Annotated in this window: 46 protein-coding genes, 3 tRNA genes and 1 pseudogene (1 of these 50 running past the window's edge); 9 read left to right on the forward strand and 41 right to left on the reverse strand. The window is 37.2% G+C overall.

Features of this window, described 5'->3' with window-relative positions; genetic code table 11:
* From ACFIKH_RS01920 to ACFIKH_RS01930, 3 genes and pseudogenes are all read right to left on the reverse strand, one after another.
* Positions 1 to 76, reverse strand: a pseudogene (locus tag ACFIKH_RS01920) (elongation factor Tu); the annotation flags it as partial.
* Between the two features lie 180 nt (positions 77 to 256).
* Positions 257 to 330, reverse strand: a tRNA-Gly gene (locus tag ACFIKH_RS01925).
* Positions 331 to 361: 31 nt separating this feature from the next.
* Positions 362 to 445: transfer RNA gene (locus tag ACFIKH_RS01930), tRNA-Tyr, on the reverse strand.
* A 205-nt stretch (positions 446 to 650) separates the two neighbouring features.
* On the opposite strand from ACFIKH_RS01930, the gene ACFIKH_RS01935 reads away from it, so the two are divergent.
* Positions 651 to 1,481 (forward strand): TrmH family RNA methyltransferase, encoded by an 831-nt coding sequence (locus ACFIKH_RS01935; protein ID WP_375625965.1) that lies wholly within the window; start codon positions 651 to 653, stop codon positions 1,479 to 1,481.
* A 3-nt stretch (positions 1,482 to 1,484) separates the two neighbouring features.
* Here ACFIKH_RS01935 and ACFIKH_RS01940 read toward each other — a convergent pair whose 3' ends face one another.
* From ACFIKH_RS01940 to ACFIKH_RS01965, 6 genes are all read right to left on the reverse strand, one after another.
* On the reverse strand, positions 1,485 to 2,210 hold the full coding sequence (locus ACFIKH_RS01940; protein WP_375670874.1) for a rhomboid family intramembrane serine protease: 726 nt from the start codon (positions 2,208 to 2,210) through the stop codon (positions 1,485 to 1,487).
* A gap of 879 nt (positions 2,211 to 3,089) precedes the next feature.
* A complete protein-coding gene (locus ACFIKH_RS01945) occupies positions 3,090 to 3,515 on the reverse strand; it encodes a DUF2155 domain-containing protein (protein ID WP_375625183.1) in 426 nt (141 codons plus the stop codon).
* An 89-nt stretch (positions 3,516 to 3,604) separates the two neighbouring features.
* A complete protein-coding gene (locus ACFIKH_RS01950; protein WP_375670876.1) occupies positions 3,605 to 4,003 on the reverse strand; it encodes an NADH:ubiquinone oxidoreductase subunit NDUFA12 in 399 nt (132 codons plus the stop codon).
* A gap of 181 nt (positions 4,004 to 4,184) precedes the next feature.
* On the reverse strand, positions 4,185 to 5,684 hold the full coding sequence (gatB, locus tag ACFIKH_RS01955) for an Asp-tRNA(Asn)/Glu-tRNA(Gln) amidotransferase subunit GatB (RefSeq protein WP_375624963.1): 1,500 nt from the start codon (positions 5,682 to 5,684) through the stop codon (positions 4,185 to 4,187).
* Positions 5,685 to 5,812: 128 nt separating this feature from the next.
* A complete protein-coding gene (gene tig / locus ACFIKH_RS01960) occupies positions 5,813 to 7,240 on the reverse strand; it encodes a trigger factor (RefSeq protein ID WP_375670878.1) in 1,428 nt (475 codons plus the stop codon).
* Between the two features lie 135 nt (positions 7,241 to 7,375).
* Positions 7,376 to 7,458: transfer RNA gene (locus ACFIKH_RS01965), tRNA-Leu, on the reverse strand.
* A gap of 134 nt (positions 7,459 to 7,592) precedes the next feature.
* On the opposite strand from ACFIKH_RS01965, the gene trmFO reads away from it, so the two are divergent.
* On the forward strand, positions 7,593 to 9,005 hold the full coding sequence (gene trmFO, locus ACFIKH_RS01970; protein WP_375670880.1) for a methylenetetrahydrofolate--tRNA-(uracil(54)-C(5))-methyltransferase (FADH(2)-oxidizing) TrmFO: 1,413 nt from the start codon (positions 7,593 to 7,595) through the stop codon (positions 9,003 to 9,005).
* A gap of 982 nt (positions 9,006 to 9,987) precedes the next feature.
* On the opposite strand, the gene ACFIKH_RS01975 is transcribed toward trmFO, so the two are convergent.
* The 8 genes from ACFIKH_RS01975 to ACFIKH_RS02010 form a co-directional block, all read right to left on the reverse strand.
* The gene (locus ACFIKH_RS01975) at positions 9,988 to 10,266 is read right to left on the reverse strand and encodes an HU family DNA-binding protein (RefSeq protein ID WP_012231443.1); all 279 of its coding nucleotides are present in this window, start codon (positions 10,264 to 10,266) and stop codon (positions 9,988 to 9,990) included.
* 231 nt (positions 10,267 to 10,497) lie between these two features.
* Entirely contained in the window at positions 10,498 to 12,924 is a 2,427-nt protein-coding gene (gene lon / locus ACFIKH_RS01980; protein ID WP_375653317.1) for an endopeptidase La, read from the reverse strand.
* Positions 12,925 to 13,106: 182 nt separating this feature from the next.
* Positions 13,107 to 14,381, reverse strand: a complete 1,275-nt coding sequence (gene clpX, locus ACFIKH_RS01985; protein ID WP_273723371.1) for an ATP-dependent Clp protease ATP-binding subunit ClpX — start codon at positions 14,379 to 14,381, stop codon at positions 13,107 to 13,109.
* A gap of 183 nt (positions 14,382 to 14,564) precedes the next feature.
* Positions 14,565 to 15,197 (reverse strand): ATP-dependent Clp endopeptidase proteolytic subunit ClpP, encoded by a 633-nt coding sequence (gene clpP, locus ACFIKH_RS01990; RefSeq protein WP_012755012.1) that lies wholly within the window; start codon positions 15,195 to 15,197, stop codon positions 14,565 to 14,567.
* A 146-nt stretch (positions 15,198 to 15,343) separates the two neighbouring features.
* Positions 15,344 to 16,153, reverse strand: coding sequence for a hypothetical protein (locus tag ACFIKH_RS01995; RefSeq protein WP_375625953.1), 810 nt, complete (start codon positions 16,151 to 16,153; stop codon positions 15,344 to 15,346).
* 10 nt (positions 16,154 to 16,163) lie between these two features.
* Positions 16,164 to 17,540 (reverse strand): Trk system potassium transporter TrkA, encoded by a 1,377-nt coding sequence (gene trkA / locus ACFIKH_RS02000; RefSeq protein ID WP_012755010.1) that lies wholly within the window; start codon positions 17,538 to 17,540, stop codon positions 16,164 to 16,166.
* 4 nt (positions 17,541 to 17,544) lie between these two features.
* Positions 17,545 to 18,903 (reverse strand): sigma-54 dependent transcriptional regulator, encoded by a 1,359-nt coding sequence (locus tag ACFIKH_RS02005; protein ID WP_012755009.1) that lies wholly within the window; start codon positions 18,901 to 18,903, stop codon positions 17,545 to 17,547.
* Position 18,904: 1 nt separating this feature from the next.
* Positions 18,905 to 21,172, reverse strand: a complete 2,268-nt coding sequence (locus ACFIKH_RS02010; protein ID WP_375625950.1) for an ATP-binding protein — start codon at positions 21,170 to 21,172, stop codon at positions 18,905 to 18,907.
* 173 nt (positions 21,173 to 21,345) lie between these two features.
* Between ACFIKH_RS02010 and rirA the strand changes: the two genes are divergently transcribed.
* Genes rirA through ACFIKH_RS02025 form a run of 3 tightly spaced genes read left to right on the forward strand, consistent with a single transcriptional unit; the run spans position 21,346 to position 23,489 of the window.
* Positions 21,346 to 21,789, forward strand: a complete 444-nt coding sequence (gene rirA / locus ACFIKH_RS02015) for an iron-responsive transcriptional regulator RirA (protein WP_273788340.1) — start codon at positions 21,346 to 21,348, stop codon at positions 21,787 to 21,789.
* 24 nt (positions 21,790 to 21,813) lie between these two features.
* Positions 21,814 to 23,004, forward strand: coding sequence for a bifunctional 2-C-methyl-D-erythritol 4-phosphate cytidylyltransferase/2-C-methyl-D-erythritol 2,4-cyclodiphosphate synthase (locus ACFIKH_RS02020; RefSeq protein ID WP_375651615.1), 1,191 nt, complete (start codon positions 21,814 to 21,816; stop codon positions 23,002 to 23,004).
* Complete coding sequence (locus tag ACFIKH_RS02025) at positions 23,001 to 23,489, forward strand: CinA family protein (protein ID WP_375624974.1); 489 nt, start codon at positions 23,001 to 23,003, stop codon at positions 23,487 to 23,489. Before ACFIKH_RS02020 ends, ACFIKH_RS02025 begins: the two co-directional genes overlap by 4 nt.
* Before the next feature lie 540 nt (positions 23,490 to 24,029).
* On the opposite strand, the gene ACFIKH_RS02030 is transcribed toward ACFIKH_RS02025, so the two are convergent.
* The 13 genes from ACFIKH_RS02030 to tpiA form a co-directional block, all read right to left on the reverse strand.
* Complete coding sequence (locus ACFIKH_RS02030) at positions 24,030 to 24,491, reverse strand: type II toxin-antitoxin system RatA family toxin (protein WP_273788342.1); 462 nt, start codon at positions 24,489 to 24,491, stop codon at positions 24,030 to 24,032.
* Between the two features lie 2 nt (positions 24,492 to 24,493).
* Positions 24,494 to 25,456, reverse strand: a complete 963-nt coding sequence (gene lipA, locus ACFIKH_RS02035) for a lipoyl synthase (RefSeq protein ID WP_273723360.1) — start codon at positions 25,454 to 25,456, stop codon at positions 24,494 to 24,496.
* 67 nt (positions 25,457 to 25,523) lie between these two features.
* Positions 25,524 to 26,984 carry a dihydrolipoyl dehydrogenase gene (gene lpdA / locus ACFIKH_RS02040; protein WP_375625945.1) on the reverse strand — a complete coding sequence of 487 codons (1,461 nt, stop codon included), beginning with the start codon at positions 26,982 to 26,984 and terminating at the stop codon, positions 25,524 to 25,526.
* Positions 26,985 to 27,204: 220 nt separating this feature from the next.
* Positions 27,205 to 28,548 (reverse strand): pyruvate dehydrogenase complex dihydrolipoamide acetyltransferase, encoded by a 1,344-nt coding sequence (locus ACFIKH_RS02045; RefSeq protein WP_375670882.1) that lies wholly within the window; start codon positions 28,546 to 28,548, stop codon positions 27,205 to 27,207.
* 14 nt (positions 28,549 to 28,562) lie between these two features.
* Positions 28,563 to 29,930, reverse strand: a complete 1,368-nt coding sequence (locus tag ACFIKH_RS02050) for a pyruvate dehydrogenase complex E1 component subunit beta (protein WP_375651537.1) — start codon at positions 29,928 to 29,930, stop codon at positions 28,563 to 28,565.
* A gap of 16 nt (positions 29,931 to 29,946) precedes the next feature.
* Entirely contained in the window at positions 29,947 to 30,987 is a 1,041-nt protein-coding gene (gene pdhA, locus ACFIKH_RS02055; protein WP_273788346.1) for a pyruvate dehydrogenase (acetyl-transferring) E1 component subunit alpha, read from the reverse strand.
* Between the two features lie 135 nt (positions 30,988 to 31,122).
* A complete protein-coding gene (locus ACFIKH_RS02060) occupies positions 31,123 to 31,434 on the reverse strand; it encodes a septum formation initiator family protein (RefSeq protein WP_012754998.1) in 312 nt (103 codons plus the stop codon).
* A 904-nt stretch (positions 31,435 to 32,338) separates the two neighbouring features.
* On the reverse strand, positions 32,339 to 32,746 hold the full coding sequence (locus ACFIKH_RS02065) for a TM2 domain-containing protein (RefSeq protein ID WP_375625937.1): 408 nt from the start codon (positions 32,744 to 32,746) through the stop codon (positions 32,339 to 32,341).
* Positions 32,747 to 32,857: 111 nt separating this feature from the next.
* The gene (gene eno / locus ACFIKH_RS02070; protein ID WP_375625935.1) at positions 32,858 to 34,129 is read right to left on the reverse strand and encodes a phosphopyruvate hydratase; all 1,272 of its coding nucleotides are present in this window, start codon (positions 34,127 to 34,129) and stop codon (positions 32,858 to 32,860) included.
* A gap of 70 nt (positions 34,130 to 34,199) precedes the next feature.
* Positions 34,200 to 35,036: a 3-deoxy-8-phosphooctulonate synthase gene (gene kdsA / locus ACFIKH_RS02075; RefSeq protein WP_375625933.1), complete on the reverse strand. Its 837-nt coding sequence runs from the start codon at positions 35,034 to 35,036 to the stop codon at positions 34,200 to 34,202.
* A 36-nt stretch (positions 35,037 to 35,072) separates the two neighbouring features.
* The gene (locus ACFIKH_RS02080) at positions 35,073 to 36,701 is read right to left on the reverse strand and encodes a CTP synthase (protein WP_375624988.1); all 1,629 of its coding nucleotides are present in this window, start codon (positions 36,699 to 36,701) and stop codon (positions 35,073 to 35,075) included.
* 127 nt (positions 36,702 to 36,828) lie between these two features.
* Positions 36,829 to 37,284 carry a preprotein translocase subunit SecG gene (secG, locus tag ACFIKH_RS02085; protein WP_375625929.1) on the reverse strand — a complete coding sequence of 152 codons (456 nt, stop codon included), beginning with the start codon at positions 37,282 to 37,284 and terminating at the stop codon, positions 36,829 to 36,831.
* Positions 37,285 to 37,366: 82 nt separating this feature from the next.
* Positions 37,367 to 38,131, reverse strand: coding sequence for a triose-phosphate isomerase (tpiA, locus tag ACFIKH_RS02090; protein WP_375624990.1), 765 nt, complete (start codon positions 38,129 to 38,131; stop codon positions 37,367 to 37,369).
* Between the two features lie 154 nt (positions 38,132 to 38,285).
* Between tpiA and ACFIKH_RS02095 the strand changes: the two genes are divergently transcribed.
* On the forward strand, positions 38,286 to 40,175 hold the full coding sequence (locus ACFIKH_RS02095; protein ID WP_375625927.1) for a peptidyl-prolyl cis-trans isomerase: 1,890 nt from the start codon (positions 38,286 to 38,288) through the stop codon (positions 40,173 to 40,175).
* A gap of 917 nt (positions 40,176 to 41,092) precedes the next feature.
* Here ACFIKH_RS02095 and ACFIKH_RS02100 read toward each other — a convergent pair.
* From ACFIKH_RS02100 to tatA, 9 genes are all read right to left on the reverse strand, one after another.
* Positions 41,093 to 41,953 carry a phytoene/squalene synthase family protein gene (locus tag ACFIKH_RS02100; RefSeq protein WP_375625925.1) on the reverse strand — a complete coding sequence of 287 codons (861 nt, stop codon included), beginning with the start codon at positions 41,951 to 41,953 and terminating at the stop codon, positions 41,093 to 41,095.
* 774 nt (positions 41,954 to 42,727) lie between these two features.
* The gene (locus tag ACFIKH_RS02105; RefSeq protein WP_273723333.1) at positions 42,728 to 43,114 is read right to left on the reverse strand and encodes an Mth938-like domain-containing protein; all 387 of its coding nucleotides are present in this window, start codon (positions 43,112 to 43,114) and stop codon (positions 42,728 to 42,730) included.
* Positions 43,115 to 43,563: 449 nt separating this feature from the next.
* On the reverse strand, positions 43,564 to 44,016 hold the full coding sequence (yajC, locus tag ACFIKH_RS02110; RefSeq protein ID WP_375651541.1) for a preprotein translocase subunit YajC: 453 nt from the start codon (positions 44,014 to 44,016) through the stop codon (positions 43,564 to 43,566).
* A gap of 684 nt (positions 44,017 to 44,700) precedes the next feature.
* Positions 44,701 to 45,882 (reverse strand): peptidoglycan DD-metalloendopeptidase family protein, encoded by a 1,182-nt coding sequence (locus ACFIKH_RS02115; protein ID WP_375670884.1) that lies wholly within the window; start codon positions 45,880 to 45,882, stop codon positions 44,701 to 44,703.
* A gap of 155 nt (positions 45,883 to 46,037) precedes the next feature.
* A complete protein-coding gene (locus ACFIKH_RS02120) occupies positions 46,038 to 46,697 on the reverse strand; it encodes a protein-L-isoaspartate(D-aspartate) O-methyltransferase (RefSeq protein WP_012754986.1) in 660 nt (219 codons plus the stop codon).
* Positions 46,698 to 46,830: 133 nt separating this feature from the next.
* Positions 46,831 to 48,108: a serine--tRNA ligase gene (serS, locus tag ACFIKH_RS02125; RefSeq protein WP_375625918.1), complete on the reverse strand. Its 1,278-nt coding sequence runs from the start codon at positions 48,106 to 48,108 to the stop codon at positions 46,831 to 46,833.
* 60 nt (positions 48,109 to 48,168) lie between these two features.
* Positions 48,169 to 48,951, reverse strand: a complete 783-nt coding sequence (gene tatC / locus ACFIKH_RS02130) for a twin-arginine translocase subunit TatC (RefSeq protein WP_375624998.1) — start codon at positions 48,949 to 48,951, stop codon at positions 48,169 to 48,171.
* Positions 48,948 to 49,352: a twin-arginine translocase subunit TatB gene (locus ACFIKH_RS02135; protein WP_375625916.1), complete on the reverse strand. Its 405-nt coding sequence runs from the start codon at positions 49,350 to 49,352 to the stop codon at positions 48,948 to 48,950. Before ACFIKH_RS02135 ends, tatC begins: the two co-directional genes overlap by 4 nt.
* Positions 49,353 to 49,407: 55 nt before the next feature.
* Entirely contained in the window at positions 49,408 to 49,719 is a 312-nt protein-coding gene (gene tatA, locus ACFIKH_RS02140; RefSeq protein WP_273788360.1) for a twin-arginine translocase TatA/TatE family subunit, read from the reverse strand.
* Positions 49,720 to 51,356: 1,637 nt separating this feature from the next.
* Between tatA and ACFIKH_RS02145 the strand changes: the two genes are divergently transcribed.
* The 3 genes from ACFIKH_RS02145 (at position 51,357) to pgsA (ending at position 55,251) form a co-directional block, all read left to right on the forward strand.
* On the forward strand, positions 51,357 to 52,220 hold the full coding sequence (locus ACFIKH_RS02145) for a 23S rRNA (adenine(2030)-N(6))-methyltransferase RlmJ (RefSeq protein ID WP_375648430.1): 864 nt from the start codon (positions 51,357 to 51,359) through the stop codon (positions 52,218 to 52,220).
* 397 nt (positions 52,221 to 52,617) lie between these two features.
* Positions 52,618 to 54,597 (forward strand): excinuclease ABC subunit UvrC, encoded by a 1,980-nt coding sequence (gene uvrC, locus ACFIKH_RS02150; RefSeq protein WP_375670887.1) that lies wholly within the window; start codon positions 52,618 to 52,620, stop codon positions 54,595 to 54,597.
* Positions 54,598 to 54,669: 72 nt separating this feature from the next.
* Positions 54,670 to 55,251, forward strand: coding sequence for a CDP-diacylglycerol--glycerol-3-phosphate 3-phosphatidyltransferase (pgsA, locus tag ACFIKH_RS02155; RefSeq protein ID WP_375625003.1), 582 nt, complete (start codon positions 54,670 to 54,672; stop codon positions 55,249 to 55,251).
* 316 nt (positions 55,252 to 55,567) lie between these two features.
* Here pgsA and ndk read toward each other — a convergent pair whose 3' ends face one another.
* Positions 55,568 to 55,990 carry a nucleoside-diphosphate kinase gene (ndk, locus tag ACFIKH_RS02160; protein WP_375670889.1) on the reverse strand — a complete coding sequence of 141 codons (423 nt, stop codon included), beginning with the start codon at positions 55,988 to 55,990 and terminating at the stop codon, positions 55,568 to 55,570.
* 383 nt (positions 55,991 to 56,373) lie between these two features.
* On the reverse strand, positions 56,374 to 57,671 hold the 3' portion of the coding sequence (bafA, locus tag ACFIKH_RS02165) for a BafA family autotransporter (RefSeq protein ID WP_375670891.1). It continues 1,273 nt past the right edge of the window; 1,298 of the gene's 2,571 nt are visible here — the last part of the coding sequence; the start codon falls outside the window, past its right edge; its stop codon occupies positions 56,374 to 56,376.

Below are 57,671 nucleotides of genomic sequence, written 5' to 3' on the forward strand. Positions count from 1 at the left end.
TCTTCCCATGATCAACGTGACCAATCGTACCAATATTAACATGCGGTTTTGTTCGTTCAAACTTGCTCTTCGCCATCGCTATTAATCTCTTGTTTTATTCCCTATTTTTGTTAGCACCTAGGGACAGTCCTGCAAAACTCAATCCGATTAGGCTGTAACCAGCTCAATCACCACAACTCTTAGACGGAAAACCCCACCCAATCTATAAATGGAATATCCTCCATCATACCTATTTGCCCAATCACCAACAACTATTTGGAGCGGGTAGCGGGAATCGAACCCGCATATTCAGCTTGGAAGGCTGCTGCTCTACCATTGAGCTATACCCGCATGACTCACATACAAACTCTCCTTCGATGAATGGTGGAGGGGGTTGGATTCGAACCAACGTAGCATACGCAACGGATTTACAGTCCGCCCCCTTTAACCACTCGGGCACCCCTCCATTACACCGGTAAAGTCGCGCAATGAGACATTACGAAAACCATCTTGAATACCCATTCAATTCAATCTGATTGCGAAGTGGTTATGACGATTACTATTGTATCTGTCAACAGAATAAATACAATTCTGTACAAATTTCCTGCTCATAACTTTAAATCATAAATTTTTTCTCTCTATTTTTCTTATTAACAAGCTATAAAGAAGCTATGAAAGAAAAAACATCACAAAATTCTCATTATGCTCGTTTACGTCGCCGATATCGCGATACAAAAAGCTCTTCTTCTCGATCTTTTACACACCTAAAGAAGAAAGCTGCTTCTTTACACCAAGGGATAATCCATCTTTATGGCATTCATTCTGTTCAGGCAGCTTTAGAAAACCCAAAAAGAATTTTAAAATGTCTTTACGTTACACAAAATGCCTTAAAACGATTAAATATATCCGAATCAGATTATCCTTGCTCTGTTACATTATGCACCCCCAAATATCTTGATTCGCTTGTTGGAAGTGAGGCTGTTCATCAAGGTATTGTTTTGGAAACTCTCCCCCTCAAACCATGCAAACTGTCGGAACTAACCAATACTGATCTGGTCATTGTCATGGATCAAATTACTGATCCGCATAATGTTGGCGCTATTATGCGCTCTGCAGTTGCATTGAAAGCTAAAGCGCTTATTACAACTTGCCGTCACTCTCCCCACGAAAACGGTGTTCTTGCAAAAGCGGCATCTGGAGCTCTGGAAATGATTCATTATATTACCGTACGAAACCTCGCTGAAGCTCTTCAAGAACTTCATCAAACAGGTTTTACAAGCTTTGGTCTTGATTCAGAAGGGCACAAACCTCTAGAAACAGCATTAACAGGGAATAAAATTGCTCTTGTTTTAGGAGCAGAAGGTAAAGGTTTACGTAAAAAAACACGTGAAACCGTTTGCGCTTTAACACGCCTTGATATGCCTGGAAATATTAAATCATTAAATGTTTCAAATGCAGCAACAATAGCGCTTTATGTGGCACATAAATATCTTAGATTCTAGTTTTTAATTTTTTTGTGAAACATCAAAAAAACCAACCAACAAAAAACCTGCAAGAAACCCGCCAATATGAGCTTCCCATGCTATTGAGATGCCATTTTCTTCAAACAAAATAGAAGAAATACCTATAATAAAATCAGCCATCAGCCATACACCCATATAAACGAGCACCCCCTTAGAACACAGAGCTTTTTTAATGGACAATAAAGGTCCCAAAAGTTTTTCGTTCTGCGCATTGACAGCTAGATTACCACTAGGAAAACCGTAACGTGCAATAGCACCCATCATTCCAGATACGGCACCTGACGCCCCAATAAGTGATATGGTACTTTCTTGATGAAATGTAAAATAAGTCAAAACAGAAATAACTGCCGTTAACACCCAAAAAATTAAAAAACGTAAAACACCAAAATGCCTTGCTAAAGGAGAGCCAAAAACCAAAAGCCAAACCATATTAAGAGCAACATGTTTAAAACTACTATGCATAAATGAATAACTCACCATGGTATAACAAAATGCTACAGGATCCCTCTTAAACAATGCTGGTATAAATGAAAAAAACTCAAGACTTTCAGTATAAACCTGATGAGAGAAAAAATACTGAGAAATGCAATAAAGACAAAAACAAAATGCTATCAAAACAACTATAATAAATGGAACATTCAACAAGGGTTCTTTAGGTTGTTTCGGCAATCGGGAAACATCATTATGTTGGTGACTAAAAACTTTCATTGTATAAAATCTCGTATTTTTCAGAAAATGGGTTATTCTTTATACAAAATAAATATACCACTCCCAGTGATGCAGAATCTTTTCAACGCCTCTTCGGAGCCCCTTTTTCAATAGCTCTACATGAAAACACGTGTATTTTATACAAAAGATTTTAAAAAGCATGGATACCAAGAATATGATTTACAAACTTAGTGGTATCCTGCTTACTTAAATGTGAAGTTATCATACAATACACAAGAACTTACGAATAGATAAACTCACTTATGAGGTGGTGTATAATCAAAATATATAAACATTGTTTTCTTACTAGAAATATATTGATCATTGCATTTTTTAACTAAGCTATACTTCGATTGATAAACTTTAAATAATCTTAAATCTCAATTTTTCCATTAATATAGCTTGCATTGCTTCTACTCTTTGAATGAAAAACGACATCTCTATGAGAAAAAACTACCAACACAGCTTTCTCTAGATATACTCATTGGTGTTTCATGATGAATTACTCTCTTGATAGCCTTTTTCCCTCATAAATGCAAAAGCGTCAGTCCATCTCTTTAACAAATATAAACAAGCCTTTCATTTCAACCTCTAACAGATATAATTCAAGAACTGTCTCCTATGAAACACTGAAAAAATACGTTGGTTCTAATGATGCATCTTTGAATTTAAACAGTTCATGAAGGAAATTTTTATTCCTTATCTTAGAGAATCTTATCTGCACATCCGCCACTTGTAATGCGCAAGAGAATAATTTGGATTAATTCAATATAGAAAAATTTTAAATGAGGCAATCATAGGAATTTGAACCTCCTATTAAGTTGTAAAATGATAAATGACCATTATAAATCAATGTATTATAAATAGATAACACACTCATCATTGAAGAGGAAGATCTTGAGAATTCTGCTTGCAATCCTTTAACCACACATCATAAATAGGATGCTCAACAGCATTCAAACCAGGACTATCTGCAAACATCCATCCTGTAAAAATACGCCGTATTTTTTTATCTAATGTCACTTCATTGACTTCAACAAAACCAGTTGTACGCGTTGGTTCATCTTTAGAGCTCGTATAACACGCACGTGGTGTTACCTGTAATGCACCGTACTGATAAATTTTACCAAGAGTAACTTCAAAACGTGTGGTCCGCCCCGTGATTTTGTCAAGACCTGCAAAAACAGCAATTCCATTGCTAATACGTTCAGCACGCACCCCATTATTTAAGGATAAAAACACTAAAATTCCCATTAAAAAAATATATATAAAATGCCTCACCCCTAACAATAAAAAAAATCTCATCATATCAAAATTAATCGCACCTTAAAAAATAATTCTTTTCATAACATAGATTCAAATAAGACAAAAATATACGAGCGCATTAAAACATTTTATTTTTTAGGTGACCACGCATCATAATCTTCATGCACACAAGAACACTCTCCACTGGAGGTGATAGCCCCCTTTGGTCGATAGCTCTCACTTGTTCCTGTCATATTTGCAACATGGGGCTTTTCCCATTCATAAGGATGATAATCCTCCTGTGTTGGTGGAGAATCACAGCGATGATGAATCCAGCCGTGCCAACCTGGTGGAATAGTAGAGGCCTCAGAATAGTCTTTATAGATAACCCAACGGTGCGGATAACCATCCTTATGAAGTCCCCCTTCATAATATATATTTCCAAATTGATCTTCCCCTATCCGCTTACCTTTGCGCCATGTGAAAAAACGCGTACCAATGGTATTGCCATTCCACCATGTGAAGATTTGCTTAAAAAAACGAGCCATCTGCTATTCCATTCATTTAGTGCGCTCATGAAATTAATCGTTGGAATAAAACTGTTAACGATTGAAATTACCGAAAAAGTTACTAGGAAATTCAGCTACAATTTCAATTGATAGGATAACGTGCTATCCCTTAATTTCAAGAAGATATCATATGTATGGCTTCTTCTCCACCCCATAAAATTTAATCTATGCCAAGTTTCATCTTAACCAATTCATTAACAACTTGAGGATTTGCCTTACCACCTGTTGCTTTCATTACCTGTCCAACAAACCAACCAGCTAGAGCGGGTTTCTGTTTTGCTTGCGCAACTTTATCAGAATTATTAGCAATGATTTCATCAACGGCTCTCTCAATTGCCTTTGTATCCGTCACCTGCTTCATATTTCGCTCTTCTACAATTTGGCGTGCATCTCCCCCCTCATTCCAAATAATCTCAAAAAGATCTTTGGCAATTTTTCCAGAAATAACTCCTTCTTTTATGAGATCAATAATGCTTCCCAATTGATTTGGCGATACTGGTGACTCTTCAATCTCACGATTATCTTTATTTAAAGCCCCTAAAAGGTCATTAATCACCCAATTGGCAACCATTTTTCCATCACGCCCACGCGCTACTTCTTCAAAATAATCAGCAATAGCCTTTTCCGTCACAAGAATGGAAGCATCATAAACTGTCAATCCCATTTCCTTAACAAAACGTGCTTTTATAGCGTCAGGCAATTCTGGTAAGTCTTCTGCCAAAGCATCCACAAATGCCTGATCAAATTCTAATGGTAAAAGATCAGGATCAGGAAAATAACGATAGTCATGCGCTTCTTCCTTTGAGCGCATAGAGCGCGTTTCACCTTTAGCCGCATCAAAAAGCCGAGTCTCTTGATCTATGACTCCTCCCTCTTCTAAAATTGCGATCTGACGACGCGCTTCATACTCAATTGCTTGACCAATAAAGCGAATAGAATTAACGTTTTTAATTTCACAGCGCGTTCCAAAATTTTCACCAGGACGACGAACAGATACATTGACATCTGCACGCATAGAACCTTCATCCATATTGCCATCGCAAGTGCCCAAATAACGAACAATCGTACGCAATTTTGTCATATAGGCTTTGGCTTCATCTGATGAACGCATATCAGGTTTGGAAACAATTTCCATAAGAGCAACACCAGAACGATTAAGATCTACAAAAGACATCGTTGGATGTTGATCGTGCATCGATTTTCCAGCATCCTGTTCAAGATGCAACCTCTCAATTCCCACTTCAATATCTTCAAATTGGCCATTCGAATCTGGACCAACAGATATGATAATCTTTCCCTCTCCCACAATGGGATAGCGAAATTGAGAAATTTGATACCCCTGCGGTAAATCTGGATAAAAATAATTTTTGCGATCAAAAACAGATTTTAAATTAATATGCGCCTTTAATCCTAACCCCGTTCGAACCGCTTGACGGACACATTCTTGATTAAGAACAGGCAACATACCTGGCATGGCTGCATCAATGAGTGATACATGATTGTTCGGCTCTGCACCAAATTTGGTTGATGCTCCTGAAAAAAGTTTCGAATTTGATATGATTTGCGCATGAACTTCCATGCCAATGATGACTTCCCAATCACCTGTAACTCCAGAAATAAAACGCTTAGAATCAGGAGTACGCGTATCAATGATGCTCATTGCCAATCCACTACCAATATTTTAAAATACACTCATGGCTTATCTAAAACCATTCTCTCAGTGCAATCATAGGATATAAATCTTACAAAAAGCCCGATTCTATCGGGCTTTTTCTGTTTGCATAAATATTAAGCTTTTTTAGGAGCCTTTTTCTTAACTAATGTTTTCTCTGTAGAGGTTTCTTTCACTGCAGACTTTTTCTTTGCCGGCTTTTCTTCAGGGACATCTGATTCGTCATATTCTTTCATCAACTCTTCAACCGTCACTTCTTTATCTGTGACTTTTATCTGTGCTAATAAATGATCAATGACCTTTTCTTCAAAAATTGGAGCACGTAGATTTTCAACAGCTTCCGGAGTCCTGCGGAAAAAATCCATTATCTCTTTCTCTTGTCCGGGATACTGGCGAACCTGATCAAAAACGGCTGCTTTTAGCTCATCCTCACTAACTTTAACACCAACCTTCATTCCAATTTCAGAAAGCACCAAACCAAGACGAACACGACGCTGCGCAAGGACACGATATTCCTCCCGTGCCTTTTCTTCTGTAATACCTTCATCTTCAAAACTGCGCCCAGCCTTTTTCAAATCATCATTAACCTGAGCCCATATATTGTTAAACTCAATCTCTAAAAGTTCTTCAGGAATCTCAAATTTATAATCAGCATCTAAAGCATCAAGAATTTGACGCTTAACTTTTTGACGTGTCACTGAACCATATTGGCTTTCAATCTGCCCACGAACGACCTCACGTAAGCGATCCAGAGACTCTAAACCAACTTTTTGCGCTGCTTCATCATCAATTTTTAATTCATCTGGTTTAAAGACAGCTTTGACAGTAATGTCAAACTCTGCTTCCCGCCCCGCCAAATGTGCCGCACTGTAATTATCTGGAAATTTAACAAAAATCGTTTTTGCATCCCCAGCTTTCACACCAACCAATTGCTCTTCAAAACCAGGAATAAATTGTTTTGACCCAAGAATCAGTTGTGCATCACTATCTGCCCCACCTTCAAATGGAACGCCTTCAAGCTTACCTTGATAATCTATGGTAATACGATCACCTTCTTCAGAATCCCCCTCTTTTAGGGAATAATTACGCGTAGAAGAGAGGACGCGTTTGACTTGATCATCAATATCCTGTTCAGGAACAGTTGCAATTTCACGGATAACCTTAATATGTTCAAAATCTTTAATTTCAATTTTTGGTAAAACTTCATACTTTAAACTAAAAGTAAAATCAGCTTTGCCATCTAGAATTTTTTCATCTTCATCTATATCAATTTTCGGCTGCATCGCTGCACGTTCATTGCGATCTGCTAAAATAGACCGAGGCGCATCACTCAGTATCTCATTGAGAATCTCCGCCATAAAGGATTTACCATACATTTTTCGCAAATGCCCACTAGGCACTTTACCGGGACGAAAACCATTAAGCTTGATTTTTCCCTTGGTATTATCCAATCGTTCATTCAACTTTTCTTCTAAAACTTTCGCTGGAACCACGATCTTAATTTCGCGCTTCAGTCCTTCATTAAGCGTCTCGGTAACCTGCATTAAACACCTTCATTTTTCTAAGGAGAGGGATAAACCCACTCTAATAATCATTACATTCTAACACTTCGAGTGTTACATTTACCATGAAGCGGAATTTCAGACACGTAGAAATCCGTAGCACTTAAGGGATTGCTTTGGTGCGGATGGAGGGACTCGAACCCCCACGGTCTCCCGCCAGAACCTAAATCTGGTGCGTCTACCAATTTCGCCACATCCGCTCAAACTTACAAGCTAATAACCTTATACAAGCGGCGTTTCTATACCATTAATTACAGAAAAAAAGCAAACAAATATATTAAAAAAAACAAAATCTATGCTTTTCATACATAACTGCTTACGCTAAAAGTCAATTATGTTAAAGACATTTGATATCCCAATTCATATCATCGGTGGCGGTCTTGCGGGGTGTGAAGCAAGTTGGCAAATCGCTCAGTCAGGAATTCCTGTTGTTTTGCATGAAATGCGACCCGAAAAAAAATCAGATGCCCATAAAACCGATAAATTGGCAGAACTGGTTTGTTCAAATTCATTTCGTTGCGATGATTCATTAACAAATGCCGTAGGGCTTTTACATGCTGAAATGCGATTAGCGAAATCGTTAATTATGAAAGCTGCTGATGCCAACAAAGTTCCCGCAGGTAGTGCCCTTGCTGTTGACCGTGATGGATTTTCAAAAACTGTCACGACAGCACTCGAAAACCACCCTCTTATAACAATCCAACGTGAAGAAGTTCAAGAAATTCCTAAAGCTTGGAAACATGTTGTCATTGCAACGGGTCCCCTTACATCGCCTGCACTTGCTCAAGAATTACAAGCAATAACCGGTATAAAAGCTCTTTCTTTTTTTGATGCGATTGCACCTATTATCCATACCGATAGTATTGATATCAACATTTGTTGGTATCAGTCTCGCTATGATAAAATTGGTCCTGAGGGAACAGGAAAAGATTATCTTAATTGTCCCCTCAACAAAGAACAATATAAAACATTCGTTGAAGCATTAAAAAATGCTGAAAAAACAGAGTTTCGTGACTTTGAAAAAACGCCCTATTTTGATGGATGCCTCCCCATTGAAATTATGGCTGAGCGCGGAATTGAAACGTTAAGACACGGTCCTATGAAACCTATGGGCTTAACCAATGCCCATAACCCTACAGTTAAACCTTATGCTGTCGTTCAATTACGCCAAGATAATAAACTTGGAACGCTTTACAATATGGTCGGCTTTCAAACAAAACTGAAATATGGTGAACAAATTCGCATTTTTAGAATGATTCCCGGTCTTGAAAAAGCAGAGTTTGCGCGTCTTGGTGGTCTTCACCGCAATACCTACCTCAACTCGCCAATTATTCTTGATCAAACCCTTCGTTTAAAACAAAAAAAACAACTACGCTTTGCAGGACAAATTACCGGATGTGAAGGTTATGTAGAATCAGCGGCAATAGGGCTTCTTGCTGGACGTTTTGCTGCTGCCGAATATCATCATATTTCCCCTTGCCTACCCCCACAAACTACAGCATTCGGAGCCCTTTTGAATCATATTACGGGGGGACACATCATAGATGAAAAAGCAGAAACACAGTCCTTTCAGCCAATGAATATCAATTTCGGACTCTTTCCCCCTATTGCTTCTATTAAACATTCAGGAAAACGCCTAGCAAGTAAAGAAAAAAAATTAGTAAAAAAACAAGCCATAACAGCGAGAGCTCTCAATGATTGTACTCAGTGGTTAGCAGATAAAGAATCAAAGAGTTTCTGTTTATAAAAAACACACGATTCGCTTCTCATCTACTGATATGACTCTCGTGAAAAAATCATTCTAAAGCCTTTTAATGGCTGTCTCTCCCAATCAATAAATACTACCTACGTTTCATCATTTATTCAATTATGTAGGTGCTTGTAAAATAACTTTTGGCTATAAAAAACCTTTACCGCTACCAACAATTTATATGATTTAATAACTAAAAATAAAATAGATGGAAAATACACAAGCAATACTGTACTATCTCTATTGATAGTTTTTATATTATGTAATGTAATTAGTTTATAGAAGAAAAACGCTCGCTTGCATATCACAAGTGAAATAAAGATATGGAAAAAATATTTGTAGGATAGAGCTTGATCTGTCTCTTCCCTCTTAAATGCCAAGAAAAAACATAATATTGAAAGTGAAATCTGATTATCATAAGATTCTTTCATTTCAGATTCTCTTATAATAAATCGATAAAAATTATCCTCTTGGTGCGTCACAAGCAAGCTTGGCGTATAAGTAAAAGAATAAAATTACCCCTTATGCACTCGTCTCAGATATTGAGGGCTAGTCGCAACATTATAGGAACTGAGAAAAATAGTACAATGGCACCAATATGCGCTTTTATTAAGCATAAATGGTGGTATATAATAACTTTTATACACTTCACAGAGTTTTTTGCCTCATACTATTTACGGGTCTTATTTTTGAAATAAACACCGTAACACTTCAGCGTAATAAAAGTTAACATTACATTTTATAACCCATACCAGTACTTCACTAATACAGTGCAATATTTTATTGAAATGTCTAAAAACAATATATTTTAAGCTGACAGTACTTTATACAACACTTAAAATCATTTTCAAAAATACCAGCAATAAATGAAAATAAAAAATACCGCAAAGATCTCAAAATATTATATAAAAAACACGCATAATACATGTGTAAAAAAAACCCGCTTATAAATAAATCGGGTTTTTTAATGTCGCTTAAATTATTTTTTATTAACTGCTTCTTTAAGGCTTTTTCCTGCAGAAAATTTGGGTACAGAACGTGCTGGAATATCGATTTCAGCACCAGTTGAAGGATTACGCCCCTTTGTTGCAGCACGATGAGAAACTTCAAAAGAGCCAAAACCAGGAAGACGAACATCTCCTCCTGAAGCCAAAGCTTCTGTTACAGAAGCCATAAAAGCATCAACAACAGCACCAGCTTGCGCTTTCGAAACACCTGCCTTTTCAGCAACGGAGCTAACCAATTCACTTTTATTCATAAAATATTTCCTTTCCCTATATTACCTGACAACATGACTTAATCATGTTATTGGTCAGTTTATTGAAAAGTACAACAAACAGAAGTCTTATTTTTATCCAAAACATTGTTTTTTTAGCAATAATCACAGTTATTCACGGAATTTTTTACTTTTTCCAACAAAAAACAGAATAATAACCTCAACAACGCCTTCTGCCACCTAAAAAATGTCGTTATAAATGAGATAAGTGAATCAGTGTGCAATCTGTATTCCTTCACTATCACTGCTCTCTGACCGGATTGGGACAGCCACCGTAGAGGGTTCTTTCCATTCAATAGTGTCTGGAAAACGAACCAAAGCATGTTTCAAAACTTCACTCACATGATTTACCGGAATAATTTCCATATTATTTTTGACATCGTCAGGAATATCAACCAAATCTTTTGCGTTTTCTTCAGGAATAAGTACTTTTTTTATCCCTCCTCGAAGAGCTGCTAGGAGTTTTTCTTTTAATCCACCAATTGGTAAAACGCGTCCACGTAAAGTAATTTCACCAGTCATTGCAATATCTTTATGCACAGCTACTCCTGTAAGAACCGAAACAATTGCTGTCACCATTGCAATCCCAGCAGATGGGCCATCTTTTGGCGTCGCACCCTCTGGAACATGAACATGGATATCGCGTTTTTCAAAAAGTGGAGGTTCAATACCAAAATCAACAGCACGAGAACGTACATAAGATGCTGCCGCTGAAATGGACTCTTTCATAATATCACGTAAATTTCCAGTTACAGTCATCTTACCTTTGCCGGGCATCATAACTCCTTCAATGGTCAATAACTCTCCACCAACTTCTGTCCACGCAAGGCCTGTCACAACACCAATTTGATTTTCTCCTTCAATCTGATTGTAATGATAACGTTTAACACCCAAGAAATCATGAATATTATTTTCTGTAACTTTTACAGATTTTTGATGCGTTTTGAGAATTTTTGTAACAGATTTGCGGGAAATTTTCATGAGTTCACGCTCAAGGTTACGAACGCCTGCCTCACGTGTATAAAACTGAATAATTGACCTTAGTGCTCCATCAGAAATACTAAGTTCTTTTTTAGACAAACAGTGATCTTTTAGTGCCTTTGGTAAAAGATGCTGTTTAACAATTTCCATTTTCTCACATTCAGTATAACCAGCAATACGAATAATTTCCATACGGTCCATTAACGGACCTGGAATATTAAGCGTATTGGCAGTTGTGATAAACATGACATCAGAAAGATCATATTCAACTTCCAAATAGTGATCAATGAATGTACTGTTTTGTTCAGGATCAAGAACTTCTAATAAAGCGGATGAAGGATCTCCACGAAAATCTTGTCCCATTTTATCAATTTCATCAAGCAAGAAAAGCGGATTAGATTTTTTTGCTTTTTTCATAGACTGGATAATTTTTCCAGGCATCGAACCAATATATGTTCGGCGATGTCCGCGAATTTCTGCTTCATCCCGCACGCCCCCCAATGAGATACGAACATACTCACGCCCCGTCGCCTTTGCAATAGAGCGCGCTAATGATGTTTTCCCTACACCAGGAGGACCTAACAAACAAATAATGGGACCTTTTATCTTTGATGCTCGACTTTGGACGGCCAAATATTCAATAATTCGCTCCTTAACTTTTTCAAGACCGAAATGTTCATTATTCATGACCTTTTCAGCAAAATCTAAATTGTTTTTAATTTTAGATTTTTTACCCCAAGGCATTGCTAATAACCAATCAAGATAGTTACGTACAACAGTCGCTTCTGCAGACATAGGAGACATATTCCGTAATTTTCTCAATTCTGCCCCAGCTTTTTCCTGCGCTTCCTTGGATAGTTTTGTATTCTTGATGCGTTCTTCTAATTCAGAGAGTTCATCTCGGCTATCATCACCTGCGCCTAACTCTTTTTGAATAGCCTTCATCTGCTCATTGAGATAATATTCTCGTTGGTTTTTTTCCATTTGCCGTTTAACATGCGAACGAATACGTTTTTCAACCTGCAAAACAGAAATTTCTCCTTCCATGAAGGACAGAACTCGTTCAAGACGGGCCCGTACAGGTAAGAGCTCTAATATTTCCTGTTTTTCTGCAAGTTTAATCATCAAATGAGAAGCAATCGTATCGGCAAGCTTAGAAGGATTATCAATCTGGCCAATCGCATTGACAACTTCAGGAGAGATTTTTTTATTAAGCTTTACATAGTTTTCAAAATAAGCAATCACTGACCTTGAAAGAGCTTCAATCTCAACATCACTCTCTCTAGGTTCTTCTGTAACAGTCGCATATGCCTGATGATAACCTTCACTTAAAGCAAATTGACTAATTTTTGCACGTGCAGTTCCTTCAACCAAAACCTTTACAGTACCATCAGGCAGCTTTAAAAGTTGAAGAATATTGGCAAATGTACCAATATGATAAATATCCTCTGATTTTGGATCGTCATCAGAAGCGTTTTTTTGTGTCACCAAGAGTATTTGCTTGTCAACCGCCATCGTTTCTTCAAGAGCACGAATTGATTTTTCGCGCCCCACAAAAAGTGGAACAATCATATGGGGGAAGACAACAATATCACGAAGAGGTAAAACAGCATAAACCCCATCTCTTACTTCATCTGTCTTTTCATCAATATATTGCATAACTCTCCTTTCTGGAGCCTATGAGCTATCTACAACAACCAGCCCACCTTTAGAAAACCCAGCTCTTCACAGTACATGAAGTGGTAATTACTCATACATAAATCAAGCATTATAATGATATTATTATAAACACCCATCAAATACCGTTTATTACCACCTTTCATATTGTGCTTAGCACAATATCATGCTGATACATTTTCTTTATCTTCTGCACGTTCTGAGTAAATATAAAGAGGACGCGCTTTCCCATCAACGACATCACTCGAAATAACCACTTTTTGAACGCCTTCAAGAGCCGGTAGCTCAAACATCGTCTCAAGAAGGATCTTCTCCATAATAGAACGTAAACCACGAGCACCGGTTTTACGTTCAATTGCTTTCTTCGCAATAACACGTAAAGCATCTTCATGAAATGCTAACTCGACATTCTCCATTTCAAAAAGACGCTGATATTGCTTTACTAACGCATTTTTAGGTTGTGATAAAATTTGCATGAGGGCGTTAACATCTAAATCCTCTAAGGTAGCGACTATAGGAAGGCGCCCAATAAATTCTGGTATTAGACCAAATTTTATAAGATCTTCAGGCTCTAAATCACGAAAAATTTCACCGACACAACGCTCATCAGGAGCCTTAACGGTCGCAGAAAAACCAATAGAAGTTTTTTCACCACGCCCTGAAATAATCCGTTCTAAACCTGCAAAAGCTCCCCCACAAATGAATAAGATGTTTGTGGTATCAACCTGAAGAAACTCTTGTTGCGGATGCTTACGTCCACCTTGAGGAGGAACAGAAGCAATCGTTCCTTCCATAATTTTTAATAACGCTTGCTGAACCCCTTCCCCCGAAACATCTCTTGTAATAGAAGGATTGTCAGCCTTACGAGAAATCTTATCAACCTCATCAATATAAACAATACCACGCTGCGCACGTTCAACATTATAATCTGCTGCTTGAAGAAGCTTCAAAATAATATTTTCAACATCTTCACCCACATAACCCGCTTCAGTCAAGGTGGTCGCATCCGCCATCGTAAAAGGCACATCAATAATACGTGCTAATGTTTGTGCAAGATAAGTTTTACCACAGCCCGTTGGACCAACAAGAAGAATATTTGATTTAGCCAACTCAATATCATTGCTTTTAGACTGATGCGCCAACCGTTTATAATGATTATGAACAGCAACAGAAAGAACACGCTTTGCATGCTGCTGACCAATAACATAATCATCAAGAACTGTTATAATTTCCTGTGGCGTAGGAACACCATCACGCACCTTAACCCCAGAAGACTTATTTTCTTCCCGAATAATATCCATGCAAAGCTCTACACATTCATCACAGATAAATACAGTAGGCCCCGCAATGAGCTTACGCACCTCATGCTGACTCTTGCCGCAGAACGAGCAATAGAGAGTATTTTTTGATTCGTTCCCGCTATTGCTAATTTTGCTCATTTTTCTTTCCTTTCACCACGATATATGAATACTTTGCCTTTTCAAAGGAAGCTTTTCATCATGAAAACTAAAAGACATATAGAAAACCATGCATGTCTCAATCTTTTTAGGTGTTTGTCTTATTTTGCGATATTTTTTATAAAACTCTGTGATTTAAAGTAGCTGTTTTTTCTATAAAAACTCTTAATCTTTTTCTTCTTTTTCAGTTTCTGCACGATATTGTATAACATCATCAACTAAGCCAAACGCTTTGGCTTCTTCTGCTGTCATAAAATGATCGCGATCGAGAGTTCTCTCAATAATCTCATAATCTTGACCTGTATGTTGAACATAAATTTCATTTAAACGCCGTTTCATCTTTATAATGTCTTGCGCATGTCGCTCAATATCTGAAGCTTGACCTTGAAAACCACCAGATGGTTGATGCACCATAATACGTGCGTTTGGCAATGTAAAACGATGACCTTTTGCTCCAGCTGTTAACAATAAAGACCCCATAGATGCCGCCTGCCCCATGCAAAGCGTAGAAACAGGAGGGCGAATAAACTGCATAGTATCATAAATAGCCATACCAGATGTTACGACACCACCTGGAGAATTAATATAAAGACTAATTTCTTTTTTAGGATTTTCCGCTTCCAAGAAAAGCAATTGTGCACAAACAAGCATTGCCATACCATCTTCGACAGGACCATTAATAAAAATAATCCGCTCCTTTAAAAGACGGGAAAAAATATCATAGGCCCGTTCACCACGATTGGTTTGTTCAATAACCATAGGAACAAGGCTTAATGCTGTTTTCATTGGATCACTCATATTTTTACTTTCCGTTCATATAACAACCGCTCTTTACACATTCAATGTTTTTATCCATATGTTAACATTACTCTCTTGCGCAAGCTACAATCAAGAGCTATTTAAGGTAGATTAAAATCTCAATAGTTAAAATAGCAATAATAACTCTATCTAAACAAATGATGAACATCAGGGATGCGAGATACCGCCCAATGGTAAAAACTTCCTTCCTGAGGTCTTTTCGTGGTCTTTGTCTTTCTGTGAATATGAAAGCCTATCAAGCGTGAATCTGTAAGCGGCTTTATGCCAAAAGCTGGTTCAAAAATACGTTCAGTTTTTCGCCCAGTCCAATAATAAAAAGTTTCCTTTTCCTTTGCTTCATGAAAAAAACCATATCGTTTTGCTAATCGTGAAATACCATCATTGCCAAATATCGTAACACCAAGACTTCCCGGTAAAATCGGCATTTTTTTTCTCTTTAACCAGAATGGTCTCCAAATACGACGCTTAAATCCAAGCCAATGAGGAATAATTTCTGTGCCTGCCCAATAATCTTCAAATATTTTTATAATAGGGTTATTGGGCGGAAAATAAAGTGCAGAAACGCCTACTCTTGTATTATTTTCTCTTGCCAACCAAACCTTATCCGCATCTGGATGAAATTGTTTAACAAGGTAAACATCTGTATCTAACCAAACACCTTGTTGATATTTCATCAGCATAACACGAAAAAAATCCGAAAACTGAACAATTGTACACCCTGGTTTATTATCAGAAAAATCGGGGTCAAGGCGATAAATTGCTGAGCGTGGTAAAATTGATTCGGCTTCATGCAACTCAACACCGGCAGGAAGATTATCTATTTTTTTATCATAACTAAAAAGCTTAACGCGCTGTCCAGTTTTAACCATTGAGGACAAACAAAGCCTATCCACCAATCTTAATTGTCCACTATACCAAAAAGTACAAATATCCATAGATAATATATCAAAAATATTCTAAACTTACGCGAAAGAGTTGTTCAACATCACGAACCCTATCAGCAAGAGCAAAAATCACTATTCTATCACCAGACAAAATGCGCGTATCTGCCGAAAGTTGTATTATTGTCTTATTGCGATAAATTGCACCAATTCTCAAACCATCTGATAAATTGAGCTCTGATAATGACTTACCAACCAATGAAGATGTTTGCATCACTTCAGCTTCAATAATTTCTGCTCGGCCATTAAAAACTGAATGAACAGAACGAATACGTCCACGGCGCATTTGTTGCAAAATTCTCGATATTGTAACGCTATGGGGATTAAGATATGCATCCACACCAACAGCACGACTAAATTCTTGATAGGCAACATTATTAATCAATACCATATTGGCTTTGCAGCCCAATCTTTTAGCAATAATAGCGCTTAAGAGATTAACCTGATCTTGATTGGTCAATGTAATCATTAAATCGGACTGATCAATTCCCGCATCTTGAAGAATCACTGGATCTAACACGTTACCGTATAAAACTGTTGTTTTTTCAAGCTGATCAGCAATCGTGAGAGCTCTTTCTCTATGCGATTCTATAATCTTCAATTTTAATTTATGGAAACGCTTTTCAATAGCCTGTGCAACATAAAGGCCAATGTGACCGCCTCCTGCAATAATCATGCGGTGGGCATCTTGTTCTTTATGACCAAAAAGCCCAACAGCACGGCGCATTTGATCACGAGCAACAACAAGATAGGTTATATCACCAACGCGTAATTGCGTTTCTGAATGTGCAACCAATAATTCCGCGCCACGTTTAATAGCGGTAACCGTCGTATGAAGATCTGGAAAAAGCTCTGTTAATTGACGCAAAGGTGTATTAATAACTGGACAATCTTCCATGCATTCCAAGGCTAGCGCAACAACATCATCATTACAAAAATAAAGAACATCTATTGCACCAGGTAAAGCAATACGGCGCAAAACCATTTCCCCAACTTCAACTTCTGGCGAAATAACCACATCAATGGGAATATTCTCTCTGGAAAAAAGCGTCTTATAACGTGGTTCTAAATAAGATTGTGAACGAATACGAGCAATTTTTGTGGGCACATTAAATAATGAATGTGCTACTTGACAAGCTACCATATTGACTTCATCAAACAAAGTGACAGCAATCAACATATCAGCTTTGTCTGCATCTGCAGCCAAAAGAACTTCAGGACGTGAACCGTGACCAACAAAACCTCTCACATCCAATGTATCGCGAATCTTTTCAATTAATCTCGTTTCAATATCAATAACAGTAACATCGTGATTTTCAGCAGCAAGACGCTCTGCTATCCCATACCCAACCTGTCCTGCTCCGCAAATAATAACACGCATCGCTTTAAGAAACTCCAAGCGCTTTAAGTTTACGGTGCAAAGCTGAACGCTCCATGCCTATAAATTCAGCAGTACGTGATATATTTCCACCCAAACGCCCAATCTGTGCCACTAAATATCTCTTTTCAAACAATTCTCGTGCTTCACGTAACGGCAAATCCATTATACTTTCATCTGAATCCATTTGAAGACGTGGCAAAGAATCACTTACTTCACTGGGAAGAAAGTCCGCTGTTATAGGACCATCACCATCCCGCACAAGAATAAGAAGACGCTCAATATTATTGCGTAATTGCCGCACATTACCCGGCCAAGCATGCGTTTGCAAAATAGCAATCACATCATCACTGATTGCACGCGGTTTAATCCCAACCTGCTGTGATATTGTTTTTACAAAATGATGTACAAGTTCTGGAATGTCTTCACGACGCGCTGAAAGGGGCGGAACAGCAATAGGAACAACCGAAAGACGGTGGAAAAGATCTTCTCTAAAGCGCCCATCAGAAATGAGGTTTTCAAGATTTTGCGCTGTCGAAGAAATAATACGCACATCCACTTTAACACGTTTTGTGCCGCCAACTCTTTCAAATGTCTGCCCCGTTAACACCCGAAGAATCTTACCTTGAGTCTCACGTGGCATGTCAGCAATTTCATCAAGATATAATATACCGCCATGAGCTTCCTCTAAGGCACCGATCTTGCGCTCTCTTCCTTCCATTTCACTGCCAAACAGCTCTATTTCCATTCTTTCCGGAGTAATCGTTGCAGCATTTATTGTAACAAATGGCCCATTCGAACGCGTTGAGAGCGCATGAATAGTTCGTGCAACAGTTTCTTTTCCTGCCCCTGAAGGACCTGTTATCATGACGCGACTATTGGTTGGTGCTACTTTTTCTATGATTTGACGCAAATTTTTTACAACTGTCGATTTTCCGAGCAACTCTAATGTCTCGTTCGAACGCTTTCGCAATTCTAAAAGCTCACGTTTTAAATTTGAGTTTTCAAGTGTTCTCTCTGCAACCAATACAAGTCTATCAGCTTTAAAAGGTTTTTCAATGAAATCATATGCCCCTCGCTTTATAGCGGAAACAGCCGTCTCAATATTACCATGACCAGAGATCATAACGACCGGAAGAGCCGGATATTGCGTTTTAATTTCATCAAGCAATGCTAAACCATCAAGACGACTACCCTGTAGCCAAATATCCAAAAAAATGAGCTTTGGAATACGCTCACTAATTTGAGCCAATGCTTCATCAGAGTTACAAGCAACACGCGTTTCATAACCTTCATCATCTAAAATACCAGCAACAAGCTCACGAATATCTGCTTCATCATCAACAATCAAGATATCTGATACCATACTATTCCCCTATCTTATGATTTATGGCTTGTATAATACTACCCTGCTTACCCCCATCCGCCGGAAATATCAAACGGATCATCGCACCACGACCTTCATAAAAACTCTCCGGTGCATCATGAAGCTCCATGGAACCACCGTGATCTTCAATAACTTTGCGCACAATGGCTAACCCGAGCCCTGTTCCTTTTTCCCGCGTTGTTATATAGGGCTCTAATAACTTTTGTCTTTGCTCTTTAGGAAGTCCTTTCCCATTATCAACAACATCCACAACCACCCATTCCTCTTGACGATAAGAACGGACAAGAATATGACCGTGAATATTTTCCTCTCGCACAACTGAATCTATGGATTCGCTCGCGTTTTTGATAACATTGCAAAAAGCTTGTACAATGAGACGGTTATCAAATGCACCCATAAGTGGTAGACTTCCTAAATCTTGCTCAAAATGAATATCATGTCGTGTCACTTCTATCAAGAAACATGCTTCGCGCAACAATTCTCGTATATCTAAAATATGCATTTGTGGTTTGGGCATACGTGCAAAAGAGGAAAACTCATCAACCATACGCCCAATATCTCCAACCTGTCGAATAATTGTCTCAATACACCGCTCAAAGACCTCTCTATCTTGTGTAATAACTTTGTTATAACGTTTACGAATGCGTTCGGCGGATAACTGAATGGGTGTGAGGGGATTTTTTATTTCGTGTGCAATACGCCGTGCAATATCCGCCCACGCCGCTGTACGTTGCGCTGCAACAAGGTCTGTAATATCATCAATTGTTAGAACCCAAGATTGCCCCTGTCCATCATCCTCTTCCATCGTAACTTGGACATTACAGACACGCTCTTTTCCTGCAACGTTTAAAGTAACCTGCTCACGATGATTTTTACGATCCAATGAACGTGCAAACTGAAAAACCTGCCAAATTTCAGCACTTAAAGATAAAAGACTTTGTCCAACAACGTGTTCAGAGCGAATATCAAACATCGCTTCAATAGATCGATTAATAATTGTAATATCACCATTATCATCTATACCAGCTACTCCTGCTGTTACACCCGATAACACTGCTTCAGAAAAACGCCTTCTCTCATCAATTTGATCACGCACTGCAATCAACTCATTGCGCCGACTTTTCAATTCACTAACCATGTAATTAAAAGTTTTGGATAATTGCCCAATATCCCCATCTTTTGCTCGTACTGGCACAAAAATTTCCATATTTCCAGTAGCAACATCATCAGCTGCACTAATGAGAAGACGAATAGGACGTACTAAGCGATCAGCGACAGCAATAGCGGCCCAAATAGCTGATAAGAATAAACTAAAAAAAAGACATAAATAAAGCATACCAAATGCAATTTGCGTCAGCAGGCGATTTTCATTTAAATCACGATAACGATCTGTATTGACTTCTGTCAAACGCAAAGCAGATAAAACACCTTTATCAACGTCACGCACCAAATATAGAAATGTGTTTGGAATGTTGGTAAATTTTAAAATAATACCAAAATAATCATGCACGCCTGGTTGAAAAGAAAAAGGCCTCGCACTGGTTGCACGTTCAATAAGATTGGAAGGAGGAATTGGCAGTTTATCTTCATCACCAAGAGCACTCGATATAAAAATAGCTCCGCTAGAACTTAACAAAAATGCGCCACGCAAATTGCGTCCTATAGCATGGCGCGTCAATTGCATCCTATATTCAGCTGGATTACGTTCTAAGAGTTTTTTGTTATCAAGTGCAAATGCCATCGCGTAGGATAAATTTTTTAAATTTTGAAGCATTTCATCTGCATAAGCATTTGCTAAATCAATAGAAGAGCCCACAATTTGCCGCGTTGTTGTATCAAACCATCGATCAAGTCCCAAATTTAGTGCTGGACCCGATACAAGAGCTACAGCAACAGCTGGCATTGTTGCAACAAGTGCAAACAATGAAATAAGGCGCACATGAAGACGCGACCCTGCACGCCTTGAACGCCAAGCACGAATGATCGGAATCATCTCATAAAAAACGATGACAATAAGCCCTAAAACCCAAAAACTATTAATCCCTATAAGAATAAGAGTTACTGTTCTACTGGGAACAACAGGGGTTAATCCAATAAGAATAATAAATGAAACAGAGGCCGTAAGTAAAGCCAATACAATAATTGTAATCCCTAAAAAAATATATACCTTACTTAAACGATACAACTCATCGTTATAAGTATTTTTATCTATGTCTTGAAGATTCGTCACAGATGTTATATTCGTCATGAGCTTACATACCCTTATCCCATTATTCTCATATAACCTTTTGTAGCAAAAATTGACAATACTAATACTACATTTAAAATAGAGCAAATATAGTCAACGAGAAAGAACTTCTACATTTTGCAAAATATCTTTAAAATAAACTGTGTTCGACGATACTTTACGAAGGAAATGAGATGCGATTAACAAAACAAACAAATTATGCTCTTCGAATGCTCATGTATTGTGCAGATAATCAGGGAACTCTCAGTCGTGTTCCAGAAATTGCTAAAGCATATGCCGTTTCAGAACTTTTTTTATTTAAAATCCTTCAGCTGCTTGTTCAAGCAGGTTTTATACAAACAGTGCGTGGACGCAATGGTGGAGTTAGATTGGCGAAACCCGCAGCAGAGATTTCAGTCGCTGATGTTGTGAAAGTAACAGAAGATAACTTTTCCCTAGCAGAATGTTTCGATACTGCAGAACCAACTTGCCCCTTGATCGATTTTTGTGGTTTAAATACCGCACTTCAAAAAGCATTAAATGCTTTTTTTGAGGTGTTATCCGTGATATCCCTTGCTGATCTACAACAACCATCCTTTCAAAATCATTTTAAAATTAATGACAAAAAGGCAAACTAAGATTATAATACAAGGAGATTAGGTATTTCTATTGCAGCAATAATATTAGCCGCTGGACGTGGTGAAAGAGCAGGATCTCCCCATGAAATTCCAAAACAATATCGGCTTCTAGGACAAAAGCCGATTATTTATCATACCGTGCATTGTTTTTTGCAGCATCCATCTATCACAACAATTATCCTTGTTATTCATCCAGAAGATCGTCAAATCTGTGAACAAGCTATTGGTGATTTTAAAGAGCGCCTTATTATCGTTGAAGGAGGCAATACACGTCAAATCTCTACCTTAAATGGACTTCAGGCACTCAAAAAATTCAATCTCCAATATGTGCATATTCATGATGGTGCACGCCCCTTTATCGAAAACAAGCTTCTTGATAACATTCACAATACAATCACCCCTCAAGAAGGTGTTCTTCCTGTTCTTCCCATCTCTGATACCCTTAAACGTGTAAATAATCAGCATGTTTTAGAAACAATTCCCCGTACCCATCTTTATAGTGCACAAACTCCACAGTGTTTTCCCTTTGAACATATCTTAGCGGCCCATAAGCAAGCAAAACAAGCTTGCAAAAAAGAATTCACTGACGATTCTGCGATTGCCGAATGGTTTGGAATTCCTATGCGTATCGTTCCTGGGGATCCTAACAACATAAAAATTACATGGCATGAAGATTTTAATACCGCACATTTATATCTCCAAAAGAAAATGCAAATGTTTCCTGATATCCGCACCGGCAATGGTTATGATGTTCACTCTTTCGAGGAAGGTGACTTTCTTATTTTATGTGGTATAAAAATCCCTTTTCATAAAAAATTAAATGGACACTCCGATGCAGATGTTGCTCTTCACGCGCTAACAGATGCCCTGCTCGCTACGCGAGGTGCTGGAGATATTGGCACACATTTCCCTCCCTCTGATCCCCAATGGAAAAATGCATCATCAGAAATTTTTCTCCGTCATGCTCTTGATATTCTAAAACAAGCAGGTGGTCGTATCGCCAATGTTGATATCACAATTATCGCTGAAAATCCTAAAATTGGTCCCTATCGTCATGCCATGACAGAAAATCTTATGACAATACTTTCAATGACACCTGATCGAATCTCTATCAAAGCAACAACAAATGAAAGGCTTGGATTTATTGGTCGTGGTGAAGGAATTGCTGCTCTTGCAACAGCGAGCGTTCTTTATTCAGGAGAACTTCCCCAATGACATATCTTTGTGAAAAACAAGCACATGAAGTCCTTAATATCTTTCGCCAAAAAGGTTTGCTGTTAACAACTGTAGAGTCTTGTACAGGAGGACTCATTGCTGCAAGCCTCACAAATATTGCAGGCTCGTCAGATGTTCTCGATTGTGGATTTGTTGTTTATTCAAATGAATCTAAAACACGCCTTGTTGGCGTTTGTGCTGAACTTATAAAAACCTATGGCGCCGTTTCAAAAGAAGTTGCTCTTGCAATGGCTGAGGGTGGATTAAAACATTCACAAGCTGACATTGCAGTCTCTGTAACAGGAATTGCTGGTCCAGGAGGAGAAAGTCTTGATAAACCTGTAGGACTTGTGCATTGCGCAGTTGCTTACAAAAATCATAAAACTCTGCACAAAGAAATGCACTTTGGTCATCTTAACCGCAATGCTATCCGCCATGCAACTGTTGAAAATGTTTTTAAAATGATTCTGGAATTGCTTCACTGAATTCCCCATACTAATTTCAAAGCTCTCTATTCCACATTGAGTCTATAATCGTCAACATCTTGAAAAAATGATTTATTGCACCACAACTTTCAGTTGAATTAATCAAATTTATTCACTTGCACGCCACAAGAAAAAAACTGTATAAATAAAATGATTGAAGAAAAGGATACTTGTACCTCTCTCAAATGCTAAGAGCTCGCGCAACATCTCGAGAGATGGCAAATAAATGGTGCAGGCTGACTTCTTCATAAGTATAAAGATGTTGATTTATATACTTTTACGAGTATCTATACTATTTATTATGAAATGGGTATGACGCAAGCATGTCCTATTTGGGCGTTTTGTTTGGATATGCCTCTATTAAAAAAGAGAAACAAAAGCGTGAAGCTGTGCATCATCTTCATCATTTAAAATGATATTCCTTTAATATGCTTTTCAAAGCTGAAAAAGATGAATTAAAACAAATAGTAAAGATGGAAACCAGTTTTCACCTTCACGCCGTTATAAGCAATACGTATTGTTAAAAAATAACAGAATAGACTATGTTATCGTAGAGCCATAAATCTGATGCGCACGCTTCTCAAAAGCGTCGGTGAATTTACGAAACGCAATATCAAACATTGAGCCCATCACTAATCCAAGCGTTTTACTTTTAAATTCATAATCAATAAAAAACTCTACATTACATGCATTGGTATTTTCAATATCATGAAAGGACCAACGATTTTCAAGATATTTGAATGGACCATCAATATATTTAACTTCTATAAGATTTTTTTCCGGCTGAAGAAATACTTGAGTCGTAAAAGTTTCACGGATAATCTTATAGCCAACGGTCATATCCGCAAGAAGCAACATTTTTTTCCCATACTCTTTTCGAGAACGTACTATTAAAGACTCACACATTGGTAAAAATTCAGGATAACGCTCAATATCTGAAACCAGCTCAAACATTTCACTGGCACTATGGGTGATCTGCCGATGTATTGTAAAAATCGGCATAATTATCTCTGTAAGGAAAATTTTTCATCACGCGCTTTTTGCAAAATAGCAAAATCATCTCCAGCATGATGAGATGAACGTGTCAGAGGATTGGAGGCCATATGTAAAAATCCTTTTACTTTACCAATCTTGGCAAAAGACTCAAATTCTTCAGGAGGCACAAAACGAACAACTGGATGATGTTTTCGTGTAGGCTGCAAATATTGTCCAATCGTCATAAAGTCAACATCAGCAGAGCGCAAATCATCCATCAATTGCAAAATTTCATTTCGCTCCTCCCCAAGACCAACCATAATTCCCGATTTTGTAAAAATTGTTGGATCAAGTTCTTTAACGCGTTGTAATAAACGAATTGAATGAAAATAACGTGCCCCTGGACGAACCTTCAAATATTTAGAAGGAACTGTTTCTAAGTTATGATTAAAAACATCAGGCTTAGCAGCAACAACAACTTCTAAAGCGCCATCCTTATGACGAAAATCAGGTGTCAGAACTTCAATTGTTGTTTTAGGAGTTTTTTGACGAATCGCATAAATAACTTTTGCAAAATGCTCAGCACCACCATCAGCAAGATCATCACGATCAACAGATGTAATGACAACATGTTTTAATTCCATCCGTGCAACAGCATCGGCTACACGTTCTGGCTCATTATCATCAACGGCAAGTGGAATACCTGTTGCAACGTTACAAAAAGCACAAGCACGCGTACATATTTCACCTAAAATCATAAAGCTAGCATGCCGCTGGCTCCAACATTCGCCAATATTAGGGCAACCAGCTTCTTCACATACAGTCACTAACTTATGCGTACGTACAATACCATGTGTTTCCTTATAAATTGGCGATGTTGGCGCTTTTACACGAATCCAATCTGGCTTTTTTTGAACGCTTGTATCAGGACGATGTGCCTTTTCAGGATGACGCAAACGTCTATTTGTAACTCTATCAACAACCGTAACCATTTAAGCCTTTGCCTTATAAATACGAAGTAACAATCAAAAATATAAAATCTTTCATACAATCCAGTCATCAAGCGTTTAAAACTTGACCATAAGCATCCAATACACTTTCTTTCATCATTTCCGATAAAGTCGGATGTGGAAAGACAGTATGCATTAATTCTTCTTCTGTTGTTTCAAGATTCATAGCAATAACAAAACCCTGTATCAATTCTGTTACCTCAGCCCCTACCATATGGGCCCCAAGAAGCTGTCCTGTTTTTTTATCAAAAATTGTTTTTACTAACCCCTGATCTTCACCCAAAGCAATCGCCTTGCCATTCGCAGCAAAAGAATAACGACCAATACGTATATCATAACCTGCTTCTTTTGCTGTAGCTTCTGAAAGCCCTACAGAGGCAACCTGTGGTGTACAATATGTACACCCTGGAATTTTTCTTTTATCAAGCGGATGAGCATTCTTTAAACCTGCAAGATGCTCAATACATATCACACCTTCTTCTTCTGCTTTATGTGCCAACATAGGAGGACCTGCTACATCACCAATAGCATAAATGCCTTCCACCCCCGTCCAACTCCATTCATCGGTTACAATGCACCCGCGATCGGTTTTTATTCCCAAAGCTTCTAAACCAAGATTCTCAATATTACCTTGCACCCCAACAGCCGAAATCAACCGGTCAACAGTCATTGACTCTATTTTACCTTGAACATCAATATGTACAGTCACAGAATCAGAAGATTTTTCAACCTTTGTTACTTTTGCTTGACGAAGAATGCGTAAACCTTTTTTCTCTAACTGTTTACAAGCAAACGTTGAAATTTCAATATCTTCAGCAGGCATGATGTGGGGCATCATTTCAACAACAGTTACTGTCGCCCCCATATCACAATAAAAAGAGGCAAATTCAATGCCAATAGCCCCAGACCCTATAACCAAAAGCGATTTTGGCATTGCTGGCGGTATCATAGCTTCAAAATAAGTCCAAATGAGTTTTCCATCTGGCTCAATACCAGGAAGGACACGAGGACGTGCACCCGTTGCAATAATGATATGCTTTGCTTGATATGTTCCCTCCCCTAACGTCCCTTTAGGGACTGGATTTTGCGGTTGCATAATCGGTTTGGAGGATGAAGAAACCATAATTTCCGCAGGATGGCTTCTCTTCGCTTCTTTAGTAAGCTTTGCTTCACCCCAGATAATATCAATTTTGTTTTTTTTCATTAAAAAATCAACACCAGCATTTAAACGTGCTGAAACACCGCGTGAACGTGCCACAACATCTTTGATGTTTGCCTCAATTGAACCATTAATTTTTAGTCCATAATTTTTTGCATGTTCAGCAAAATGTTTCATTTCCGCTGAACGTAGAAGGGCCTTTGTTGGAATACACCCCCAATTTAAACAGATCCCTCCCAAATGTTCACGTTCAACAATCGCAGTCTTAAAACCACATTGTGCTGCACGAATTGCGGTTACATATCCGCCTGGACCTGATCCAATCACAATTACATCATAAAGATTTGCCACAGTAATTCCTCCATGGATATATATAAAACGGATATGCATTTTTTGAACTTAAAACTGCAAAACAACATCACAGAATTATCTTATGTCTTTTTCTTTAAGCTTCACGTAAATGCTTTACCCAAACTAGAAATAGCAATAACATTGCTCTTCAAACTCTTAAATTTGTTTTTATTCTCTTAACACACTCTCTCACAATTTACGTGAAGAACTGTTAAACAGTTCAAACCAACATTGCTAATGGATTTTCAATCATCTTCTTAAAAGCCCGCGCGAGCTCTGCGGCTAAAGCACCATCGACAGCACGATGATCCGCAGAAATTGTAACTGACATAACTGTCGCAACAACTAATGCACCATTTTTAACAACGGCGCGTTCTTCCCCTGCACCAATCGCAAAAATCGTCGCATGCGGTGGATTAAGGATAGCCAAAAAACTTTTTATACCATACATCCCCATATTTGATACAGCTGTTGTTCCACCCTGATATTCTTCCATTTTTAACTTGCCCTCACGCGCACGCTTTGCAAAATCCTTCATCTCTTTGGAAATAAGTGATAACGGCTTTTCCTCTGCATGGCGAATAATCGGCGTAATTAATCCATTGGGAATAGAAACAGCAACCCCAACATCACAATGTTTATGATGAAGCATTCCGCCTTCAAGCCAAGAGACATTCGCATCAGGAACAGCTTTCAAAGACAGTGCGACAGCTTTGATCACCATATCATTAACAGAAAGCTTATAAGTAGGCTGAGTTTCTTCCTGCCCCTTAATCATTGGTGCAGCAGCATTCAGTTGTGTACGCAGTGCTAACAGCGCATCAAGTTCACAATCTACCGTTACATAGAAATGTGGAACTCTCTGTTTTGATTCCATCAAACGTGTTGCGATTGTTTTACGCATATTATTATGGGGTGCGAAGGTATATTCATCCTCTTTAAAGAGTTTCAGTATCTGTTTGTCAGAAGCACCTGTAGCTACTAGCTCCCCTATTTGTGATGAATAAGACACTTTAGAAATATCACTACTCACAGCTTTTTCTACATCGCGCTTGATAATACGCCCATGCGGACCACTTCCAGAAATAAGGGATAAATCAAGGCCTTCCTGAGATGCTAATCGCCGCGCTAAGGGAGAGGCAAAAAGACGCGCTACCTTTTTATCTTGCTGTATTAATTGCTGAGCTGATGATTCATGAGACATTTTTGTACCCTTTGAGTCCGTCTGTTTCAGAGTATCTGTCTGTTTTACGCCCTCTGGTTCTTGTTTTGTAGAAGAAGAGATTTCTTCTGAAACTTTTGCCGCTTCAGCTAAATCTTCACCTTCTTCTGCTAAAACAACAATTAAAGCATTTACTTTAACGCCTTGTGTTCCAGCAGGAACAACAATTTTGGCAACCCTACCTTCATCAACGGCTTCGACTTCCATTGTCGCTTTATCCGTCTCAATTTCAGCAATAACATCACCGGAGGAAACCTTATCTCCCTCCTTAATATTCCATTTTGTTAAATTTCCCTCTTCCATCGTAGGGGAAAGTGCTGGCATTGTAATTTTAATGGGCATTATGCTTTCCTCCGTTATGCTCTGTATGTCACAGCCTTAACGGCCTCAATAATCTCAGCAGTATTAGGCAAAGCCAACTTCTCAAGATTAGCAGCATAAGGCATCGGAACATCTTTACCAGAAATCGTAGCAATTGGCGCATCAAGATAATCAAAAGCCTGCTGCATAACACGCGTTGCTATTTCAGTTCCCACGGATGACTGAGGAAATCCCTCTTCAATCGTTACCAAACGACCTGTTTTTTTAACTGAAGAAAGAATTGTTGGAAGATCCATCGGGCGAATGGTTCGTAAATCAATCAATTCAACATCGATACCAAATTGTTCAATTTCCGGCAACGCTTGAACGGCATAATGCATTCCAATTCCACACGCGACAATCGTCACATCTTGTCCAGACTTATGAATACGCGCCTTACCAATAGGCAAAACAAAATCATCCAATTGAGGGACATCAAATTGATGCCCATACAAAATCTCATTTTCAAGAAAAATAATAGGATTATCATCACGAATAGCAGCTTTCAGCAAACCTTTTGCATCTGCAGCACTATAAGGCATGACAACTTTCAGACCTGGTACATGACTATACCATGCAGCATAGCATTGAGAATGTTGAGCACCAACACGGGCAGCCGCGCCATTGGGACCCCTAAAAACCATAGGAGCGGTCATTTGTCCACCAGACATATAACGTGTTTTGGCTGCTGAGTTAATAATTTGGTCCATCGCCTGCATCGCAAAATTAAATGTCATAAACTCGACAATAGGACGTAACCCTCCAAAAGCAGCCCCGACAGCCAGCCCAGCAAAGCCGTGCTCTGTAATTGGGGTATCAATAACTCGGCGTTCTCCGAATTCTTCCAACAAACCTTGACTAACCTTATAGGCACCTTGATATTGCGCGACCTCTTCCCCCATGAGAAAAACTTTTTCATCACGCCGCATTTCTTCAGCCAAAGCCTGATTAAGCGCTTCACGAACTGTCATTGTAACCATTTGTGTTCCCGCTGGAATATCAAAATTAGGAGATGTATCAAAAGTAGAAGCAGACTGCGGAACTGACGATGCCAGAGAAAGAGGAGATTCCTTAGTTTTTTTTGCTGTATCAGTAGGTTGCGAAATATCCTCAGCACGCTCACCTTCTTCTAACAAAATCGCAATAACAGTATTAACCTTTACGCCTTCAGAACCTTCAGGCACAAAAATTTTACCAAGAGTACCTTCATCAACGGCCTCTACTTCCATTGTAGCCTTATCCGTTTCAATTTCAGCAATAACATCGCCAGAGCTAACCTTATCACCTTCTCTCTTGAGCCATTTAGACAGTTTACCTTCTTCCATAGTTGGTGAAAGCGCCGGCATCAAAATATCAATAGACATACTTGCTTCCCTCGCATCAAACTAAAATATCAGTATAGAGCTCAGAAGCATCTGGCTCTTGATCACTTTGTGCAAAATCTGCCGCATCAGCAACAATTGCACGAACCTCTTTCTCAATAGATTTTAAATCATCTTCGTTCGCCCAATTTTTTTTAAGAATCCGACTTTTTACTTGATCAATCGGATCGTGCTCCTCTTTTATTTTTTGGACTTCTTCCTTTGAACGATATTTTGCTGGATCAGACATGGAATGACCACGATAGCGATAGGTCTGCATATCAAGAATGATCGGTCCTTTACCTGAGCGTGCCCAAGAAATCGCTTCATCAGCAGCTCCTTTTACTGATCGAACATCCATACCGTCAACAACAATACCTGGAATTTCAAAAGAAAGACCACGTCGGGAAAAATCAGTTTCTGCAGATGCACGTGAAACTGACGTTCCCATAGCATACTGATTATTTTCAATAATATAAACAACAGGAAGCTTCCAAAGTGAAGCCATATTAAAACTTTCGTAAACCTGCCCCTGATTTGCGGCACCATCACCAAAATAAACCAATGTCACATTATCTTTACCAAGGTACTGATTCGAAAATGCCAAACCTGAACCAATTGGAACCTGCGCACCAACAATACCATGTCCTCCATAAAAGTTCTTTTCTTTAGAGAACATATGCATCGAGCCACCTTTCCCTTTGGAAAAGCCACCTTGACGTCCCGTTAATTCTGCCATGACACCACGTGGGCTCATCCCAACGGCTAACATATGACCATGATCACGGTAAGACGTAATAACCTGATCACCTTCTTTTGCCGCTTTCAATGTTCCTATAACAACGGCTTCCTGACCAATATAAAGGTGACAAAATCCCCCAATAAGCCCCATACCATAAAGTTGTCCTGCTTTTTCTTCAAAACGGCGAATTAAAAGCATTTCACGATAAGCATCAATTTCTTCTTCTTTTGTAAAGTCTGCTATTGGTGCTTTCTTTGTGGTGCTTGATAATGCAGTGCGCGCCACCGACGCAGAATTTTTTTTAAGTCGTTCTGCCATATTAAACTCCCTTTTATGATTATTTAGGAATAACCTTTACGAACAAAAGTTACAAGCCTTATCAATCGGCTTAAACAATATCATTGCTGATTGTTGTTTAAAGTAAGCGATTTTTCATTTACCTTTGGTGTCATTTCAAGGTATTAAGATTGTCAGTTCATTTGGCTTAGAAAAGTTCAAATTCTTTCGGACATACTCATCCAGCATATCTTTTTCTATATGTCCATTGCGTAAAAGAGAAATACGCTTTTCCATGAATATCCGCTCAGCTTCTATTTTATGAAGCTCCTTTTCTAATTCGCTAATATGCTGATTAACTTCACTGCGTGAATACAATCCATACTCACCATGATAAATGTGATAACTGAAATAGCTTAAGACTCCCACCGTCATAAGAGGTAGTACAAAGCGCACTTTGATTGATCGACGTTTCTGCTTTGTCCACATAAAATAGCACAGTCTTTACAGCACAAATTTTTTAATATTTTGCCCAACTATGCACGATTTTGATTAATACCTCATTACCAAATCTATACACTCAAACAATTTGTTATTTTCAATTTACCCTCATCTTTGTCCCTAAAATTTCCTGTTAAATAAATATAAAATCAATCAATGCCCAAAGTATAGTTGTCAAAAACCCGATCCCCAGAAATAGTAGACCTATTACACTTAATAAGAAGCATTATAAGGCCCGATACAATTTTACCAACCATAAATTGATGAATCCCCAATGCACAAAAAAACAAGTAAACGATCGCTAGCATCACATTTAATTTTTGTGACTGACCTTCAACCGAGATAGGAAAAATAGATTTAATGGTATCCCTTCACAGACAAAATCAATGGTATCCCCTACCTTTGGTGTTTTTACCCTAAAAAATCTTCAGGCAAAAATTGATAACGCTTATCATCATCTCCAAAAACGAGATAAACCCTTTGATCTTGACCAATAATCGTACCTTTCATCTTTAACACCTATAAAGCTGCTCCTCATGTGTTATTCATAAAGAGATTATTTCTTTTTATAATATGTTGATTAACCTCACGGTGTAAATAAAATTTGTAGCAGCCGTGATAAACGTGAAATTAAAATAGTTTTGAGCTCCCCAATGAGCTAATGTTTTCTGCTGCTATAAGCAGCAATACAAAACACACCTTAGTGGATTTACGCCGTTGTTTTACCCACATAAAATAGCACAGTCTTTTTCAATACTTTTATTCAACTGTGCATATTTCTCTTAATATCTCACATTAAAGAAATAGAGTACAATAATCTTGCATTATGCAACTCAATATATTGATCGAAATAAAAAGTAAACTTAATTATTTTCTTTTTATTATAAAATTTTTACAAATCTGTAATCTGATTCCCATCTTTATCCGTAAATCTTCCAGCAACAATGACTATAAAATCAACAATTGCCCAAATACCGGTAATTATCAATCCAAACAATGATAAAGATAGAACCAGCATTAAAGCACCAGTCCGAACTTTACCAACCATAAAGCGATGAACACCAAAGATACCTGCAACCCAACAAAGCAGTGCGAACATTATCTTTGTGTTCTCTGTACCTGGTCTCAACAATGGGAAAACAGAACTGACAACACCTCCTTCACAGACAAAATCAACAGCATTACCAATCCTTGGTGGATTCTTTCCCAACCAATCCCAAGTCGCAAACTGATAACGTTTACCATCATCACCCGAAACGAGATAATTTCCTTGGTCTTGACTAATAATTATACCTCTCATATTAATCCCTATAAATTTAAACACTTAAAAATTATTGCGTATATGCCTTTGATAAAAAATCTCAATTTCATAGTCTAAATAATATCATACTCTCACACTCTTTGCTCGCAACTATACACGATATAAATCACCAGCATAACGCGCTTGGGCTCCTAGCATTTCTTCAATACGAATAAGTTGATTGTATTTTGCTAATCTATCCGAACGCGCAAGAGAACCTGTTTTAATTTGTCCACAATTCGTTGCAACCGCAAGATCTGCAATGAAAGAATCCTCTGTTTCGCCTGAACGATGAGATATAATGGCACGATAACCTGCTTTATGTGCTACTTCTACAGCATCAAGTGTTTCACTCAATGTACCAATTTGATTAACTTTTATGAGAATAGAATTGCCTACCCCCATTTTAATACCATCACGCAAACGTGCTGAATTCGTTACAAACAAATCATCGCCAACAAGCTGACATTTTTCTCCAATTGTGTCAGTGAGTAACTTCCAACCTTCCCAATCATCCTCTGCCATTCCATCTTCAATTGTAATAATAGGATAATTTTTCACAAGCTGCGCTAAATAATCTACCTGCTCTTGGATGTCACGGCATTTGCCCTCACCTTTATAAAAATACGAACCATTTTTATAAAATTCGGTTGAAGCACAGTCTAAACCAATGGCAATTTGTTCACCTGGTTTATAGCCACATATCATGATAGATTCCATAATAAAATCAATAGCTTGATCAGCACTTTTAAATTGAGGTGCAAAACCACCTTCATCACCAACATTGGTATTATAACCCGCATCTTTTAAACGCGTTTTCAATGCATGGAAAATCTCAGCGCCATAACGGATAGCTTCTCTTACAGTAGGAGCTCCTATAGGAATAATCATAAACTCTTGAAAATCAATCAAATTATCAGCATGAACGCCACCATTAATAATATTCATCATGGGGGTTGGAAGAATATGCGCTTGTGTACCACCAATATAACGATACAAAGGTAAATTTAATGAATCCGCAGCTGCTTTTGCAACAGCTAATGAAACACCAAGAAGTGCATTGGCACCAAGACGGGCTTTGTTTGGCGTTCCATCCAAAGCAATCATTGCTTGATCAATAGCAATTTGATTTGTTGCATCCCGCCCACCAAGTTCTTCAAGAATTTCGCCATTAACTGCAGCAACCGCTTTTTCAACACCTTTCCCTTGATAGCGCAAACCACCATCACGAAGCTCTATAGCCTCGTGTGCTCCTGTTGAAGCTCCCGATGGAACCAGAGCGCGACCAAAAGCTCCATTCTCCAAACGAACATCAACTTCTACCGTTGGATTACCACGGCTATCAAGAACTTCACGTCCAATGATATCGACAATTATAGTCATATGTGTTTCCTTATCCAATAAAAGTCTTGATTCATTTCTAATGTCCTATTAATGAAGTGTTTTTCTCTTCTCAATTCAACTTCTTTGACAGATAATCAAACTCCATTAAAGTCTCAAGCAATCTTTGTAAATTATCAAGTTTAACCATATTGGGTCCATCAGAAGGTGCATTATCTGGATCTTGATGTGTTTCTAAAAAAATACCAGCTACCCCAACAGAAACAGCTGCACGCGCTAAAATTTCAACAAATTGACGCTGTCCACCAGATGAAGCACCCTGCCCCCCAGGTTCTTGAACAGAATGCGTTGCATCAAAAATAACAGGAGCACCAAATGAACGTAAAATAGGCAATGAACGCATATCAGAAATAAGTCGGTTGTAACCAAATGACGTGCCTCGCTCACAAAGCATAACATTCGGATTACCACTGTAAACAACCTTTTTTAAAACATTCTCCATGTCCCACGGCGCTAAAAACTGACCTTTTTTAATGTTAATAACACAGTCTGTTTTGGCGGCTGCTACCAAAAGATCTGTTTGACGACATAAAAAAGCCGGTATTTGTAAAATATCAACCGTAGAAGAAACAATTGTACATTGCTCTTCTGTATGCACATCAGTTAGTACAGGGCAATTAAACTCTTTTTTTAAATCAGAAAAAACAGCCATTGCCTTTTCAAGACCAATACCACGTGCCGCACCCAAAGAAGTTCGGTTAGCTTTATCGTAACTCGATTTATAAACAAACCCGATACCAAGCTGATCGGTAATTGTTTTAATACGACCAGCCATTTCAAAAGCATGATCGCGACTTTCCATCTGACACGGCCCTGCAATTAATGAAAGAGGCATTTCATTTGAAAAAATAATATTTCCAACTTTCACACGGGCATTTGGTTTAGTCATTTTATCCCTCAAAAGCAAAGTAACCCAATTTATGCATTAAACTAATCGACTTTGTTCTACAGCGGCTTCAATAAAAGAAGAAAAAAGCGGGTGAGGATCAAAAGGACGAGATTTTAATTCTGGATGATATTGAACACCAATAAACCATGGATGATCTGCATATTCTATCGTTTCTGGTAAAATACCATCAGGAGACATCCCAGAAAAAATCAAACCACACTGTTCTAACTTATCCTTATAATCAATATTGACCTCATAACGATGACGATGTCGCTCGACAATCTTGGTTATCCCATAAATTTGAGCAATATGACTCTCTTCTTTTAATTCAGCAGCAAAAGCACCAAGACGCATTGATCCGCCGAGATCACCATTTCTTGTACGTTTTTCAAGAACGTCTCCTTTAAGCCATTCTGTCATTAAACCTACAATTGGATTTTCTGTTTCGCAAAACTCACTTGACGAAGCATTCTTAATCTGTGCAATATTGCGCGCAGCTTCTATACAAGCTAATTGCATCCCAAAACAAATCCCTAAAAATGGGACTTTACGCTCTCGTGCAAATTGAATTGCTCGAATCTTTCCTTCTGCCCCTCGTGCCCCAAAAGCACCTGGAACCAAAATTCCATGGGCTTTTTGTAAAGCTGAAACAGAATCTTCTTTTTCAAAAAGTTCCGAATCAATCCACTCAATATTAACTTTTACTTTATTCGCTAAACCACCATGTGCAATCGCTTCAATAAGAGATTTATAAGCATCCTTTAAACCCGTATATTTTCCTACAACAGCAATCGTAACTTCTCCTTCAGGATGGTGAATACGATGCGTAATATCTTCCCAACGATCCATCTGAGGGGAAGGTGCCGAATCGATTCCAAAAGCACAAAGAACTTCAGAATCCAAACCCTCCTTATGATATGCCATAGGAACATCATAAATTGTTGGCATATCTAATGCCTGAATGACTGCATTGGAGCGAACATTACAAAAAAGTGATAATTTGCACCGTTCTGTTTCTGGAATAGATCGGTCTGCACGTACAAGCAAAATATCAGGAGAAATACCAACTGCTTGCAATTCTTTGACAGAATGTTGTGTTGGTTTCGTTTTTAATTCACCTGCCGAAGGTATATAAGGCATTAATGTGAGATGGACATAAACGACACTTTGTCTTGGTAGCTCATTGCGAAGCTGACGAATCGCTTCTAGAAAAGGCATTGCTTCAATATCACCAACCGTTCCGCCTATCTCACACAAAACAAAATCAAATTCTTCATTTCCCATCGTAATGAATCTCTTAATTTCATCCGTAACATGAGGGATAACTTGGACTGTTGCCCCCAAATAATCACCACGCCGCTCTCGTTCAATGATATTGCGATAAATACGCCCTGTTGTGATATTATCTTGGCTATTTGCAGAACGCCCAGTAAAACGCTCATAATGACCAAGATCAAGATCCGTTTCTGCACCATCATCGGTCACAAATACTTCACCATGTTGATAAGGTGACATCGTACCTGGATCAACATTTAAATAAGGATCAAGTTTGCGAAGACGTACACGATAACCACGAGCCTGTAATAACGCTGCTAACGCCGCCGCTGCAATGCCTTTTCCAAGGGAAGAAACCACACCACCAGTAATAAAAACATAACGTGCCATGGGCTTATGGTGATAAGCAATTTATAATGATTTTTCCAGCAAAAAATGCAAAAAGAAACAATTTTTCTTCTAAAATAAAAAAGGTGAAAAAATCACCTTTTTAAAAAGTCTATATTTTCTTAAAAAACTATTTCGTACTGTTATCCGGAACTGTATTTTCAAGAACCGGTGGAACTGGACTTTCTGCTTCAGGATTTGCGGACTGTTTCTGTTCCTGCGGAGAATTCGAATTGCCTCCTAGCTGTTCAAGAATAGAAGGGGAAGAAGACTCACCATCTGATGATGGGACTGATTCTGATCCTTTATTGGTAGAATTCTGTTCTGAATTAACCGGTATACGCTTTAAAATATCAGAACTAGAATTTGATATATTACCCACCACGGTAAGCCCAATAGACACAACAAAAAAACAACAGGCTAAAATAGCAGTCAAACGTGTTAAAGGATTTCGAGATCCACGAGTTTTCATCAACCCTGAGCTATTACTCACACCTAGCCCACCACCTTCTGAAGGTTGGATTAATATAACACCAACCAGAGTAATCACAATCAACAAATGAATAACTATAAGTACTGTTTGCATAAACCCTGCTCTTCAAATAACTCTTTCATAGCTATTTACACATAAATAACACACAATCCAAGGAGAAACTAAAATTTCTCTACTATAGTTTACGACAAACATCGCAAATAGTTAAAAAATCAATCGCTTTTAAGCTTGCTCCACCTATTAAAGCACCATTAACATGAGGAATGCTTAAAAGCTCAAATGCATTGGATGGCTTTACGGACCCACCATAAAGCAGACGTATCTTATCGCCTTCATCACTAAAACGAGAGCGCACCTTATCACGAATGAAATGATGTACTTTTGCAATATCTTCTGGAGTCGCTGTATTGCCGGTGCCTATCGCCCAAACAGGTTCATAAGCGATAATGGTATTTTCTGCTGTTGCATCATCTGGTAAAGATTCTTCAAGCTGCTGCGTGAGAATATCCAGTACTTTATTATTATTACGCTCCTCCAATGTTTCACCAATACATACAAGAGCCACAAGACCTGCTCGCCACGCAGCTTGCACTTTGGCACAAACAATCGCATTATTTTCTTGGTACATTGTACGACGTTCTGAATGCCCAATGATGACATGACTTGCTCCTGCTTCTTTAAGCATAAAAGCTGAAATATCTCCAGTATAGGGACCATGATCATCAAAATGACAATTTTGTCCTCCCAAAAGGAGATTTTTGCCATCCAGCATATCAGAAGCACGGGATAAAAGCGTTGCTGGGACACAAATAAGCGCCTCAAAAAGATGACTGAGATCAGATCTAACGCCTGTAGCAATAGCACGCAACTCTCCAAGTGTTTCACCCGTTCCATTCATTTTCCAATTTCCAGCAAGAAAAGGCCGAGTATTTGGAGACATATTTTCACCTCAAGAGCTCTTACAATACATTGTTTATCTGTAGTTACCAAATTATAACATGAAAGCAAGTCTTTAAAGCTTGCATCTTTTGTCTCTTTATTGCAAATTCTATTACTGCTTTTGTAATAATTTATGTTAAAAATAGGATTGAACAATGCTTGACGTCATAAGAAGTGCTACAAATTCTTGGATTTTCAGAATTTTCCTTGCTATTTTACTCTTATGCTTCATTCTTTTATGGGGGGTACCGCATTTACACAAAAAAAGTGAAAGAGATCTTATTACTTCTGGAAAATCCACAGTAACTGTCGATGATTATCGTCTCGCACTTGCCGATCAAAGTGCACGTTTAGCCCAAGCGGCTCATCTTGGACGTATGTTTACAGCAAATGAAATGCAGCAATACCAAATTCCTGCTTTTGTGTTTAATCAATTACAACAAAATGTATTGCTTGATGAACAAGTACGTAAAATGAAAATAAGTCTTTCAAAAGATACAATAGCTCATACGATTGGTTCTGATAAGATGTTCCAAGTAAATGGCACTTTTGATAAAAATTTATTTTATAACTATCTTCAGCATTTACGTATTAGTGAAAGTGCTTTTCTTAATTATTACTCCAAACAAGAAAAGCGTAACCAACTTATTTCAGCTTTACTCTCTGATATGAAAGCACCAAATCTCTTTTATAAAGCACTTGCTCTTTATCAAGGAGAAATGCGTATTGCTGATTATCTCGTTATTGATCTAAAAGAAAAGGAAACAATTGCTGATCCTGATGACGAAACACTACAAAAATGGTTTAAAACACATCAAAGTCAATTTCGTGCTTCAGAATACCGCACTGTCTCTTTGTTATCTATGGAACTTAATAATTTTGTAAAACCTAAAGATATCTCAACAGATGAGGCAAAAGCCTATTATACACAAAATGCTTCACGTTTTGTAACGCCTGAAAAGCGTACATTCGAGGAACTGCGATTCCCCTCACGTGAAGAAGCCGATAATGCAGTAAAAAAAATAGCTGATGGATTGAGTTTTGATGAACTGGTAAAAGCTGAAAAAAAGACTCTTAATGACATAAAAAAAGGGCCTATTGCAGAAAATGAACTTCCTAATCATCTAGCATCTGAAGTTTTTGAACTTCAACAAGGCCAAGTCAGTCCTGTGATAAATGACTTACAGGGTCCTGTTATCATTCGCGTCACACATATTGAACCCTCAAGCTCTCTTCCTTTTGAAAGTGTCGAAGAAAATATTCGCCAAACACTTGCCAAAAATCGTGCTACTGATGATATTCGTAACAATTATGTAGCCATTGAAAATGCTCGTTTTGAGGGTGCTTCTCTCAAAGAGCTAGCTGATCAATACAAGTTATCTTTGCGCACAATTACCATTGATAAAACGGGAAAAACGCTTGAAGGTGCAATACTCACAGATTTACCTCAAAAAGATATTTTACTGAATGCCATCTATCAATCAAACGAAGGAGTCGATCTTGATCCTCTCTCTTTTCAAAATGGTGGTTATCTCTGGTATAAGGTCGATAAAATTATTCCTGCCCGCGATAAGACACTTGAAGAGGCTAAGCTAGATGTTCTTTCTCAATGGAAAAGTGAGGAAATTCAACGTCTTCTTGATGAAAAAGCCCAAAATGCTCTCAAGCAGCTCACGGAAGGAAAAAGTCTTGTTGCTCTTGCTCATACCCTTGCTGTTACAAAACAAACAACACCAGCCCTCCGGCGTCAAGACTCATTTGCCCCCCTTGGCGTTGAAGGGATTAAAGCATTATTTTCTGCTCCCAAAGGTCATTATGGCATCATAAAAGGTCCAGTTTCAACAAACCGTATCATTTATCAAATAAAGACTGTAACCATGCCTCAAGATATCACGCCTCATACTCTTTCAACTGAGGTTCGCACCAATATAGATATGATGATAAGAGAAGATCTCAAGCTAGAAATGCTACAAGTTGCCAATAAAGAACACCCTTTGGAAATTAATAGCACAAATTATAATCAGATCTTTAACGCTCTCCAATAAAAAGATTGTGCATAATTTAAAGAACTTATTCGATAAAGTTTCCATCAACTCTTCGTCTATAGTTGAAGAGGTAAGATAGGTCTCTTGTTTCCATATCTTAGGATCAGTATTTGTATAATGATTAATTCTCTCGCAAATCAGTGCATGTATGGATTTGCGAGAAAATAGTCAACGGAATGTAGAGTCGTTTTTGCAACGCATTAAAAAATATTATCCATCCAAAGGTTGTAAAAGTTGCCGCACACTAAGCTATACCCATTAAGCTATAAATGTCATCCCTATCGTCATACATTTATAGCTTATCATATTGCTACTCTTAATACTCATTCATAAGGAGCGTATTGCTTTTTCTTTAAATGATTTCATTTACACACCCAACTTATAATATACAAAAAAACTATTTTTAAAATTCATTATAAAAATGAAGAAATCTTTTTCTATTCAAGACTCTCATTCAATATGAGAAAAAACGAATTATCATTATAAATCAATATATTCATAAATCATAACAGTCATCAATTATGATTTTATAATTTCTCAAAAATAAGAGTTTTTTATAGACTTATAGACTGCCAAGACAACTTCTCTCATAAAATAGAAATTTTATTTCATTTGCAAATGAGATACAATCAACATACTTAAAAGTTTTTCATCAAACAAACCAATGTATTGAGCTTTATCTCATATTTTTCTTTCTCTGCATCTCACCCTTCCAATACACTGAATAAAACATATTACCGATAAAGAAATACATCGTATTTTCAAGATCATAAAATTTCTTATTCTTTTGCGCTCATAACAACCAAAACATCAACATTTTTTATAACAAAAAATGGTTTGGAAACACCATAGTTCCTTTTATCTTCATATGAGAAAATCAGTCTATATGTTACGCATTCCGACATAGTAATATTCTTTTACAATATCTTTGGAAAATTGCCGCTTATTGCTGCCCTTGTTATCAACCAATAGCGATATATCAATGGCAACGTTGCATTCTCTTGAAAAATTTCAGCCCCCAGCTGTATAGCTTTTTGAAGAGAAGCCGGTACAATGACCAATGGAAGAAAAGCTGGCTTAAGAACTCTAGGTAAAGCACAAGAATACTCGTGAAATTGGGTATAATGATCGCGCGATAATGCTACCATAGCTTCAACAATACGACCCTTTTGTTGATCACTGAGACGATGAGATTCCAAATCTTCCCTATTCACTCCTACAGCCTTTAATATATCAGTAGGTAAATAATATTGATATCGTGATTGCATGAATGATAAAAGACGCAATACACCACTTAATCCTTGAGATATCCCTCCATGTTCATAGATATCTGTAAACTCTTGTGCAGTATCAGGATCTAATATCTGACAAGAAAGCTGTAAAATTATGCTTGCTGTCTCACCACAATAATGCTCTAGATCATGAAGCGTTTCTATTGGATTGTGATAAAGATCTAAAATTTGTGCATTACAATAACGTAAAAAAGCTGTCTTAGGTAAATTAAAAAGAGTCATTGCTTTCAATAAATCACTCAAAATCGGATTATTTCCACTCGTTTGTATTTCACCATGAGCAATAGAATCATACCACCAACGTAACCGTATTTCTCCTATGAGTGGATCATGTACACTTTCGCGAATACGAGAAACTTCAGCATTAAATACGTAAAGAGCAGCCAATGCTTGGCGCTTTTTTTTAGGCGCAAATAAAACCGATATATAGCGATCACGATCTATGGTACGTAAAATATCAAGACAATAAGGAAGAGAGCCTATCATTCGAACCTATTAACGTCCCTTTTTTAGCAATGAAATTAATATCCTCTTTTTATTCATATTAAAAAATGAGGGATAAGCAAATACAGCTCAGAAAATAAGATTTTTAAATGTGTCTCTTAACTGTATTATGAATTAAAATTTCTTTTCTAGTCACTTTTCGTTTTAGAAAGAAAAAAATTAAATAAATAACTTTTCTGATAAAACTTATCTTATCAGACTTCAAATTTTCATTTGCAGTAAAAAAAGTTAAAAACTAATCGTAACATGCATAGTGAAAATTAGAACAACAAACAACGCAAAACACTTTTTAGTGGATAGATGACAATGTTATTTTGTAAAAAACGCACTGATCACAAAAACTTCATCAAAACATTGATTTATAATGATAAATTTTTATACGTTAAATTAGAATCCCAAATATCGTAGATATGCTTTCATTTCAAACCAATTCCATGTTGAATCAATCAAAACTATTCCCTTGCACGTCACAAGCGGAGCTGGCTTGTAGGTAAAAACTGTATAAGAAAGAATTTAAAATGCCTCTTATGAACTGTCTCAAGTGCCAAGAGTTGATCACTCATGTGATTCATTGAACTACGAACAAGCTCTGCCCTGAATACTTGCTGCTGTATTTAAAAACACTTAATGCGTTAAGTTATGTATATTTTATTCCCCTTATATCACCACTTTAAACGACGGTATTTTACGGCGCAGTAAAGTAATCACACAATTCTTTCATACTAGATGAGAGAATTTTTTTTATTAAACAATACTCTATTCTACCGCAAATAATAATGCCGCAACAGCGCGATCTTCAGCCAATAAAACATTAAATGTACGCACCGCCGCTCCCGTACTCATTGTATCTGATGAAATACGTTTTTCCCATAAAAGAACCCGTAACTCTTCAGGTAATCGCAATAATTCAATTCCAGTACCTATTAATAAAACTTCGATTTCAGAAGCTTCTTCTAAAATACGAGATATATCCTCTTGAGTGGGAATAGGTCCTGCCATATCAATGCCATAAATACCTGATGGTACACAAATAATAGAACCTCTATGAGACATATCAGCAAAACGAAATCCACCATTTCCATAAGCATCAATAGGTGCGCGACTTGGAAAATGCGCTTCACGAATTTGAATTGCATCGAACATGAACAAGCACCCTTTATTTTTGAATAATCCAATTGTCTTTACTACTTCTCACCATAAAATTAAAGGAAGGCTGATACAAACATTGATATCTTAACCATAGCCTAGTATTGAAGTGGAAATTTTATATAAAACCCTAATCTTCTCATACAACGAGTATATGAAAATTTGATAATAAACCGCAATCAAAAGCTATACCTGCTTAAATAAATCTATCTTTTAAAAAGTTTTCTCAGCTTATTTACTCGCAAGTTTCTTTTTATAGAAACAATGATCTTGTTTAAAAAACAGAAAAAAATTGCGTAATATTCTATAAATAAAGCAACTATTTTAATAATCTCAAGGAAACAAAAACTCCATTTTCTGTAGCCACTATAAAAGCTATTTTTCCAATGAAATTGTCCTGATCTTGCCAAGCTTTTTATAAAAATGCTTAAAACTGCCACTACACCTTAAGATGCATTTTCCTTTGATATAGCTTTTTTCTCTTTAGAGACACTCATATTTTCTTTCGTTGTCGTTTTAGATTTAGACTTTTGTGGTGTTTTTGTTCTAGCATTAAGCTTTGATTTTTTTTCTGCAATCGGCTCACCTTTAACGCGCACATCAGCTAATGTTGAGCGAATAACACGAATATTCATACTCTCACCAATTTCAACCTCTAATTCACCACTCTCGTCGTGAACCTTCGTAACTTTGCCGATGATACCACCACCCGTTATAACTGTATCACCACGACGTACTGCATTAAGCATTTCTTGGCGTTTTTTCATTTGAGCACGCTGTGGACGAATCATAAAAAAATACATAATTGCAAAAATTAAAATGAGAGGGACAGCGCTAGCAAATGAAATTCCACCGGAAACATCGCCTGCAACTTGAGCATAAGCGTTCGTAATAAACATTTTCATCTCCTATAGTTAAACCTCAGGTATTTCCCACTCTATTAAAATGAAATTCCGATACAGAAAAAATTCCTAAAGAATTTATCATAAAAAGCAATAACTACATAATCTAATCACAGCTTTACAAAAATACAATAAATCCTTAAGAGATAGAATACCAAAATACAATGAGAAAAATCTTTAAAATAGATTCACTTTCCCCTATTATATATCCTAAAATATAGAATTTTTCACTAACTCAATAAATTATACAAGATAATTTTTCTCATGAAAAAACTTTAATTTATATAGATAATTCATCGTTTTTGATATCGAATGACAGATCTAAGTACAGTAAAATACTCTCATTTCAAACCCTCTGAATTAATCAAAACGATTTTCTTGCACGTCTCACATATGAAATGAGCCTGTAGATAAAAACTTTTTAAGAAAAGCGTGAAATATCTCTTTTCATGCTTCTCTCAAATGCAAGAGCAGTTGGAACACTGAAAGCTGACAAATAGTATGATGCTATTGCCTTACACTTTCATAAACACAAAGATGGTAATATCTAACGCCCCAACGAAATACTCTGATTAAACCAATGATTTTTTGCTGCAATGTTATTGATTTAAGAAAATCAATTGTTTTTCATGAAGTTTCTATAAACTGTAAGGCTATTCAAATTTTAAAGTCATCAATCAATTAGTTTTCTAAATATTTAAGGGGATCAACAGGTAATGAATTCTTACGCATCTCAAAATAGACACGTGGCGTTTTAACATTTCCTGAAACACCAGATTTAGCAATCTCATCACCGCGTCTTATCCTTTGTCCTTTGTTAACAACAAGTTTACTGTTACATCCATAAATAGTGATAATATTATTTTCATGTCGAATCATCACAACATTACCAAGCTCTTTTAATCCATCTCCCGCGTAAATAACAACACCATTTTCTGCCGACTTTACCGAAGATCCTTCCGGCACTGCAATATCTATTCCTCGATTCATTACTGTTCCCTTTTTTTGACCGAACTGGCTTAACAAACGCCCTCGTACTGGCCAACGCATCTTAGAAATTCCTGTGGCTTGCGGAGTCGTCATATTATCTGTATTCGTAACAGTATTTGACAAACCAGTCTCATGATTCAATTGCGTCATCTGTTTAGAAAAATTTTTCTCAGAACTTGATTTGTTCATCTTTGCAGGGGGTGGCGTTGTTACAGGAGCTTTATATATAGGAGAGGACTTCTTGTTTTTTATAGAGGACATCAATTGAGATTGGGCTGCAGATTCTGTTTTTGACACTGTCCAATCGTTATTATTGTGTGCATTTGAAGCTGCTAATGTACGCCTGCTTGGAACAACAAGTACCTGACCGATATAAATGGAATTGCTGTTTATACCATTTGCTAATTTTAATGCCTCAACACTAACCCCTATTTGTCGTGCAATACTGAGTAGTGTATCTCCACTCTGGACAATATAAGAATTCCGCCGAAAAATAGGAGACTTATCCATTTGTGAACGAGAAAGAGTTCCAAGATTACGTGGAGGGGAGCCCATAACGCGACCATCAGAAGAAGTTATCCTACCTTGATGTGGAAAATTATAGGGAGAATTGTCATCTCCCCACGAATCATCGCTTGATTCCACAGGCGGCAATTCAGTGCTTTGTATCATACCACTACCGTATGATAGCATTCGCGGATCTATAGACATTGTGCTCGATATATTTGATTGAGATGATACCGTACGATGAGAGAACATATTAGAAAAACGCTGTGTACCAGAACTACAACCAGTAACAATAGTTACCACCGCTAAAAAAGTTATTCTCTGAAAATTATGCTGGAAAATATTATCCAAAGCTTTTAGACACATCGTTTTGCTCACTCATCAATAATCAACTCACTCTATTAAAGCTTTTTTAAATTACCGAAGAGTTAAAATGAGATGTTTTATTCATAAATATCTTTATATAAGATCAAAATGAATTTAACATAGACAATTTGCAGAAATTTCTTAGCTTTTAAAAATTAAAGTATCTCCGCAATGCCTTTAATAAAAGGTTGGTAACGCACTTGGAACAGTTCTAAACACTCAAATCGACTACCAATTTTTGTATAGCGCGTCACCGTTTGTACCCCTTCGTCAGGTCCTATCGCCTGAATGAGAATTCCGTTTTCAGCTAAAAGTTCTAAAAATTCCTTGGGTTCATCAAAACGTGATGGCCAAATAAGAATGCGATCAAATGATCCCAAGCCTGTCACACTATGACTTCCATCAATCTGCCGTATAATAATATTTTCAATTCCTAAAGTTTGAAATTTTTGGCGCGCCAAATCAACAAGCGTTTTATAACGATCAATCGTTGTCACACGGTCACTCAGACATGCCATAAGCGCAGTACAAAAACCAGATCCTGTACCGATTTCTAAGACGCGATGCCTTTTTTTCAACGATAATGCCGAAAGAATTAAGAGTTGTTCTTCCAAACGTTCCATATATTCACCACACTCAAGGGGAATAACTTTATTATCATAAGCACTATTAAACCAAGGAGCAGAAACAAACTGTTGACGCGGAATTTTCTCTAATGCCGAAAAAAATCGCACGTCATCAATGCCTTTGCTACGCATTTTCAGTACAAGAGCGGCTAACTCCTCACGAAATTGTAAAATACCCTTTTGCCCCATAGTATCATTCAATCTCCAATGGAGGTGCACTTTTATTATACTGACAAACTGCTTCTTTTAAAATGGCAAAAACTTGCGTTTGCATATTATCACCTCTTGGCAATAAACGCATATTGTCTCTCCTTTCGTAAAATTAAGCAGTAATACAACGCATGCCTCCCATATAAGGTTGTAAAACATCTGGAATAACAATTGATCCATCAGCCTGTTGATAATTTTCAAGCACGGCAATAAGACAACGTCCAACAGCTGTACCAGAACCATTAAGGCTATGAACAAAATGCAATTTTTTATCGCCTTCTGTACGATAACGTGCATTCATACGACGACCTTGAAAATCTCCACAAACTGAACAGCTAGAAATTTCACGATAACATTCTTGACCAGGAAGCCAAACCTCGATGTCATAGGTTTTACGTGCTGCAAACCCCATATCACCCGTAGAAAGAACCACTGTGCGAAAAGGCAAACCAAGTCGTTTTAATATATCTTCTGCACATTCTGTCATACGTTCTAATTCAATTAAAGACTGCTCTTCACTGGTAATTGAGACCATTTCAACTTTCCAAAATTGATGCTGACGCAACATACCGCGCGTATCACGACCGGCTGCTCCCGCCTCTGAACGAAAACAGGGAGATAAAGAAGAAAATCGCAGTGGTAAATCTGATATTTCAAGAATTTCATTGTTGACCAAATTGGTTAATGGCACTTCTGCCGTAGAAATAAGCCATCGACCATCTGTTGTACGAAAAAGGTCTTCAGCAAATTTCGGCAATTGTGCTGCTCCGTAAACAATCTCATCACGAACAAGAAAAGGTATTGAGACTTCTGTATAACCATGCTCATTGACATGCACATCAAGCATAAATTGACCTAATGCCCGTTCTAGCCGTGCTAACGCCCCTGAAAGTATTGTAAAACGTGTTCCAGACAAACGACTAGCTCGTTCAAAATTCATCTGCTTGAGATCTTGACCAAGATCAAAATGTTCCTTTGGTGTAAAATTAAATGTTGGAGGTGTACCAAAATGTCGAATGACGACATTATCACTTTCATCTTTACCTTCTGGAACATCATCTAATGGAATATTTGGAAGTGCTGAAAGAATTTTTTCAAGACTCTCCGTCAGCTGTTTTTCTTCCGCTGTTGCAGAGGAAAGAAAGATTTTAATCTCTTCACCTTCAGCTCTAAAGCTTTCAGCCTTTTGCTGATCAGATACCGCTAAAGCCTGTCCTATTTCCTTTGAAACCGCATTGCGACGTTCCTGCGCCAATTGTACCTTAGCAATATGCGACCGACGTGCAAGATCAAGTTGTATTAACCTCTCAGCTTGCGGCTCAAGACCTCTACTTACGAGTGCTTTATCTAATTTCTCAGGATTGTCACGAATCCACTTAATATCAAGCATAAAAATTCCTCATTTATATTTTTTTATTAATTTCTTATCGCATAAGATTATACACTTTTCTTAAGCGGATTTTCTTCTCTTTTCTATACTGTAAGCAATTAAAATTGAAATCTCGTAAAGTGCTATCGTTGGTAAAGCCACTGCAAACATCGTAAAAAAATCCGACGGCGTTATGATTGCCGCAATGATAAAAGAAAGTAAAATAGCCCATTTTCGTTTAGACGCCAAATCATGAGACGTTAAAAATCCAACTTTTGTTAAAAGACTGATGACAAGAGGTAATTGAAAAATCAAACCAAAAATTAGGATAAATGATGTCATAAAGCCCAAATAATCAGAAATACGCACTATAAACTCTATTTTTAAATGAACATCTGGAAGAAATTGTTGAGAAAGGCTAAACCATAGTATTATTGGCGCTAATAGACCATAAACAAACGCTCCCCCAATACAAAATAAAATAGGCCCCCCAATGAGAAATGGTAAAAAAGCCATACGCTCATTTTTATAAAGCCCTGGTGCAATAAAACTATAAAACTGAAAAGCCGTATAGGGAAAAGATAAAATAATTCCCCCAAAAGCAGAAAGCTTCATCTTCGTTAAAAAAGTTTCCCATACTTGCGTTGATTGCAAACGAATATCCTCAGGATTACCCCCTGCTATTTTCATTGCCCACTGATACGGCCATAGTAAAAAATTTAAGATATAATCTTTAACAAGAAAACACATCATAAAAGCGATCATAAATGCAACTAGGGCAGCAATAATTCGCTGACGAAGTTCGATTAAATGTTCTAAAAGTGGTGCCATATGGGCATCAACTTCATCTTTCTTAACATTCATGACACATCTTCTTTATCTTTAGAAGCTATAGATCCTGTCATATCTTTATTGGTTACGTTGTGATCGCATTCCAAAAAATCTTTACCTTTTTCTGATTTATGGTGTGTTGCCTTAACATCCAAATTATCGTGGATATCTTCTAATGTATTTTGAATGGGATCAAAAGTCTCTGTCAACTTCTTGCTTGAATCGCTAATATCCGAATATGTTTTTTGCAAATCATCGAGCTCGATTTGTCTTATTGCATCATCAAACTGATGACGCAGCTCTTTTGCCATTAAACACATATGAGCTCTTACCTTTGCTATTGTCTTTAATATTTTAGGTAAATCTTTCGGTCCAACAACAATGATGAGAACAAGTAAGATTACGACAAACTCTGGTCCATCAATCCCAAACATCTCTTAATTCGACTTCCTCATCAAAAAATAACGCACAATGATGATTACGTTTTTGTTATTTGACACGCTGTTTTTTAGCAACAGATGTTTTGCTTCTTTTAGAAGCAGAAGAAGCCTTTCTGCGCGCTGTTACATGTTTTACCGATAATGGCTGAGATTGTTGAGATTCTACATCAATTATTTGGGAAGTAGTAGCCATTTCAACTTTATCCTCAATGCCATCATCTTCTTCCTTCATATTTTTTTTGAAGGCTTTAATTCCCTTAGCAACATCGCCCATTAATTCAGAAATCTTACCGCGACCGAAAAGCACAAAGATAATCAGTAAAATTATAATTAAATGCGTTGGTGAAAAAATATTACCCATTACTCTCTCTAACTTTATGCTTTTAAATTTGATTTCATTTATTCATGCTTCCTCTGAAGAATGTATCAAATATAATATCTTAATTATATATTTTCTTCTTAACTTAAAAACAATCACACGCTTTTATTGCAAAAGAACTTTTTATCATCTCATCCCTTCTTAGCGTATTATAACACAAACCATTCAAAAATGATAAACCGCTTCATATAAAATTAAAAAAGCTTAAAAACTTTTCTAAAATAACTTCATCTGATCTCTTAGTTACTCATCTTCCTGTAAATACTATAGCTCATGTCTTTCCTTTTAAACAATGTTGTACGTATCATTACAAATATTTCCTCCAAATTATCCATTACTGATAAAAAACATACCATGCTGTAAAAAAATTTACGTATTCAATTAAAAAATTCAGAAAGAAAAATCTCTAAAAAACTTTCTTGACACATCATCAGTCTCTTTAAAAACTATCATCTTACGCATAAGATTTATTCTTTGCGTTGGTGGGAATTTTATCATCCATTATTCCATATACAATACGAAATATAAGCCATCATCGCATTCAATTAAATATCTGACGTGTGGATAAAAACTATTCGCGGAAAGAGTAAAAATGCACTTTATGAATCAGGTCAAGTGCCAAGAGGTATGGCCAATACTAAAAAATAAAAATGGTACCAGCTTGCGCCTTTATTCAGTAAAATACCTCCATATAACCAGCTCTTTGAACCGCTGCATGCCCTAACTATTACAAGTCTCCGGATTCTGGGCATGCGTTCTCATAATATCATGTGCTTAACTTATCTCAGTATTGAAAACAGAATGGGCATTAATAGAAAATTACATCCAATCAAAAGCATGGAATCGAAGCACAATCCATGTAAAAGAATTTCTTATCCTAGTCTTTTTATAAGATTATCTCATAAAGCCGCTAGATAATACAGTGTTAGAGATAGATACACCTATTTACTTTAGTTAAAAACCCCTCATTTTATTGAGATCGCTTGCAGAGAACATATCACTTTTTAAAAGTTTTGTTTTAGCACCATACACAATAATCTAGCCATTTAGCATGTATAATATAAAGCTTGGGTTTCGCTTAAACCAATGAGATTCATCCACACTTTTATAAAAATCTATCACTATAATACCAGCACTTTATTGCTCTATCCATAATTTTACGCTCGCTAAAAAAACTGATAAATGTAACAATGTTTTTATCAAGCATTTTAAATTCTTTAATCTTTAAACAAGTAAATTTATGAATGAATTTGAAAGATAACCTTAAATTTTTTAACAAACTTCACTAATATTCTCGTTAATTGCTTGTCTTTTATAGTTTTCCTGAAAGAGTCCGCGATCATAAGAAACTTCTCTTACAACATAACTATCTCTATTGAAATGTTTGCCCTCTCCCTATCTATTTTTCATATAAAAAAATTTAAGATCTTAATGATGAATCTCATAATATGAAAATAGCCCAGTGAATAAATGCTCCTATGACATTAATATTTTTCTGTAGGGTATTATTTGGGAGTGAGGGTATTATTTGATTTCTATAAGAGTATTTTTATGGATATCAATTCTAATATTCTATGCTAATAATCCGGTACAGTTATACATATGATAGAGTTTATTCCATGAATTATCGGCATATTTATCATGCTGGCAATTTTGCTGATGTTTTTAAACACATTATTGTCACTCGCATTGTAGAATATCTCAAACGCAAAGAAAAAGCTTTTCGCGTTATAGATACGCATGCTGGAATCGGTATTTATGACCTTTCTTCTTTAGAAGCACATAAAACAGGAGAGTGGCGCGAAGGTGTCCAACGGCTTTTTTCAACTCCTATCCCAGAAGATTTAAGAGCACTCCTTTGTCCATGGTGTGATATCATTGATGCCCTTAATAAAGGGGAAAAAGAAATTGTATTTTATCCTGGATCTCCTGTTCTTATTCGTCAATTATTACGGAAACAAGATCGCCTCACCGCAATAGAATTGCACAACGAAGATTATCATATTTTAGCAAAAAACTTTGCCGGAGATTATCAGACAAAAGTTCTGCATTTAGATGGTTGGCTTTCCTTGAACGCTCATGTACCACCAAAAGAAAAACGTGGCTTTATCCTTGTTGACCCTCCCTTTGAAAAAACTGGAGAATTTTCCCGCCTTATTGAGGGATTAATGAAAGCCTATCGTCGCTTTTCTGGAGGGATCTACGCTTTATGGTATCCTGTTAAATATGATAAAGAAATTGAAAGTTTTCTTCACGCGCTTTATCAAACTAGAATTCCTAAGATTCTACAGCTTGAAATGCGTATCCGAAAAAGCTCAAGTCCACCGACAATGAATGGAAGTGGTATGATTATTATTAACCCTCCTTATCTTTTGGAAGAAGAAATGAAAAAACTCAGCCCCTTTCTTATCAACCGTCTGGGACAAGATGAAAATGCCCAAATAACGCATAAGTGGCTTCAAAAAGAACATCTATTATGTTAAATCTTTCTCTATATTTTTTCTAAATCAAATATCATGTTGTAAGATACAAACGCATTAAATGATAAAGTTCTTTGATTTTTTGAATAATATCAACATGTTATAATGATATGCTAACAACGATCAGCGTGAATTAATTTTTTCCCTTTTAGAAAGTCTATCCTCTTAATCATTATAGATTTCCTATTCCAATCATTTTAATGGATAAATTGAGCAAATTCATAAAACTATTTTAGAATAACAACTCTTATATTTTTTATAAAAGATCGGCTCTCTAAAATCATACTCTTATGCTATAAGATTTTATTGATAGAAAAAATTATAAAGATATAAATAATCATTATTTAATAAAAAAGAATATTTCATATATTAAACAACAAGCATATTCTTAATAAACGGAATGGTCCTGAAAAATAATACAAATTGTCCGCAAAATGAAGGGGAAAAGCTTTCTTTTCTCTCTAACATTACATGGAATAATGCCAATCAAAATAATGAGAAAAATCAATTCCAAGGTGTCAAATTCATACAAGAGTTTGTTAGACACCTCCCGCATAAGCCAGGGGTTTACCGGATGATTGGTAAAAATGGTGATGTTCTCTATATTGGCAAAGCTCGTAATCTCAAAAAACGTGTTTCAAACTATACACGTGAACAAGGACACAATAATCGTATTACCCGCATGATTCGCGCAACATATCATATGGAATTTATCGTCACCCATACAGAAACAGAAGCACTCCTTTTAGAAGCCAATCTCATAAAAAGATTGCATCCACATTTTAATGTATTACTACGTGATGATAAAAGTTTCCCTTATATTATGATTACAGATGATCATCGAGTGCCTGGACTTTACAAACATCGTGGTGCCCGAACACGAAAAGCTCACTATTTTGGTCCTTTTGCTTCTGCTGGTGCAGTGACACAAACAGTTCATGTTTTACAACGCGCCTTCTTATTACGAACCTGTACTGATTCAGTTTTTGAAAACCGTACACGCCCCTGTTTGCTTTATCAAATTAAGCGATGTTCTGCACCTTGTACCCATGAAATTAGTGACAATGATTATAAAGAACTGCTGAGGGGAGCAAAAGCGTTCCTTTCGGGAAAAGATCAATCTGTTAAAAGTAATATGGTTCAAGCTATGCATAAATCCGCAGAAAATCTTGATTTTGAACAAGCAGCTTCCTATCGTGACCGCTTATCAGCCCTTTCTCATATACAAAGCCATCAAGGTATTAATCCTCAAACGATAAAAGAAGCGGATGTATTTGCAATTGCGCAAAAAGAAGGAATGACCTGTATTCAAGTGTTCTTTTTTCGCATGGGGCAAAATTGGGGAAACCGTGCCTATTTTCCTAAAGCAGATCCCTCTTTTTCCTGTACTGAAATTTTAGCGAGTTTTCTTGCTCAATTTTACGATGATAAACCACTTCCCAAAAGCATCCTTTTATCTGAAGAAATTGAAGAAAAGACACTTCTTACAGAAGCATTGAGTCTCAAAGCAAATCACAAAGTGTCTCTCTCTTTACCCAAACAAGGTGAACGGAAAACTCTTGTTAATCATGCCTATCTCAATGCTCATGAAGCACTTAAACATAAGCTTTCTGAAACAGCCACTCATACAAAATTGCTTCAAGGTCTTGCCAAAACATTCCAACTACCTTTTCCTCCACGCCGGATAGAAGTCTATGATAATTCTCATATCATGGGAACAAATGCTGTAGGTGCTATGATTGTTGCTGGTCAAATGGGATTTGTTAAAAATCAATATCGCAAATTCAACATTCGCTCAATAGATATCACGCCTGGCGATGATTTTGGCATGATGAAAGAAGTGATTAAACGAAGATTTTCACGCCTTATAAAAGAGCATGATCAGTCAAATAGAAGTCATGACATAAAAGATAATGATCTTTTTCCCATTTGGCCTGATCTTATCTTAATCGATGGTGGTGAAGGACAAATCAACAGCGTACATGCAATACTTGCTGAATTACAATTAAATGACCTCTTCACAGTTGTTGGAATCGCCAAAGGTGTTGACCGCCATGCGGGACATGAACGATTTTTTACAAAAGGTATCCCCCCCTTTACACTTCCTCCACGTGATCCTATCCTCTATTTTTTGCAACGTCTGCGTGATGAAGCACACCGTTTTGCGATTGGAGCTCATAGGATAAAACGAAAAAAAGAAACATTCAAAAACCCACTTGATGAAATCGAAAATATCGGTCCGACAAGAAAGCGTGCGTTGCTTCATCATTTTGGAAGTGCCAAGGCTATTGCTAGTGCCTCACTTGAAGATTTAAAAAAAGTTACGGGAATTTCTATGACAATTGCACAAAAAATTCATAACCATTTTCATGAAAAATAGGCTTGTTTCATAACCTTTGCCTTGTTACGTTTAGGAAATATATTCTCTTTCACAAGAATTAAAAATGGCTCCATGAAAAATCATACTTTTTCTTTTCCAAATATTTTAACTTATGCACGAATTGTCGCAGTCCCAATGGTTGTTGCATGCTTTTTTTTAGAAGGGCGATTACAATCAAGTGATATCACTCGCTGGATTGCTGTGTCCATTTTTATCGTTGCATCCATTACTGACTTTCTTGACGGTTACCTTGCTCGTATTTGGGAACAAACATCCAATATTGGTCGCATGTTAGATCCAATTGCTGATAAACTTCTCGTCTCTGCTTGTTTGCTCTTGCTTGCCGCAGACAGTACCATCGCTGGGTGGACACTATGGGCAGCTATTATCATTCTTTGCAGAGAAATTCTTGTATCAGGATTACGTGAATATTTGGCTGAGTTAAAAGTTAGTGTTCCTGTCTCTCGTCTTGCAAAATGGAAAACTTTTGTACAGATGATCGCTATTGTATTTCTTTTAGCTGGACCAGCCGGTAATAAAATTTTCCCTTACACAATAGAGTTCGGCATTACTATGCTGTGGATTTCTGCCCTCCTTACATTGTGGACAGGATGGGATTATTTTCGTGCAGGTTTAAAACACGTTATCCTATGAATAGTATGGAGATTTATAATGATAATTTATCTTTTTGCACTTAAATAAAAGACGAAAATAGCATAAAATTGATTCATTTTAAATCTATTAATGATAAATCAATAAAACGCTCTTTTGCACATTACAAGTAAGGGTGGCATGTAGATAAAAGCTCTTCAAAAAAAGAGTAAATAGATTTTATATTCTTGCAAAAGCAGCTGCAATATTAAATGCTAACAACGATGAATGCTCCCTATGCTTTCAAAAAAGTCTATAATCTCATAAGCAAAAAACCGAAATATAGTGTTTCGGATTTTTGCTTCTTATAAACTCTTGATTAACCAACAATTTCTACCTCAGAAAACCAAAAGGCGATTTCTGTTTTTGCCGTTTCAGCGCCATCGGATCCATGGACAGAATTTTCGCCAATCGATAAAGCATGAACCTTACGAATTGTCCCTTCTTCTGCATCACTAGGATTCGTAGCCCCCATTACTTCACGGTTTTTAGCTATTGCATTTTCGCCTTCCAAAACTTGTACAACAGTTGGACCAGAAGACATGAATTCAACCAATTCACTAAAAAAAGGGCGTTCTTTATGAACAGCATAAAAATTTTCAGCCTCACGTTTGCTCATCCAGACACGTTTAGACGCAATAACACGCAGCTCCGCATCCTCAAGCATTTTAGTAATTGCGCCAGTCAAATTACGACGGGTTGCATCTGGTTTAATCATCGAAAAAGTACGCTCTAAAGCCATTTAACCACCTTTATTTCATTTATAATATTCTCTCGCCATTTCTATAGCGAGCAAGAAGCGATTTGCCAAGTGACTCTGCAAAAATCTACACAAATTCCCAAAAATATAGAATGAATTATAAAGAAAACTTTGATAGAAATACCTGTAATTTCTCATCCCATCATAAAGATGCGCTACCGACTCTCAATAAACATTGAACCTTCTTGTATAATCTTAAATGCCTCTCATCAAATTTATCATTGAAGTCATAAGAAAAGCCAAACATGCAAAATATATACCTTTTTGAAAGCCTTCTTCTTTAAAGAGGATGAACCTAGATACTTCGATCTAGGTTTGAAAATCCTTCTACACACATTGAGATCAATCAAAAAATAACCATATAATTAAAAACTATAGCGTACACCTAAAATACCCTGAAGAGACTGTTTTGTTTTACGTCCTTTAACATAATGTACCTCACCATATAACTTTAACTTCTCACTCACTAAACTGCTCAAACCGATTCCTAACTTACCTGCATTACCCGATAAGTCAGTGGTAAATGAATGCCGTTGATTAATCAATGTATGGTTGTCATCTTTATGCTCACGCAACCATGCTGCTGTAATATACGCAAGTGATGAGGAATCCATACGAGAACCAAATTCATATCCTAAAGATATGCCAACCTCACTGCGTAATGAAGTGAATGGACGCATGTCACCTATCATGTCATTTGATAACTTGATTTCTTTACCCTCAACTTGCAACCATGTAAATTGTCCATAAGGCTGCAACCAACTGCTCTTTGACGTCTTAAGTCGATAACCTGCTTCAAAGGAGGTGCCCACCGCCCATTGCCTATAACTTCCTTCAATCCCTAAACCATTCGTTGAAACGGCCTTTAGAGTATTCTGATAATGATTATATTTTAAAATACCATCGAGATACCAACCACTATGATCCAAATAAGTAACATAAGCGCCAATGCCATAAGTATTAATACCGCTTATACCACCCCGTGCATGCGCAATGCGCGCGCGGTCATAACTGCCAAAACCACCTATATAAAATTCTCCATTTTCCCACTCGCTTAAACTATTGATCCCTAAAACAATACCTGTCTGATCCAACTTAAAATCTATATGCTCTGTAGCAATACTCTCTTTAGACTTGATCGCATAGGTCCATAAAGCTGCATTCTTGTTACTTTTATCTAGAATTCCTCTTCCCGCACGCACGGTTTGCATTTCATTGTGAAAAACCATCGCTGGAGCCACAGACATAGACAATACGGCATCTGTAGAGGGAGTGGTTAAAAAGTGAGAAACTGAAAGCGTCTCTCTCAATTGTGGAGAAGGCTGTTCTTTATGAACTGGACGCAAAATCATTTGATCGGCTAACGATTGTGAAGATTCTGAAACAACAGCAGGTTGCTTTCCATCAGAAAAATGAAGAGAACTTGTTGGAGGAGACTTCACATGAGTGCGATTTTCTTGAGAGGGAGATACCGAAACACTAGAGACATTCTGTCTTTCTGTTAAATGACGTGGAGGACGTGGCTTGGATTGCTCTTTTTTAGTAGGTTTACGAGGACCGGTATTTTTTCCTCCAGAAGGAGAACTTTGATCAGATAATGCAACAGGGACCTTTGTTTTTTTGTTTACACACTGTGTTTCAGTATTAGAATGTTCTGCATTTT

Origin of the sequence: Bartonella sp. SD1336NMGDW (assembly GCF_042193565.1) — a bacterium.
GTDB classification, from domain to species: Bacteria; Pseudomonadota; Alphaproteobacteria; order Rhizobiales; family Rhizobiaceae; genus Bartonella; species Bartonella grahamii.

Excerpts from the sequence above, each read along its gene's own strand:
- ACFIKH_RS01935 (WP_375625965.1), top strand. The coding sequence starts at position 651 with ATGAAAGAAAAAACATCACAAAATTCTCATTATGCTCGTTTACGTCGC.
- ACFIKH_RS01940 (WP_375670874.1), bottom strand. The coding sequence starts at position 2,210 with ATGAAAGTTTTTAGTCACCAACATAATGATGTTTCCCGATTGCCGAAA.
- ACFIKH_RS01945 (WP_375625183.1), bottom strand. The coding sequence starts at position 3,515 with ATGAGATTTTTTTTATTGTTAGGGGTGAGGCATTTTATATATATTTTT.
- ACFIKH_RS01950 (WP_375670876.1), bottom strand. The coding sequence starts at position 4,003 with ATGGCTCGTTTTTTTAAGCAAATCTTCACATGGTGGAATGGCAATACC.
- gatB (WP_375624963.1), bottom strand. The coding sequence starts at position 5,684 with ATGAGCATCATTGATACGCGTACTCCTGATTCTAAGCGTTTTATTTCT.
- tig (WP_375670878.1), bottom strand. The coding sequence starts at position 7,240 with ATGCAGGTTACCGAGACGCTTAATGAAGGACTGAAGCGCGAAATTAAG.
- trmFO (WP_375670880.1), top strand. The coding sequence starts at position 7,593 with ATGTTAAAGACATTTGATATCCCAATTCATATCATCGGTGGCGGTCTT.
- ACFIKH_RS01975 (WP_012231443.1), bottom strand. The coding sequence starts at position 10,266 with ATGAATAAAAGTGAATTGGTTAGCTCCGTTGCTGAAAAGGCAGGTGTT.
- lon (WP_375653317.1), bottom strand. The coding sequence starts at position 12,924 with ATGCAATATATTGATGAAAAGACAGATGAAGTAAGAGATGGGGTTTAT.
- clpX (WP_273723371.1), bottom strand. The coding sequence starts at position 14,381 with ATGAGCAAAATTAGCAATAGCGGGAACGAATCAAAAAATACTCTCTAT.
- clpP (WP_012755012.1), bottom strand. The coding sequence starts at position 15,197 with ATGAGTGATCCAATGAAAACAGCATTAAGCCTTGTTCCTATGGTTATT.
- ACFIKH_RS01995 (WP_375625953.1), bottom strand. The coding sequence starts at position 16,153 with ATGGATATTTGTACTTTTTGGTATAGTGGACAATTAAGATTGGTGGAT.
- trkA (WP_012755010.1), bottom strand. The coding sequence starts at position 17,540 with ATGCGTGTTATTATTTGCGGAGCAGGACAGGTTGGGTATGGGATAGCA.
- ACFIKH_RS02005 (WP_012755009.1), bottom strand. The coding sequence starts at position 18,903 with ATGGTATCAGATATCTTGATTGTTGATGATGAAGCAGATATTCGTGAG.
- ACFIKH_RS02010 (WP_375625950.1), bottom strand. The coding sequence starts at position 21,172 with ATGACGAATATAACATCTGTGACGAATCTTCAAGACATAGATAAAAAT.
- rirA (WP_273788340.1), top strand. The coding sequence starts at position 21,346 with ATGCGATTAACAAAACAAACAAATTATGCTCTTCGAATGCTCATGTAT.
- ACFIKH_RS02025 (WP_375624974.1), top strand. The coding sequence starts at position 23,001 with ATGACATATCTTTGTGAAAAACAAGCACATGAAGTCCTTAATATCTTT.
- ACFIKH_RS02030 (WP_273788342.1), bottom strand. The coding sequence starts at position 24,491 with ATGCCGATTTTTACAATACATCGGCAGATCACCCATAGTGCCAGTGAA.
- lipA (WP_273723360.1), bottom strand. The coding sequence starts at position 25,456 with ATGGTTACGGTTGTTGATAGAGTTACAAATAGACGTTTGCGTCATCCT.
- ACFIKH_RS02045 (WP_375670882.1), bottom strand. The coding sequence starts at position 28,548 with ATGCCCATTAAAATTACAATGCCAGCACTTTCCCCTACGATGGAAGAG.
- ACFIKH_RS02050 (WP_375651537.1), bottom strand. The coding sequence starts at position 29,930 with ATGTCTATTGATATTTTGATGCCGGCGCTTTCACCAACTATGGAAGAA.
- pdhA (WP_273788346.1), bottom strand. The coding sequence starts at position 30,987 with ATGGCAGAACGACTTAAAAAAAATTCTGCGTCGGTGGCGCGCACTGCA.
- ACFIKH_RS02060 (WP_012754998.1), bottom strand. The coding sequence starts at position 31,434 with ATGTGGACAAAGCAGAAACGTCGATCAATCAAAGTGCGCTTTGTACTA.
- ACFIKH_RS02065 (WP_375625937.1), bottom strand. The coding sequence starts at position 32,746 with ATGAGAGGTATAATTATTAGTCAAGACCAAGGAAATTATCTCGTTTCG.
- eno (WP_375625935.1), bottom strand. The coding sequence starts at position 34,129 with ATGACTATAATTGTCGATATCATTGGACGTGAAGTTCTTGATAGCCGT.
- kdsA (WP_375625933.1), bottom strand. The coding sequence starts at position 35,036 with ATGACTAAACCAAATGCCCGTGTGAAAGTTGGAAATATTATTTTTTCA.
- ACFIKH_RS02080 (WP_375624988.1), bottom strand. The coding sequence starts at position 36,701 with ATGGCACGTTATGTTTTTATTACTGGTGGTGTGGTTTCTTCCCTTGGA.
- secG (WP_375625929.1), bottom strand. The coding sequence starts at position 37,284 with ATGCAAACAGTACTTATAGTTATTCATTTGTTGATTGTGATTACTCTG.
- tpiA (WP_375624990.1), bottom strand. The coding sequence starts at position 38,131 with ATGTCTCCAAATACTCGGCCTTTTCTTGCTGGAAATTGGAAAATGAAT.
- ACFIKH_RS02095 (WP_375625927.1), top strand. The coding sequence starts at position 38,286 with ATGCTTGACGTCATAAGAAGTGCTACAAATTCTTGGATTTTCAGAATT.
- ACFIKH_RS02100 (WP_375625925.1), bottom strand. The coding sequence starts at position 41,953 with ATGATAGGCTCTCTTCCTTATTGTCTTGATATTTTACGTACCATAGAT.
- ACFIKH_RS02105 (WP_273723333.1), bottom strand. The coding sequence starts at position 43,114 with ATGTTCGATGCAATTCAAATTCGTGAAGCGCATTTTCCAAGTCGCGCA.
- yajC (WP_375651541.1), bottom strand. The coding sequence starts at position 44,016 with ATGTTTATTACGAACGCTTATGCTCAAGTTGCAGGCGATGTTTCCGGT.
- ACFIKH_RS02115 (WP_375670884.1), bottom strand. The coding sequence starts at position 45,882 with ATGTGTCTAAAAGCTTTGGATAATATTTTCCAGCATAATTTTCAGAGA.
- ACFIKH_RS02120 (WP_012754986.1), bottom strand. The coding sequence starts at position 46,697 with ATGGGGCAAAAGGGTATTTTACAATTTCGTGAGGAGTTAGCCGCTCTT.
- serS (WP_375625918.1), bottom strand. The coding sequence starts at position 48,108 with ATGCTTGATATTAAGTGGATTCGTGACAATCCTGAGAAATTAGATAAA.
- tatC (WP_375624998.1), bottom strand. The coding sequence starts at position 48,951 with ATGAATGTTAAGAAAGATGAAGTTGATGCCCATATGGCACCACTTTTA.
- ACFIKH_RS02135 (WP_375625916.1), bottom strand. The coding sequence starts at position 49,352 with ATGTTTGGGATTGATGGACCAGAGTTTGTCGTAATCTTACTTGTTCTC.
- tatA (WP_273788360.1), bottom strand. The coding sequence starts at position 49,719 with ATGGGTAATATTTTTTCACCAACGCATTTAATTATAATTTTACTGATT.
- ACFIKH_RS02145 (WP_375648430.1), top strand. The coding sequence starts at position 51,357 with ATGAATTATCGGCATATTTATCATGCTGGCAATTTTGCTGATGTTTTT.
- uvrC (WP_375670887.1), top strand. The coding sequence starts at position 52,618 with ATGGTCCTGAAAAATAATACAAATTGTCCGCAAAATGAAGGGGAAAAG.
- pgsA (WP_375625003.1), top strand. The coding sequence starts at position 54,670 with ATGAAAAATCATACTTTTTCTTTTCCAAATATTTTAACTTATGCACGA.
- ndk (WP_375670889.1), bottom strand. The coding sequence starts at position 55,990 with ATGGCTTTAGAGCGTACTTTTTCGATGATTAAACCAGATGCAACCCGT.